This window comes from Pseudomonas sp. MM211, assembly GCF_020386635.1.
Classification (GTDB): Bacteria; Pseudomonadota; Gammaproteobacteria; order Pseudomonadales; family Pseudomonadaceae; genus Aquipseudomonas.
In genome coordinates this window covers 1,038,089-1,095,759 of sequence record NZ_CP081942.1, presented here as the reverse complement: position 1 = coordinate 1,095,759, position 57,671 = coordinate 1,038,089, and the positions used below count along the sequence as shown (strand labels likewise).

At 63.3% G+C, this 57,671-nt stretch carries 46 protein-coding genes, 1 pseudogene and 2 riboswitches (2 of these 49 running past the window's edge); of the genes and pseudogenes, 21 read left to right on the top strand and 26 right to left on the bottom strand.

The window, feature by feature from the left end; genetic code table 11:
- From dctP to K5Q02_RS04850, 5 genes are all read left to right on the top strand, one after another.
- Positions 1-141: the 3' portion of a TRAP transporter substrate-binding protein DctP gene (dctP, locus tag K5Q02_RS04870; protein ID WP_225836968.1), read on the top strand. It extends 912 nt beyond the left edge of the window; 141 of the gene's 1,053 nt are visible here — the last part of the coding sequence; its start codon lies beyond the left edge, outside the window; it ends in the stop codon at positions 139-141.
- Positions 142-333: 192 nt separating this feature from the next.
- The gene (locus tag K5Q02_RS04865; protein WP_225836966.1) at positions 334-840 is read left to right on the top strand and encodes a TRAP transporter small permease subunit; all 507 of its coding nucleotides are present in this window, start codon (positions 334-336) and stop codon (positions 838-840) included.
- Positions 841-843: 3 nt separating this feature from the next.
- Positions 844-2,154 carry a TRAP transporter large permease gene (locus K5Q02_RS04860; protein WP_225836964.1) on the top strand — a complete coding sequence of 437 codons (1,311 nt, stop codon included), beginning with the start codon at positions 844-846 and terminating at the stop codon, positions 2,152-2,154.
- Between the two features lie 116 nt (positions 2,155-2,270).
- Positions 2,271-3,851 (top strand): aldehyde dehydrogenase (NADP(+)), encoded by a 1,581-nt coding sequence (locus K5Q02_RS04855; protein ID WP_225836962.1) that lies wholly within the window; start codon positions 2,271-2,273, stop codon positions 3,849-3,851.
- 385 nt (positions 3,852-4,236) lie between these two features.
- Positions 4,237-5,550: an MFS transporter gene (locus K5Q02_RS04850; RefSeq protein ID WP_225836960.1), complete on the top strand. Its 1,314-nt coding sequence runs from the start codon at positions 4,237-4,239 to the stop codon at positions 5,548-5,550.
- 4 nt (positions 5,551-5,554) lie between these two features.
- Here the strand turns inward: K5Q02_RS04850 and K5Q02_RS04845 are convergent, their stop codons facing one another.
- From K5Q02_RS04845 to K5Q02_RS04835, 3 genes are read right to left on the bottom strand one after another with little or no spacing between them, the layout of a single operon-like run.
- A complete protein-coding gene (locus tag K5Q02_RS04845; RefSeq protein WP_225836959.1) occupies positions 5,555-7,825 on the bottom strand; it encodes a TonB-dependent receptor in 2,271 nt (756 codons plus the stop codon).
- Positions 7,826-7,845: 20 nt separating this feature from the next.
- Positions 7,846-9,066: an MFS transporter gene (locus tag K5Q02_RS04840; RefSeq protein WP_225836957.1), complete on the bottom strand. Its 1,221-nt coding sequence runs from the start codon at positions 9,064-9,066 to the stop codon at positions 7,846-7,848.
- Positions 9,050-9,439, bottom strand: a complete 390-nt coding sequence (locus K5Q02_RS04835) for a hypothetical protein (protein WP_225836956.1) — start codon at positions 9,437-9,439, stop codon at positions 9,050-9,052. Before K5Q02_RS04835 ends, K5Q02_RS04840 begins: the two co-directional genes overlap by 17 nt.
- A gap of 144 nt (positions 9,440-9,583) precedes the next feature.
- Here K5Q02_RS04835 and K5Q02_RS04830 point away from each other — a divergent pair, with 144 nt between their 5' ends.
- Both K5Q02_RS04830 and K5Q02_RS04825 read left to right on the top strand, forming a co-directional pair.
- Positions 9,584-10,567, top strand: a complete 984-nt coding sequence (locus K5Q02_RS04830; RefSeq protein ID WP_225836955.1) for a helix-turn-helix transcriptional regulator — start codon at positions 9,584-9,586, stop codon at positions 10,565-10,567.
- 32 nt (positions 10,568-10,599) lie between these two features.
- Positions 10,600-11,358, top strand: coding sequence for a hypothetical protein (locus tag K5Q02_RS04825; RefSeq protein WP_225836954.1), 759 nt, complete (start codon positions 10,600-10,602; stop codon positions 11,356-11,358).
- Between the two features lie 10 nt (positions 11,359-11,368).
- On the opposite strand, the gene K5Q02_RS04820 is transcribed toward K5Q02_RS04825, so the two are convergent.
- The 3 genes and pseudogenes from K5Q02_RS04820 to K5Q02_RS04810 form a co-directional block, all read right to left on the bottom strand.
- Positions 11,369-12,736, bottom strand: a complete 1,368-nt coding sequence (locus K5Q02_RS04820; RefSeq protein WP_225836953.1) for a leucine-rich repeat-containing protein kinase family protein — start codon at positions 12,734-12,736, stop codon at positions 11,369-11,371.
- Between the two features lie 148 nt (positions 12,737-12,884).
- Positions 12,885-13,532: a vWA domain-containing protein gene (locus K5Q02_RS04815; RefSeq protein ID WP_225836952.1), complete on the bottom strand. Its 648-nt coding sequence runs from the start codon at positions 13,530-13,532 to the stop codon at positions 12,885-12,887.
- A 26-nt stretch (positions 13,533-13,558) separates the two neighbouring features.
- Positions 13,559-14,567: pseudogene (locus K5Q02_RS04810) on the bottom strand (ATP-binding protein).
- Between the two features lie 122 nt (positions 14,568-14,689).
- Here K5Q02_RS04810 and K5Q02_RS04805 point away from each other — a divergent pair.
- The 4 genes from K5Q02_RS04805 (at position 14,690) to K5Q02_RS04795 (ending at position 17,224) form a co-directional block, all read left to right on the top strand.
- On the top strand, positions 14,690-15,268 hold the full coding sequence (locus K5Q02_RS04805) for a TIGR00730 family Rossman fold protein (RefSeq protein ID WP_225836938.1): 579 nt from the start codon (positions 14,690-14,692) through the stop codon (positions 15,266-15,268).
- Entirely contained in the window at positions 15,268-15,696 is a 429-nt protein-coding gene (locus K5Q02_RS04800) for an NUDIX hydrolase (RefSeq protein WP_225836936.1), read from the top strand. Before K5Q02_RS04805 ends, K5Q02_RS04800 begins: the two co-directional genes overlap by 1 nt.
- A 27-nt stretch (positions 15,697-15,723) precedes the next feature.
- Positions 15,724-15,855 (top strand): hypothetical protein, encoded by a 132-nt coding sequence (locus tag K5Q02_RS24330; RefSeq protein WP_268945248.1) that lies wholly within the window; start codon positions 15,724-15,726, stop codon positions 15,853-15,855.
- A 280-nt stretch (positions 15,856-16,135) separates the two neighbouring features.
- Positions 16,136-17,224 carry a 3-deoxy-7-phosphoheptulonate synthase gene (locus K5Q02_RS04795; protein ID WP_225836933.1) on the top strand — a complete coding sequence of 363 codons (1,089 nt, stop codon included), beginning with the start codon at positions 16,136-16,138 and terminating at the stop codon, positions 17,222-17,224.
- An 89-nt stretch (positions 17,225-17,313) separates the two neighbouring features.
- Here the strand turns inward: K5Q02_RS04795 and K5Q02_RS04790 are convergent, their stop codons facing one another.
- The 4 genes from K5Q02_RS04790 to cobW form a co-directional block, all read right to left on the bottom strand.
- On the bottom strand, positions 17,314-18,924 hold the full coding sequence (locus K5Q02_RS04790) for an ATP-binding cassette domain-containing protein (protein WP_225836931.1): 1,611 nt from the start codon (positions 18,922-18,924) through the stop codon (positions 17,314-17,316).
- Between the two features lie 180 nt (positions 18,925-19,104).
- Positions 19,105-19,368, bottom strand: coding sequence for a hypothetical protein (locus K5Q02_RS04785; protein ID WP_225836929.1), 264 nt, complete (start codon positions 19,366-19,368; stop codon positions 19,105-19,107).
- Between the two features lie 33 nt (positions 19,369-19,401).
- Positions 19,402-23,130 (bottom strand): cobaltochelatase subunit CobN, encoded by a 3,729-nt coding sequence (cobN, locus tag K5Q02_RS04780; protein WP_225836927.1) that lies wholly within the window; start codon positions 23,128-23,130, stop codon positions 19,402-19,404.
- Between the two features lie 73 nt (positions 23,131-23,203).
- A complete protein-coding gene (gene cobW, locus K5Q02_RS04775; protein WP_225836925.1) occupies positions 23,204-24,253 on the bottom strand; it encodes a cobalamin biosynthesis protein CobW in 1,050 nt (349 codons plus the stop codon).
- A 99-nt stretch (positions 24,254-24,352) separates the two neighbouring features.
- A riboswitch (cobalamin riboswitch) is annotated at positions 24,353-24,532 on the bottom strand.
- A gap of 71 nt (positions 24,533-24,603) precedes the next feature.
- A riboswitch (cobalamin riboswitch) is annotated at positions 24,604-24,805 on the top strand.
- A 100-nt stretch (positions 24,806-24,905) separates the two neighbouring features.
- Here cobW and K5Q02_RS04770 point away from each other — a divergent pair.
- The 4 genes from K5Q02_RS04770 to cobM all read left to right on the top strand — a co-directional run bounded on the left by K5Q02_RS04770 (position 24,906) and on the right by cobM (position 27,145).
- Positions 24,906-25,091, top strand: a complete 186-nt coding sequence (locus K5Q02_RS04770) for a CbtB domain-containing protein (protein ID WP_225836922.1) — start codon at positions 24,906-24,908, stop codon at positions 25,089-25,091.
- 10 nt (positions 25,092-25,101) lie between these two features.
- The gene (locus K5Q02_RS04765; protein ID WP_225836920.1) at positions 25,102-25,821 is read left to right on the top strand and encodes a CbtA family protein; all 720 of its coding nucleotides are present in this window, start codon (positions 25,102-25,104) and stop codon (positions 25,819-25,821) included.
- On the top strand, positions 25,818-26,225 hold the full coding sequence (locus K5Q02_RS04760) for a cobalamin biosynthesis protein (RefSeq protein ID WP_225836917.1): 408 nt from the start codon (positions 25,818-25,820) through the stop codon (positions 26,223-26,225). Before K5Q02_RS04765 ends, K5Q02_RS04760 begins: the two co-directional genes overlap by 4 nt.
- A gap of 146 nt (positions 26,226-26,371) precedes the next feature.
- Positions 26,372-27,145, top strand: coding sequence for a precorrin-4 C(11)-methyltransferase (cobM, locus tag K5Q02_RS04755; protein ID WP_225836914.1), 774 nt, complete (start codon positions 26,372-26,374; stop codon positions 27,143-27,145).
- Here the strand turns inward: cobM and K5Q02_RS04750 are convergent.
- A complete protein-coding gene (locus tag K5Q02_RS04750) occupies positions 27,108-27,422 on the bottom strand; it encodes a hypothetical protein (RefSeq protein ID WP_225836912.1) in 315 nt (104 codons plus the stop codon). The genes cobM and K5Q02_RS04750 overlap by 38 nt on opposite strands.
- Before the next feature lies 1 nt (position 27,423).
- Positions 27,424-30,147: a PAS domain-containing sensor histidine kinase gene (locus K5Q02_RS04745; RefSeq protein ID WP_225836908.1), complete on the bottom strand. Its 2,724-nt coding sequence runs from the start codon at positions 30,145-30,147 to the stop codon at positions 27,424-27,426.
- A gap of 103 nt (positions 30,148-30,250) precedes the next feature.
- Here K5Q02_RS04745 and K5Q02_RS04740 point away from each other — a divergent pair, with 103 nt between their 5' ends.
- Complete coding sequence (locus K5Q02_RS04740; RefSeq protein WP_225836906.1) at positions 30,251-30,715, top strand: A24 family peptidase; 465 nt, start codon at positions 30,251-30,253, stop codon at positions 30,713-30,715.
- Between the two features lie 192 nt (positions 30,716-30,907).
- Positions 30,908-31,627 carry a response regulator transcription factor gene (locus tag K5Q02_RS04735; RefSeq protein ID WP_225836904.1) on the top strand — a complete coding sequence of 240 codons (720 nt, stop codon included), beginning with the start codon at positions 30,908-30,910 and terminating at the stop codon, positions 31,625-31,627.
- A gap of 125 nt (positions 31,628-31,752) precedes the next feature.
- Here the strand turns inward: K5Q02_RS04735 and K5Q02_RS04730 are convergent, their stop codons facing one another.
- From K5Q02_RS04730 to cpaB, 8 genes are read right to left on the bottom strand one after another with little or no spacing between them, the layout of a single operon-like run.
- On the bottom strand, positions 31,753-32,031 hold the full coding sequence (locus K5Q02_RS04730) for a DUF3613 domain-containing protein (protein WP_225836902.1): 279 nt from the start codon (positions 32,029-32,031) through the stop codon (positions 31,753-31,755).
- 47 nt (positions 32,032-32,078) lie between these two features.
- Positions 32,079-33,581 carry a tetratricopeptide repeat protein gene (locus K5Q02_RS24325; protein ID WP_268945247.1) on the bottom strand — a complete coding sequence of 501 codons (1,503 nt, stop codon included), beginning with the start codon at positions 33,579-33,581 and terminating at the stop codon, positions 32,079-32,081.
- Positions 33,578-34,468 (bottom strand): type II secretion system F family protein, encoded by an 891-nt coding sequence (locus K5Q02_RS04715; RefSeq protein WP_225836900.1) that lies wholly within the window; start codon positions 34,466-34,468, stop codon positions 33,578-33,580. The genes K5Q02_RS24325 and K5Q02_RS04715 overlap by 4 nt, the downstream gene beginning before the upstream one ends.
- Positions 34,468-35,349 carry a type II secretion system F family protein gene (locus tag K5Q02_RS04710; protein ID WP_225836898.1) on the bottom strand — a complete coding sequence of 294 codons (882 nt, stop codon included), beginning with the start codon at positions 35,347-35,349 and terminating at the stop codon, positions 34,468-34,470. Before K5Q02_RS04710 ends, K5Q02_RS04715 begins: the two co-directional genes overlap by 1 nt.
- A gap of 33 nt (positions 35,350-35,382) precedes the next feature.
- Complete coding sequence (locus K5Q02_RS04705) at positions 35,383-36,624, bottom strand: CpaF family protein (protein ID WP_225836895.1); 1,242 nt, start codon at positions 36,622-36,624, stop codon at positions 35,383-35,385.
- A complete protein-coding gene (locus K5Q02_RS04700; RefSeq protein WP_225836893.1) occupies positions 36,621-37,790 on the bottom strand; it encodes a pilus assembly protein in 1,170 nt (389 codons plus the stop codon). Before K5Q02_RS04700 ends, K5Q02_RS04705 begins: the two co-directional genes overlap by 4 nt.
- Before the next feature lie 9 nt (positions 37,791-37,799).
- Complete coding sequence (locus tag K5Q02_RS04695) at positions 37,800-39,047, bottom strand: type II and III secretion system protein family protein (protein WP_225836891.1); 1,248 nt, start codon at positions 39,045-39,047, stop codon at positions 37,800-37,802.
- Positions 39,048-39,065: 18 nt separating this feature from the next.
- On the bottom strand, positions 39,066-40,016 hold the full coding sequence (gene cpaB / locus K5Q02_RS04690) for a Flp pilus assembly protein CpaB (RefSeq protein WP_225836889.1): 951 nt from the start codon (positions 40,014-40,016) through the stop codon (positions 39,066-39,068).
- Between the two features lie 394 nt (positions 40,017-40,410).
- On the opposite strand from cpaB, the gene K5Q02_RS04685 reads away from it, so the two are divergent.
- Both K5Q02_RS04685 and K5Q02_RS04680 read left to right on the top strand, forming a co-directional pair.
- A complete protein-coding gene (locus tag K5Q02_RS04685; protein ID WP_225836888.1) occupies positions 40,411-40,629 on the top strand; it encodes a Flp family type IVb pilin in 219 nt (72 codons plus the stop codon).
- Positions 40,630-40,684: 55 nt separating this feature from the next.
- Positions 40,685-41,074 (top strand): response regulator, encoded by a 390-nt coding sequence (locus tag K5Q02_RS04680; RefSeq protein WP_225836886.1) that lies wholly within the window; start codon positions 40,685-40,687, stop codon positions 41,072-41,074.
- An 84-nt stretch (positions 41,075-41,158) separates the two neighbouring features.
- Here K5Q02_RS04680 and K5Q02_RS04675 read toward each other — a convergent pair whose 3' ends face one another.
- From K5Q02_RS04675 to hexR, 6 genes are all read right to left on the bottom strand, one after another.
- Positions 41,159-42,523: a TolC family protein gene (locus K5Q02_RS04675; protein ID WP_225836884.1), complete on the bottom strand. Its 1,365-nt coding sequence runs from the start codon at positions 42,521-42,523 to the stop codon at positions 41,159-41,161.
- Entirely contained in the window at positions 42,520-45,603 is a 3,084-nt protein-coding gene (locus K5Q02_RS04670) for an efflux RND transporter permease subunit (RefSeq protein WP_225836882.1), read from the bottom strand. The genes K5Q02_RS04675 and K5Q02_RS04670 overlap by 4 nt, the downstream gene beginning before the upstream one ends.
- Complete coding sequence (locus K5Q02_RS04665) at positions 45,603-46,736, bottom strand: efflux RND transporter periplasmic adaptor subunit (protein WP_225836880.1); 1,134 nt, start codon at positions 46,734-46,736, stop codon at positions 45,603-45,605. The genes K5Q02_RS04670 and K5Q02_RS04665 overlap by 1 nt, the downstream gene beginning before the upstream one ends.
- A 192-nt stretch (positions 46,737-46,928) precedes the next feature.
- A complete protein-coding gene (locus tag K5Q02_RS04660; protein WP_225836879.1) occupies positions 46,929-49,115 on the bottom strand; it encodes a patatin-like phospholipase family protein in 2,187 nt (728 codons plus the stop codon).
- Between the two features lie 86 nt (positions 49,116-49,201).
- The gene (locus tag K5Q02_RS04655) at positions 49,202-49,390 is read right to left on the bottom strand and encodes a PA3496 family putative envelope integrity protein (protein WP_225836878.1); all 189 of its coding nucleotides are present in this window, start codon (positions 49,388-49,390) and stop codon (positions 49,202-49,204) included.
- A 436-nt stretch (positions 49,391-49,826) separates the two neighbouring features.
- Positions 49,827-50,693 carry a transcriptional regulator HexR gene (hexR, locus tag K5Q02_RS04645; RefSeq protein WP_225836877.1) on the bottom strand — a complete coding sequence of 289 codons (867 nt, stop codon included), beginning with the start codon at positions 50,691-50,693 and terminating at the stop codon, positions 49,827-49,829.
- A 152-nt stretch (positions 50,694-50,845) separates the two neighbouring features.
- Between hexR and zwf the strand changes: the two genes are divergently transcribed.
- Complete coding sequence (gene zwf, locus K5Q02_RS04640) at positions 50,846-52,291, top strand: glucose-6-phosphate dehydrogenase (protein WP_225836875.1); 1,446 nt, start codon at positions 50,846-50,848, stop codon at positions 52,289-52,291.
- 502 nt (positions 52,292-52,793) lie between these two features.
- Positions 52,794-57,671, top strand: the start of a protein-coding gene (locus tag K5Q02_RS04635; RefSeq protein ID WP_225836873.1) for an Ig-like domain-containing protein. It continues 5,454 nt past the right edge of the window; only the first 4,878 of its 10,332 coding nucleotides appear in the window; its start codon is at positions 52,794-52,796; the stop codon falls past the right edge of the window.

Below are 57,671 nucleotides of genomic sequence, written 5' to 3'. Positions count from 1 at the left end.
GCTCAGCGCGGTAACAAGCTGATCGCCGACAAGCTGGAAGCACGCAAGGCCGACGACATCGACGCCAAGGCCATCTTCAAGGACTACAGCGACTACCTGCAGCGCTGGTCGGAAAACTCCTCCTATCTCTACAGACACTAAGCCGCACGACTGGCACCTCTAAAAACCACCTGCTTGGGCATGACTGCGTTAACAGCACGCTGAAAATGCTGATTTACAGCCAGTAGATCTGCTTTTTCGCCTGTTTTCGCCGTGTTCTGCCTGCTCCAGGTTTTTAGACGCGCCCTGACGAGACAAGACCGGCCACCCAGGTGGCCGGTCACAGGAGGCGTTATGAACACCAAATGGTACAACTGGCCGGCGCAGATTCTGCTCGCCGTGGCCTCGAGCATGGCGTTGATCATGGTGCTGGTGATGATCTACGAGGTCTTCGCCCGCTATGCCCTCAATAGCCCGACGCTCTGGGCCTTCGATATTTCCTACATGCTCAATGGCTGCATCTTTCTGCTCGGCTGCGCCTACGCGCTGAAGGAAGAAACCCATGTCCGTGTCGACTTCCTTTCCTCGCGGCTCAAGCCCGCCGCCCAGCGCTGGCTCAATGCGGCCTTCTACCTGCTGGTGCTGGTACCCACCATCGGTGGCCTGACCTTCGTCGCCAGCCGGCGCGCCTGGCACGCCTTCGTCTCTGGCGAGGTCGAGCACGTCAGCCCCTGGGCGCCCGTCATGTGGCCGTTCTACCTGGCATTGGCGGTTGGCCTCGCCGGCCTGACCTATCAGCTCATCGTCGATGCCGTGCTGTTCATCGGCAATCGCAAGCAGCCCGGCACCAAGGAACACTGACCGATGATGGAATACATACCTGTACTGATGTTCGCCCTGCTGTTCCTGTTCATCTTCCTCGGCATTCCGGTGTCCTTCTCGCTGATCAGCGTGTCGTTCCTGTTCGGCATGTTCCTGTTCGGCGACAACATCCTTCAGCAAATGTACGGCTCGCTGCTGCAGGCATCGACCAACTTCGCCCTGTCGGCGATCCCACTGTTCGTGCTGATGGGCGCGATCCTCGAACGTACCGGCCTGGCACAGCGCCTGTTCAATGCGCTGCAGCTATGGCTCGGCGGCTTCTCCGGCGGCCTGGCGATTTCCTCGATGCTGATGTGCGGCATCTTCGCTGCCAGCTCCGGCGTGGTCGGCGCGGTGGAGATCGTGGTGGGCATGATGGCTATTCCGGCCATGTCCAAATACAAGTACGACCGCGCGCTGATCTCCGGCACCATCTGCGGCGGCGGCTCGCTGGGGGCGATCATCCCGCCGTCGGTGATCGTCGTCGTGTATGCCTCGATGGCGCAGCTATCGATCGGCCAATTGTTCGCCGCCACGCTGTTCCCAGGGCTGTTGATGCTGGGCCTGTTCCTGCTCTACATCATCATCGTCTGCTGGCTGAAGCCCTCACTGGCGCCGGCGGTGCCTGAGATGAAGGCCACGCCACTGGGCGAGAAGCTGAAGATCACCATCAGCGCGCTGATCCCGCCGCTGTTGCTGATCGCTGCCGTGCTCGGTTCGATGCTCGCCGGTATCGCCTCGCCCACCGAGTCGGCCGCCGTGGGTGCCTTTGGTGCTGCCATGCTGGCCATCTGGTTCCGCGAGCTGACCCTCTCGCGGCTGATCGAGGCGCTGATCAGTACCATCAAGATCACCTCAATGATCATGCTGATCGTCGCCGGCGGAATCATGTTCACCGCCATCTTCGCCGCCAGCGGCGGTGGCTGGTTGATCGGCGACTTCATGGAGGAGATGAATTTCAGTCCCTACGTCCTGATCCTCATCCTGATGCTGATGGTGTTCTTCGCCGGTATGGTGCTGGACTGGATTTCTCTGGTGCTGATCTTCGTGCCGATCTTTACACCGCTGGTGAAGGCCGCCGGTATCGACCCGGTGTGGTTCGCGGTGATGTTCATGGTGGTGGTGCAGACCTGCTACCTGACACCGCCTCTGGCGCCTTCGGTGTTCTACCTCAAGTCCATCGCCCCGCCGGGTTACGGTTATGGCGTTATGTACCGCGGCGTGCTGCCCTTCATCGCCATCCAGCTGCTGCTGTTTTTACTGATCCTGGCCATGCCCGGTATCGCCACCTGGCTGCCGAAGCAGCTGTTCTGAGGCTCTGGCCCGGCCCGCGACGCGGGCCGGGTCAACGCAGACTTGCGCAACTTATCAGACATCGTACAATCAAAGCCTTTCCGTACGTGTTCATACGTCACCAACAGGAGCTAACAATGCCCGCTACCATCGGCCACAACATCATCGGCGGCGCGTACAGCGCAGCCGGCTCCGTAGTTCACAAGAGTCACGACGCCACCACTGGCGAAGCCCTTTCCTACGACTTCATCCAGGCTACTCCTGAAGAAGTCGATGCTGCTGCCAAAGCCGCCGCTACCGCCTACCCCGCTTACCGCAGCCTGTCTGCCGCCAAGCGCGCCGACTTCCTCGACGCCATCGCTGACGAGCTGGACGCCCTGGGTGACGACTTCGTCGCCACCGTTACCCGTGAAACCGCACTGCCTACCGCCCGTATCCAGGGCGAGCGTGGCCGTACCAGCGGCCAGATGCGCCTGTTCGCCAAAGTGCTGCGTCGCGGCGACTTCTTTGGCGCGCGCATCGACCGTGCTCTGCCAGATCGCCAGCCGCTGCCACGCCCGGATCTGCGTCAGTACCGTATCGGCCTCGGCCCGGTTGCCGTGTTCGGCGCCAGCAACTTCCCGCTGGCCTTCTCCACCGCTGGCGGTGACACCGCTTCCGCGCTGGCCGCTGGTTGCCCTGTCGTGTTCAAGGCCCACAGCGGCCACATGGCGACTGCTGCATTCGTCGGCGAAGCCATCCTGCGCGCAGCCGAGAAAACCGGCGCGCCGAAGGGTGTGTTCAACATGATCTACGGCAGTGGCGTGGGCGAGACCCTGGTCAAGCACCCGGCCATCCTGGCTGTCGGCTTCACCGGTTCGCTGAAAGGCGGTCGCGCTCTGTGCGACATGGCTGCAGCACGCCCGCAACCAATCCCGGTGTTCGCCGAGATGAGCAGCATCAACCCGGTTATCCTGCTGCCGGAAGCCATCAAGGCCCGTGGCGAGAAGATCGCTGGCGAGCTGGCAGGTTCGGTGGTCATGGGCTGCGGTCAGTTCTGCACCAACCCAGGCCTGGTGATCGGTGTTCGTTCGCCTGAGTTCAGCGCCTTCCTGGAAAGCTTCACCGCCAAGATGGCCGAGCAGCAGCCGCAAACCATGCTCAACGCCGGCACCCTGAAGAGCTACGTGAAAGGCCTGGAAGCGCTCAACGCGCACTCCGGCATCACGCACCTGACCGGCGCCAAGCAGGAAGGTAACCAGGCTCGTCCGCAACTGTTCAAAGCCGACGTCAGCCTGCTGCTGAACGGCGACGAACTGCTGCAGGAAGAAGTCTTCGGCCCGACCACCATCGTCGTCGAAGTGGCTGACAAGACCGAGCTGCTGGCGGCCATCAATGGTCTGCACGGTCAGCTGACCGCTACCCTGCTCACCGAGCCAGGTGATCTGGCTGGTAGCGAAGAGCTGTTCGCGCTGCTCGAGCAGAAAGTCGGTCGCGTGCTGTTCAACGGTTACCCGACTGGCGTGGAAGTCTGTGATTCCATGGTTCACGGCGGCCCGTACCCGGCGACTTCCGACGCTCGCGGTACGTCGGTCGGCACCCTGGCCATCGATCGCTTCCTGCGCCCGGTCTGCTATCAGAACTGCCCGGACGCGCTGCTGCCCGACGCACTGAAGAACGCCAACCCGCTGGGCATAGCCCGTCTGGTGGATGGCGCCAGCAGCCGCGACGCGCTGTAAGAAACGGCTCGGCGCTACGGCGCCGGCCAGCTCTGCGCTGTAAAGAGAAAGCCGACCTCAGGGTCGGCTTTTTTGTATCCGGATCGGTAGCGTTGTAGAGCAGCGCCTCTCCCGGGTATCGCTTCGCTCAACCCAGGCTACGGTTTGCGCTTCGGATGCAACCCGTAGGGTGGATAACGCGAAGCTTATCCACCAGCGATCGCGCCGGGAGCGCAATGATTTGACCGCCTCAAGGCGCTTGCGCGAAAACCCTGTCGCTCACGACTACCCCCAGGTCGCACTCGAATCCCGCCATAGTCACCGAGCCACGTAAGTTATCCACAGATGGACGCAAAGGCCCGGGCCAGGCGCGTTCGCACGTTGGAGCAACTGCGCGGAGGCAGCCATGAGCGTGACCACTTATCCACAACCGGCGACGCACGTCGATCTTGGCGTTCTGCGCAAAGTGATCGCCGCCTCGGCCATCGGCAACTTCGTCGAGTGGTTCGACTTCGCGGTATACGGTTTCCTGGCCGTGACCATCGCCGCGCTGTTCTTTCCACAGGGCGACCCGGCCCTGGCGCTGCTACAGACCTTCGCGGTGTTCGCCGTGTCCTTCGCGCTGCGCCCGCTGGGCGGCATCGTGTTCGGCATTCTGGGTGACCGCATCGGCCGCAAGCGCGTGCTGTCGATCACCGTGCTGCTGATGGCCGGTGCCACCACCCTGATCGGCCTGCTGCCCACCTATGCCAGCATCGGCCTGGTCGCGCCGCTGCTGCTGGCCCTGGCGCGCTGCCTGCAGGGCTTCTCTGCGGGCGGCGAATACGCGGGCGCCTGTGCCTTCGTCATGGAGCACGCGCCGACCGAACAGAAGGCCCGTTATGGCAGCTTCGTACCCGTCTCCACCTTCGCGGCCTTCGCCTGTGCGGCGGGCCTGGTGTTCGGCCTGGGCCTGTGGCTGGACGAAACGCAGATGCAGGCCTGGGGCTGGCGTGTGCCCTTTCTGATCGCCGCACCACTGGGCCTGGTCGGTTTGTACATGCGCCTGCGTCTGGACGAATCGCCCGCCTTCCAGGCCCTCGCCGCGCAAGCGCACCCGGAGCACTCGCCACTGCGCGAAACCTTGCGTGAGCACGGCGCCACCGTGCTGTGCCTGTCGGCGTTCATCTCCGCCACGGCGCTGTCGTTCTACATGTTCACCACCTACCTGACCACTTACATGCAGGTGGTCGGCGGCGCAGCGCGGCCAACGGCTCTGCTCGCCAGCCTGATGGCGCTGCTATTCGCCGCGCTGCTGTGTCCCTTCGTGGGTCGCTATTCGGATCGCGTCGGCCGTCGCCGCACCATCCTCACCGCCGGGGTGGCGTTGATCGTCGCGGTCTATCCGGCCTTCACCCTGGCCGCATCCGGCACCCTGCTGGCTTCGGCCATCGGCGCCATGCTGCTGGCCGTCGGCGCGGTGATCTGCGGCGTGGTGACCGCCGTATTGCTCTCCGAGCAGTTCCCCACCCGCGTGCGCTACACCGCGTCGGCGTTCACCTACAACCTGGCCTACACGATATTCGGCGGTACGGCACCGTTGGTCGCTACCTGGCTGATCGAGGTGACCGGCAACCGCATGTCGCCGGCTTTCTACCTGATCGCCATCGCCCTGCTGGCTCTGGCAGGCGGCCTATCGCTACCGGAGTCGTCGAAGCGCTCGCTGGACTACCAGCCCTGAACGATCAGTACGCCACCGAGTAGCTGAGGCCGAAGGTACGGCCCTGCGCCGGCAGGCTGGAGATAGCGCCGTAAGTGGCTGCCGCCTGCTGGCCGTAGACGGTCTTGTAATCGCGATCGGCCAGGTTGTAGACGCCGAAGCCGACCTCGCCGCCAAGCCAGGGCGCGTGGGCGATCAGGTCGACCACGGTGTAGCCCTGGATCTTCGTCGCCGGCGTGGCGCGAATGGTCGGGCTGATCGCGGCGGCCTGGGCATCGTCGTAGGCGCGGTCGCTGCCCCCCACGGTAAGCGTCTGCAGACGTACGCCGTAGCCGTCGGCGAAGCGCCAGTCACTGTAGAGGGTGGCCTTGAGCGGCGAGACGCGGAAGGCGTTCAGTTCACGCCAGTCGCCGGCAGCGTCCTTGTACTGGCCACGGGTGTAGGCCAGGGTGCCGCCCAGGATCCAGCGCTCGGTGACGGGCACCTGCAGGTTGCCCTCGGCGCCCCACACGCGTTCGTCAGTGTCGGCTACCGATACGCTGAAATCGCGGTTGAACTGCACCACCTTGTCGGAGGTGTTGTAGAACGCGGTCACCCCGGCATTCACGCCGCCGGCTTCGCCGATGCGCCAGCCCAGCTCGTAGTTGTTCACCTTGATCGAGTCGATGCTGCTGCTATCGATCACGAAGTTGGCCGGCACGTCACGCAGCATGCGCTGGGTGTCGGGCAGGCTGAAGCCCTGGGAGAAGTTGGCGAACAACTGCTGGGCATCGGTCAGCGCATACACGGCGCCGAGGTTGAACAGGGTTTCGCTGTGGCGCACGTTGCCACCCTCGAGGGTACGAGCCTGGTAGCCAGCCACGCTGGCAGCGGTGACCGCCTCGCCGTAGGGTATGGAATCGTCCACCTCGTTGCGGATGGTTTCGCGGCGCACCCCGGCCTGCAGGCTCAGGCGCTCGGTCAGTTGGTAGTCGCCCTGCAGGAAAAGGCCGGTCTTGCTCACCTCGACATCTGGGCCCATGGACGAGCGATAGGTGTCCCGGTAATTCAGGCCATTGCTGGCGAAGAAGCGGTTGAAGTCGTAGAACTGACCGTCCTGACGGTCCTGCTCACGCTCGTGATCGAGGCCGTAGGTCAATTGCAGGTCGCGTCCGCCCAAGGTGAAGCCCTTCTGCAACGCGGTGCGCAGGCCCCACACGTCGATATCGGTGCTCGATTGCAGCACCACGTTGGCAACCCCACCGGGCAACGCGGCATTCGCTGCACGACTGGCAAAGGGGAACCAGCGCGACTTCTCCTTGCGGTAGTAGACCTCGGCCGTCAGTTGCTGGCCGCCAAACAGGTCGCGGTTGAGGTACTGCAGGTTGGCGCCGTAATGGCGGGTGCGTGGCTGGTCGTCGAGCTGCAGGCCGTCCACCGCTTCATGGCTGGGCTGATAGTTGGGCACCAGCAAGGCAGATAGATTGGGGCCGTAGTCCGGGCCGTAGTCGCTGTCCTGTTCATCGTCGTAATAGCGCACGCCGCCGCTCAGTTGCTGGTCGTCATCGAGGTGCCAGGTCAGGCGCCCGTTGAAGTCGAAGCTGGTGGTGTCCTGGCGGTCGGTCTGAGCGATTTCCGGGCCGACGCGCTCGCCATCGGCATCGCGGATCTCGCCCTGCTTGGTGTAGCTCAAGCCGGCGAAGCCGCTAACCGCGCCCTGGTGGAAGGCGGCGGTCTGCGAAGCCTCGTAGGCCATGGCGTCACGGGCGGCGCGACCCGGGGTGCGCAGGCCGATACGGCTGCTGAAGTCGCTGGTTTCGTCGTCGGCGTTGCGGGTGATGATGTTGATCAGGCCGCCAGTGGCGCCCGCGCCGTAGATGCTGGTGGCACCGGAGATCACTTCGATGCGCTCGATCATCGCCGGGCTGATGCTATTGAGCTGGCGCGAACCGTCACGGGAGCCGGTCAGCGGTACACCGTCGATCATCACCTGTACGGTACGCCCACGCATGGTCATGCCGTAGTTGCTGGTGGTGCCGCTGCTCGGTGCCAACGACGGCACCAACTGGCCGAGGATATCGGCAGTGGAACGGCCAGCCGACGCCTGCTCGGCGATTTGCTCACGCTCGATGCCATAAACCGTGCCGGCGATCTCGGCAATGCTCTTGGCCGAACGCGTGGCCGTCACCACCATTGGCCCCAGTTCCTGGATCTGACCGCCGCCGGCTCCCCTGCGCTCGCCACTCTGCGCGAACACCGGGGCACTGACCGCCAGACTCAAAAGCGTGACCTGCATGGATGCCGAAAGATGCCGCATGATGTTCCCCTGTGGATAAGTTACGAAGCGAAGCCGGAAGAGAGTTTTTTGATGAGCGGTTTGCAGACCAGCATGCTGAGCACCGACAGGCCCCCCAGCAGCAGGTAATAGGTTTCGTAACCCAGCCCCTTGGCCAGGAACCCGGACAGCGAGCCGCCGATGAAGAACACCAGCAACTCGAAGCACACCAGCACGGTGAAGTCGGTACCGGCCTGCTGGCGCGAACACAGGCGCATGAACAGTGCATAGAGGCTGGTCATCGCCATGTAGCGCAGTGCCAGAGTGGCCAGCACCACCAGGCCGAGCCAGGGCGTTGAGGTGGCAGCCAGGCCGCTGGCCAGCAACGCGGCGAGCAGCAGGTAGATGCCGCTGCGCCACCAGCCGGCGCGAATCAGCAACACCTCGGGCGCCTGGTTCTTCAGCGCCCTGGCGGTCAGCACCGCCGCCAACAGGCCGATGCTGGCACCGGCCACCGACATCAGCACACCGATCTGCGCCAGCGACCACTGCTGGTGCACCAGCAGCGGCGTGAGCATGGCCATGGCCGGCGCTTCGACCGCCCGGTAGAGCAGGATCAGCAACAGCGCCCAGCGCATTTCCGGGCGTCGGAACGTGTGGATGAAGCTGGGTCGCTCGGCGGCCGGCGAATGACGTTCTTCGACGCGTGCCACTGCCAGCATGGGCAGTGCGGCCATCGCTGCCAGTGTCAGCAGCGCGATCTGCCAGCCAGCGGCCTGATACAGCCAGAGCACGCCGGCACCGCCGAGCATGCTGCCCAGCGCCACGCCCATGCTCTGCGCCATGCTGCCCAGGCGGTGCTCCTCGGTTGCCAGCGACTCGACCGTATAGCCGTCGATGGCGATGTCCTGAGTCGCGGCGAAGGTAGATATCCACAGGCCGATCAGCACGAACAGCAGCAGGCCGTGTTCCAGCCCGGTCACCGCCAAAGCCAGCAGGCCGACCACCAGCGCCGCCTGGGTCAGCCACAGCCAGGTGCGGCGCCGGCCGAGTGCATGCAGGTAGTAGCGGTCGACCAGCGGCGCCCAAAGAAACTTGAAGGCCCAGGGGATGTACAGCAGGGCAAGCATGCCGATCCAGCGCAGATCGACGCCTTGGCTGCGCAGGATGGCAGGCAGCGCCACGTTGAAGAAATACAGCGGTAACGCGTGAGCCAGGTAGAGCACGACGATGACCGCCAGGCTCAGCCGCGTTACCGGCGTGAAGTCATTGGACTGTTGCATCGCTCACCATGCGCTCGGCGATCCATTGAAAACCCTGCTCACGTTGCAGGGTCACGAAATAAGGCACGCCCCAGGCGGCGTGGAGCGCCGGGGTATCTAGGCGCTGGCGCTCTTCGGCGTCAGCGGCGATACGCACCAGCCCACGGCAGCAGGTCTGGAAATTCGCCTTGTGGCGTTTGTACCAAGCGCCCTGCACGGCGCGATAACCCTCGGCCAGAATGGCACCGGCCTGGGTGCTGGAGATGAAGTAGAACGGCTGCCGGCGAGCGATCAGGCGCTCGATATGCACCAACCAATCGCGAATGTCGTCGAGGCTGACGTCGTCTGCGAAGACGGCCTCGACCACGGCCGTTTCCGTAATGAACAAACCCATTGCCGCAGTATTCCTCTGAGCGATCCTGATGCAGCCCGGGAGGCTGCAAATACATTGCACATGAGAATAATTCCGAACAAGCTTGCCCGCTTAGGTGAAAACAAGGAAAACTTAGCCACAAGCAAACTTCCATCGGAGCCCGCCATGACGGTCTTCACCTGCGGCCAGCTCAGCGACGTCGCCCATACTCTGGGCGGTAACCTGCATTTCCAGCGCGAGCTACCGGGCGAGCAGCCGGTGCTCGATGGCGAGCAACAGGTGCAGGTGCTGAGCGATGGCCTGGTGCTGTACTTCAGCCAGAGCCGCGACCTGGTCGACACCAGCAGCGACAACCGCCTGGCTCCGGGGATCACTGCAGCCTTCCTGCTCAGCGGCGAGGCCGAGGTCAGCCTGCCGCGCCAGCGCCTGCACTTCGACGCCCGCCCTGGCGGCCAGCGCGCCATGCTGGTCAACCTGACCGCTGCCGACCAGTTCCAGCGCCATTGGCAAAGCGAGCGTCAGGAAACCAAAGTGTGCCTGAGTATCAGCCCCGACTGGCTGCAGCACTTCGCCCTCGGCAGCCAGTTACGCAGTGACAACCTGCTGCGTTTCAGCCGCAGCCACTGGCAAAGCCTGCTCTGGCAACCGTCTGTGGATATCTTGCAGCGTGCCCACCAGTTGCTCGAACGTGACGCCGGCTTGCCGCCGCTGCTGCAGCGCCTGCAACGGGAAAGCTTCGCTCTCGACCTGGCCAGCGACATCCTGCGCGGCATCGATGCGCCGCCGGAGAAACGCCTCGGCAGCCACCTCGAGCGCTGCCTGCTGCGCCTCAGGGATTGGCTCGACAGTGGCGAAGCGAACGACCTCAGCATCGCCGACATGGCTCGCCAGCTCGGCACCAACCCGGTCGATCTACAGAACGCCTTCCGCAGCCGCAACGGCATCACCATCGCCGCTTATCTGCGCAGGCGCCGTCTGGAGCAGGCTTATCACGCCATCTGCCAGCAATCACTGTCGATCGAAGACGCTGCCAACCTGGCCGGCTACGAACACCTCAGCAGTTTCAGCGCCGCCTTCAAGCGCCAGTACGGGTTTCCCCCTCGCAAGCCAGGCACTGAGCGGGCGCCGGGCGGTAAGGGGACGCTATGATGGAGCACCTCCTCGTTCCAATGGGTGCCCCCATGCGACTCGATCCCGTACATGAACCCGACGGCCGCCTGCTCGGCCAATGCTTCCGGCTGCACCAGCCGGCCTCGCTGGAAGGGCTGCTGAGCGCCTATGACGATGTGCCCAACGGGCATCGCCATCTGTTCACCCTGGATGATCTGGGACAGGCGCTCTACACCGCGATGCATGCGAGCAACCGCCATGATCTCGACAGCGGCGACTGGCTGCAGGAGGCGGGGATCGCCGCAAGCTGGCTGGAAGATGGCTATCCACGGGACGACCTGTCGCTGCAACAACGCCTGCACATTCGTCGCCTGGGTGTCGAACGCAAACTGCAGGAAACCTCCTTCGACGACCTGTTCGCCAAGGACCTGCGTGTGGATGACGACAGCCTCGCCGACCTGGTGGCTGCCAATACCGACCTGCTCTCGGTGCTCGATGACGAATGCTATCTGCTGCGGATTCCCGTGCAGCGCGCCTGCGAGGCCATCTACGGTTTCGCCAATGGCTACTTTTCCAGCGACCTGTCGCCTCAGGAGAATTTTCGCCTGGCCGAGCATCTGGAAAACCACTACGGCTATGCCCTGTTCGGCATCGGCGCCAGCCTTATCGCCTTTCGTCGCTCACGGGCCCTGGATCAGGCGCAGACCGCCAGCCTGCTCGATCTGCTGAGCCGCCTGTATGCCCGCGAGGACAACGGGGCGCAGGTTCGGGCACTGTTCGCGGACAGTATCGAAAACCGCGAGCTGCTGGTGCTGCGCTACACCGAATGACAAGGTGAAATCAGATCGGCAGCAAATCCGTCTCGACGCCTGCGCTCGATTCATCATGGTTAGCCGACTGCATGGCAAGCAGGCGGGTCAGCGTCGTATCGATCTCGATGAAGTCCGGCCGAGCACTGACCTGCGCCTGCTGGCAGCGCATCACCAGCTCTTCCAGCAGCGCAGCGTAGAGCGCGGGCACCTCGCTGCGGATGAGCAACTCTTCGAGCAGAATGCCAAACGCGCGCACCTCGATGCGCTGCAGGTTCGCGTATTGCCAAGCAGCCGACTGGGGCTGGAACGAAGCCGCGCCGAAGTCGCCGAGCAACACCTCGCCGACCTCGTCGAGCAGGATATTGTGGCCGTAGAGGTCGCCGTGGGTGATGCCCTGTGCATGCAGGTGACGCAACGCCGAGGCGATGCCGCTGACGACCCGCAACGCCTGTGCGAAGGGCACCTGCCAACCCGACGGATAGATATCACGGCTGCAGCTTTCCAGGCTCGGCGGCCCGGCCAGGCTGCTGAATCGCGGGTCGACCAGGCTCATCAGTAGCCCTTGCTCGCCCTCTGGATGTTCACCCAGGCGCCCGAGCACGTCGATCAGGTTCGGATGACGCCCGGCGGCGAGGCAGGCGCGCATTTCGCTGTCCGGGGTACCGTCGCTGGTCATCTGGCCTTTGAACAGCTTGAGCGCCACGGCCTTTGACGAGCCATCAGGCTGCTGCCAGCTGGCATGGTGAATGACGCCGGAAGCGCCCTGACCCAGCACCCCACCCACCTGCAACTCATGCCACGATACCTCGGGCGCCAGGTATTCGAACGCGGCGCTGCTGTCGAAGGGATTACCGGCGTAGGCCAGCCAGGCCAGACGCGGCAACTCCAGCAACGCATCCGGCAAGACGGGCAATCGATTGGCGGCGATACGCAGCAGCTCCAGCTTATCCAGGCGCGCCAGGCTAACGGGCAATGCACTCAGGCGATTGCCGGCGAGCATCAGCTTCTGCAAGTCGACGCAGTCGCCGAGCGCTTCAGGCAGGCTCTCCAGACAATTGTCGGTGAGGATCAACCAGCGCAAGCGCGGTGGTAACGCCTTGGCGGACAGTTCACTGATGCGATTGGACTTGAAGCCGACCATGCGCAGCGACTGGCAGCGGCCGACAGACTCCGGCACGTGTGCGAAGTGATTGTTGGAGCAGAACAGCACCTGCAGACGATGCAGCCGGTGCAGGTCGTGGGGCAGATCGCTCAGCCGGTTGCCACTCAGATTGAGCACTTCGAGGCTGTCGGCCAGCGCGAAGATTTCCTCGGGAAACTGCTCCAGCGAGGCGCACAGGTCGAGGCGGGTAATGCCATGAAGCTGGCCGGCACGCAATTGATCGAGGGTGTGCATGCTGGCGCAGGCTCAGGCAGGAAGAAGCCTGCCATTCTACGCGAACATGGCCCTTGGCCATCCGATGCCGAACAGAAAAATCTCGAGTTTGCCGATCAGTTGTCGAAACGAAAGCGCAACCACTGAAGAGCCATGGCGCACCAGGCGATCAGCGCCGTGCCACAGGGCTCAGCGCGTCGATATGTCGGTACTCGGCGCCGAACTCATCTGCCAGTTGCACGGCACGGCCCAGACGGATCGGCGCGCATTCGATATCCACCAGTGTCGCCGGACAGGGGCTGGGCGGCAGCGCTGGCCATTCGCGCAAACGCCCGTCGGTGACCACCAGCAGGCGTTGCGCCTCGCCCGGCTTGAGGCGCTGACGCCGCTGCAGCCAACCATGGGCTTCCTGCAATGCCGGGATCAACGGGCTGCCGCCGCCAGCGCCGAGCTCCGCCAACCACTGCTGCAGGGCGCCGGACGCTTTCTGACCCTGCCAATGCCATTGAGGTCGCGCGCCCTGGGCGTCGACCACGGCGATCCGCGCTCGCTCGCGGTAGGCCCGTTCGAACAGCTCGGCAAGCAATCCCTTGGCCTTGCTCAGCGCACCGTGGCGACGGGTCGAGGCCGAGGCATCGACGACGATCAGCCACAGCTGCGCGGGTGCGCTACTTCGGGGCTGGCGCTGTAAATCCGCACGGCGCTTTGGCTTGCCTTGCAACAAGGTGGCGAGCCAGTCGATAGCGCCGCTCGCGCCGCGTTGCCTGGCGCCGCTGCGGCCATGTGCCTGTTTGCCGGGAGCCGGCTTCGCATCCATCCCCGCTCTGGCGCGCGGGGGGATGCTCAGGGCTTTTTTGCCCAGCGCGGCGGTTCACGGCGCTCGCCGGTAGTTTGCGCTTGCGGCGGCAGCTCGCCCCACTGGCCTTCGCCCGCTGTTGGCTGCTCGCTCGGCGCCTGGGCGGGAGGGGCTGGCCGGCGGCTGAGCCTGCTGCCGGGGCGGGGTGTGCCGACGGCGATGGCGCAGCACGAAGTCCTCAACCGCATCGATATCCACAGGCTCGATACCAGTCGCGCCACGCCAGGCCGCGTGGGCACGGGCCGCGCGCAGCCAGACCAGGTCGGCGCGCAAGCCATCGACACCTGCCTCGAAACAGCGTCCGGTGATCGCCTCCAGCGCCTGATCGTCGAGTGCAATGCGCGCTACCTGAGCACGCGCCTGCTCGCAACGCTCGGCCAGTGCCGCCTGCTGCTCGCCCCACTGGGCGATGAACGCCTGGGGATCGGCATCGAAGGCCAAGCGGCGGCGGACGATGTCGGCCCGCGCCCCCGGTTGCGGCTGGCCGTCTAGTGCAAGGTTGAGGCCGAAGCGGTCGAGCAGTTGCGGGCGCAGTTCGCCCTCTTCGGCGTTCATGGTGCCGATCAGGATGAAGCGCGCACTGTGGCGATGAGAGATACCGTCACGCTCGACATGATTGACGCCACTCGCCGCCGCATCGAGCAGCAGATCGACCAGATGATCGGGCAGCAGATTGACTTCATCGACATACAGCACCCCACCATCGGCCTTGCTCAGCAGGCCGGGCGAGAACTGCGCGCGGCTTTCGCCAAGGGCAGCGTCCAGATCGAGCGTACCGACGATGCGCTCCTCGCTGGCGCCCAGCGGCAGGGTAACGAACACGCCACTCTCCAGCAGCTCGGCCAGGCCGCGGGCCAGGGTCGATTTGGCCATGCCCCGCGGGCCTTCGATCAGCACCCCGCCGATTGCCGGATCGACCGCCACCAGGCACAGCGCCAACTTCAGCGAGTCGGCACCGACCACGGCGGCAAGAGGGAAGTGGGCGTTATCGGTCATGGCGCAATCCGGCTGAGCAAAGCCGCCATTGTAGCAGCGGGCGGTCGAATCCCACCCAGCTCATCTGCTATGGTCGGCGGTTTCGCGATGCTGTCGCGTGCGATTTATCCAGGGAGACTCAGATGCGCCTGTGCATTTTCTGCGGTTCCAATGCGGGCACCAATCCCGTCTATATCGAGGCGGCTACCCGCCTCGGCCAAACGCTCGCCAAAGCCGGCATCGGCCTGGTGTATGGCGGCGCGTCCGTCGGCCTGATGGGCGCCGTGGCCGACGCGGCGCTTGAGGCCGGTGGCGAGGTGATCGGCGTGATCCCGCGTTCGCTGTGGGAAAAGGAAGTGGCCCACACCGGCCTCGATGACCTGCGAATCGTCGACTCCATGCACCAGCGCAAGGCGCTGATGGCCGAATTGTCCGATGGTTTCATCGCCCTGCCGGGGGGCGTCGGCACCCTGGAAGAGCTGTTCGAGGTGTGGACCTGGGCACAACTGGGCCACCACCAGAAACCCTGTGCGCTGCTCAACATCAACGGCTACTACGACCGCCTCGCAGGGTTTCTCGATCACATGGTCGACGAAGCCTTCGTCAAGGCGCCGCACCGCGAGATGCTGATCGTCGAGCAGGATATCGACGCGTTGTTGAAGGCGATCAACGGCTATGAAGCGCCGCAGGTGGGCAAATGGATCGGCAGGCAGGAAACCTGATGAGCGAGCAACCACGCCTGGGTTGTGGGGCGGCCATCGTGCAGGACGGGCGCCTGCTGCTGGTGCGCCGCCTGCGTGAGCCGGAAGCCGGCTGCTGGGGGTTGCCCGGCGGCAAGGTGGACTGGCTGGAGCCGGTCGAGCAGGCGGTGCGCCGCGAGATCGAGGAAGAGCTCGCCATCCGCCTGACGTCACTGGAGTTGCTCTGCGTGGTCGACCAAATCGATGCGCAGCGCGGCGAACACTGGTTGGCGCCGGTCTATCTGGCCGATGCCTTCGAGGGTGAGGTACGCAACGTGGAGCCCGAAAAACACGGCGATATCGGCTGGTTCGCGATGGACAGTCTGCCCGAGCCGCTGACCGTGGCGACCCGCCGTGCACTGCCCGCGCTCAACCAACGGCGCTTGCAATCGACCACCGCGATGAATTAACGTCGAGCCCATTCAACGGAGCCCTTCATGTCCACATCCCCGATCCTGAACAGCACCCGCCTCGATGCAGCCTGCATCGTGATCGCGCGTGCCCAGGCATCCGTGGTCGCGGCGGCTGCGTATTTTTATGGGTATTGGTTTAGCCACAGGCGCGCCTGATACCCCACAGGCGCCCTAGCAACTCAGGGTCGCCACCAGACAGTTTCTCGAAACCCCCGGTCGGCCTCCCGACCGGGGGTTTTGTTTTTTCCGGTACATCGATTTTTCACAGAGGATTTCACCATGACCGCCTATATCAACTGCAGCACCTACCAAACCTATTACCGCTACAGCTGGCGATTTACCGGCAGCCGCGCTGCTCATCCACTCAATCGAACATCCCATCGAGCCAGATAGTGCGCCGCGCGCGGTAACGTCCGCGCCGGCCGAGGAAACCACCATGTCCGTAGCCGTCAATTCCCGCTCCACCGCCAAATCCGCCGATCTGCACCTAGTCGAAACCAAGACCCGCCGCCAGACCTCGCCCTTGCCCAGCGCCACCCAGTTGCGCGAAGAGCTGCCACTCTCCGCCGCGCTCGCGCGCCAGGTGCAGCAACAGCGCCACTCGATCCGCGCCATTCTCGATGGTCACGACCCGCGTCTGCTGGTGGTGGTCGGCCCCTGCTCCCTGCACGACGACGACGCCGTACTCGAATACGCCGAGCGCTTGGCCGCCCTCAGCCAGCGAGTGGGTGATCGCTTGCTGCTGGTGATGCGCGCCTACGTAGAAAAGCCGCGTACCACGGTGGGCTGGAAGGGCCTGGTCTACGATCCGGCGCTGGATGGCAGCGGCGACATGGCCGAAGGCCTGCGCCGCTCGCGACAACTGATGCTGCGCATGCTCGAGCTTGGCCTGCCACTGGCCAGCGAAATCCTGCAGCCGCTGGTGGCCGGCTACTTCGACGACCTGCTCGGCTGGGCGGCAATTGGCGCACGCACCAGTGAATCCCAGGTGCATCGTGAACTGGTAAGCGGTCTGGAAATGCCGGTGGGCTTCAAGAACGGCACCGATGGCAGCCTCGGCATCGCCTGCGACGCCATGCGCTCGGCGGCCCATGCTCACCAGCACTTCGGCGTCGATGGCCACGGCCGGCCAGCGCTGGTGCAGACCCACGGCAACCCGGACACCCACCTGGTGCTGCGCGGCGGCCACGGCGCGCCAAACTACGACGCTGCCAGCGTCGCCACCGCTCGCGCCGAGCTGGAGCGCCAGGGCATAGCCCCGCGGATCATGGTCGACTGCAGCCACGCGAACAGCGGCAAGAACCCGCTGCGCCAGCCCGACGTGCTGCGCAGCGTGCTCGACCAGCGCCTGGCCGGCGACGGCGCCCTGCGTGCGGTGATGATCGAAAGCCACCTGCACGACGGCGCCCAGAGCCTCGGCGGCGAGCTGCGCTACGGCGTATCGATCACCGACGGCTGCCTCGGCTGGACGGGTACCGAACGCATGCTGATCGACGCCGCCGTGCGCATGCGCCATCTGGTCTGACCCTGTAGCCTGGCGTTGAGCGCAGCGATACCCAGGGCATGCTTCCCGGGTGCCGCTGCGCTCGACCCGAGCGAATGACGGCTCATCGATCAGACTCTCTGATACTTCCAGCCCTGCGTCGTCCACTGCAGGCGGTCGGTGATCGCCAAGGCTTCGATGAACGCGACGTCGTGAGACACCACGATCAGCGCCCCGCGGTATTCGCGCAGCATGGCTTCGACGGCCAGCAGCGAGTCGAGATCGATATGGTTATCGGGCTCGTCGAGCAGCAGCAGGGGCGCTGCCGGTTGACCATCGATCACCCCGGCAAGCGCCAGTTTGAGGCGTTCACCACCGCTCAGCCGTACGCTGGGGAGCAGCACCCGATGGGCATCGAGCCCCAGGTGCATCAGACGGGTGCGGGCAACGGCTTCGGGCAGTTCGGGGTTGCAGCGACGCAGGTGATCGAGCGCGCTCTGCACCGCCTGCAGGCAGGACAGCTGTTGATCCAGATAGGCCAGAGGCACCTCGACCCGACACTCGCCGACGCAGCTCGCAAGCCGCCCCGCGAACATCGCCAGCAAGCTCGACTTGCCACAACCGTTGGGCCCGGTGATCGCCAGCCGGCGCGGGCCGAACAGTTCGATATCCGGCAGGGTGGCGCCAGAGAACGGCGCCTGCACGCCACGCAGACTCAACACCCGCTTGCCCTCGGGCAGGGTTTCAGCACTGCCATGCAGCTGGATTTTCAGGTTCTCGTCGACCCGCGTCGCGGCATCGCGCACCGCTCCCTCGAGTCCGCTACGGGCCTCCTGCAGGCGCTGCTGCAGCCGCCCTGCGCTGGCCTCGCTGCGGCTTTTCTGCTGCCCCAGGAGGATCTGCGCCTGGTTGCTGTCCCGCGCCTCACGCGCCCCGCTGGCGGTACGCCGCTGTTGCCGTTGCTGCTGCGCCTGCAAGGCCCGCTCACCCCGTTTGCGCTCGGTACGGGCGTGCTCCAACGTATGTTGGGCGGCCTGCCGCTCGCGCAATAAACAGTCTCGATAAACGCTGTAATTGCCCCCGTAGGCGCGCAATCCGCCTGGCGATAGCTCGACGATGCGCTGCATGCCTTCGAGCAGTTCGCGATCATGACTGATCACCAGCAAGCCACCCGGCCACTGCTGCAAGTGTCGATAGAGGTGCTGGCGGCTGAGGCGGTCGAGATGATTGCTCGGCTCATCGAGGATCAGCAGATCGGCGCCACCGAGAAACACGCCGAGCAGCGCCACCCGCGTGCGCTCACCGCCACTGAGTATCGCAGCCGGGGTTTGCAGCGAGAGATGACCAAGGCCCTGCTCACGCAATGCGATTTGAAGGCGCTCGGCGATATCCCAGCGGCCTTCGAGCGACTCGATATCGTCTTCGCCCATACGCCCTTCACTCACCCGGTGCAGCGCGTCATAAGGCCCAGCGAAGCCCGTCAGGTCGACCACCCGAGCACCTTCGGGCACTTCGATTTCCTGGGGCAGATAGGCGATCTGCGCCTGCCCCGTGATCCGCCCTGCGGTCGGCTGCAAACACCCAGCGAGCAGGCGACCGAGCACGCTCTTGCCGGCGCCGTTGCGCCCCACCAAGCCTGTATGACGGGCATCGAAGGTTTCGCTCAGCTCATCGAACAGCGGCTGACCGTTGGAAAAATGAAAGGACACGCGCTCGAGCGCGATAACAGACGAGTTCGTCATGGATGACTCCAGGCAATGCCGTGAAAACGCGAGGCACGGGGCCGCGGCGGGAAATCACAGGTCGTGCGGACACGACGGCATTACTGGCGCATTGGACGAAGCTCCTAGAGGGGAATGAGTGGCCAGGGTAAACCCGGGGTCAGGCTGAGGCAACTGATGGGAGTTAGACTTCGCTCAGCGTCAGCCAATACCCAGCAATGTGAGCGGAAATATAAGGACGCTGACAACACGAGGGAACAACGCACCCAGCAATGCGCAGGTGATTGCCCCTGACAACGCCCAAACGCCCCAAACCACCAGGCTCATCGGCCCTGCTGCAAGCACCATGCAAATGAGCAACCCGATCCAGACTCCGCCCATTGCACCGACCAACGCTGCAAACCACCGATCCTTGCGGGTGATTGGTTGACGCCACCAGGTCACGATCTTTCGTACAACGTCCATGATTGATTCCTTTGGCTGACGAACGATCTTACGTCAGCTCTCTTCGCTATCGAGCAGCAAGTTCTCCAGGGCTTCGCGATAATCGCCTGGCTCCTGCCACATGCCGCGCTGCTGGGCTTCGAGCAGGCGCTCGATGATGTCCTGCAGGGCACCGGGGTTGTGCTGCTGGATGAAGTCGCGGGTGTCTCTATCCATCAGGTAGGCGTCGGTGAGCAGGGCGTACTGATGGTCATCGACCAGCTCGCTGGTGGCGTCGAAGGCGAACAGGTAGTCGATGGTTGCGGCCAGCTCGAAGGCACCTTTGTAGCCGTGGCGCTTCATGCCCTCGATCCACTTCGGGTTGGCCGCACGGGCACGCACCACGCGGGCCAGCTCCTGCTTGAGGGTACGGATGCGCGGCGTATCGGGCTGGCTGTTGTCGCCGTGGTAGCTGGCCACCTTGGCGCCACGCAGGGTTTCCACCGCCGCCAGCATGCCGCCCTGAAACTGGTAATAGTCGTTGGAGTCGAGGATGTCGTGTTCGCGGTTGTCCTGGTTGTGCAGCACCGCCTGCAGATGCTCCAGGCGCTCGGCGAACTGGCCCCGTGCCGGCGTACCCTCGCTGCCTTTACCGTAGGCGTAGCCGCCCCAGTTCAGGTACACCTCGGCGAGATCCGCGCGGCTTTCCCAGAGGCGTTCCTCGATGGCGTTCTGCACGCCAGCACCATAGGCGCCGGGCTTGGAGCCGAAGATCCGCCAGCCGGCCTGGCGCCGCGCTTCGAGTTCGTCCAGCCCACCGTCCTGCAGCGCCAGGGCTTCCTGCCAGACGCGCGCGGACAGCGGGTTCATGTCCGGCGACTCGTCCAGATCGGCGACCGCCTGCACGGCATCATCGAACAGGCGGATCAGGTTGGCGAAGGCATCACGGAAGAAGCCGGAGACCCTCAGGGTCACGTCGACACGCGGGCGACCGAGCTGCTCGAGAGGGAGCACTTCAAAGCGCTCGACCCGCCCGCTGCCGGCCTGCCATACCGGCCGCACGCCCATCAGGGCCATGGCCTGGGCGATATCGTCGCCGCCGGTGCGCATGGTCGCGGTGCCCCACACCGAAAGGCCGAGCTGGCGCAGATGGTCGCCTTCATCCTGCAGGTGACGCTCGAGCAGGCGGTCGGCAGCCTGCACGCCCAGGCGCCAGGCCGTGGGCGTGGGCAAATTGCGCACGTCCACCGAATAAAAATTGCGCCCGGTGGGCAGCACATCGAGCCGCCCACGACTCGGCGCGCCGCTGGGGCCGGAGGGCACGAAGCGGCCCTCCAGCGCATCGAGCAGGCCATGCATCTCGGCGTCACCACAGGCGTCCAGCAGCGGCGCGATATGGCTGCGCAGGCTGTGCAACACTGCGTCACAGCTCGGGCCAGCGGACCGCTCACCCTCGATCAGCCGTAACCCCAGCAGCTCCAGGCGCTCACGGGTATCGCCGAAACTGCGCCAGGGCTCATCGCTCAGATCAGCCAAAATCTCCGGGCGCGGCCCCATCCAAGGCGCGGCCATATCGCAATCGAGCGGATCGAAACCCAGCGCCAGATCCTGGGCCAGCGCTCGCAGCAGACTGGCGTTGCCGCCTTGGCCATCGCCGCGAGGAATGCGCAGCAGAGCCAACAGCGTGTCGCGGCGCAACGTGCCGCTCGGCGATTCGCCGAACACGTGCAGGCCATCGCGAATCTGCGATTCCTTGAGGTCGCACAGGTAGGCGTCGAGTTGCGGCAACCAGCTGGCCGGGTCGTCATTGAGCTTCAGGCCCAGTTCACGATCCAGACTGGCCTCGCGCACCTTCTGCAGAATCTCACCACGCAGCTCACTGGCACGGCGCAGGTCGAGCTGGCTGGCGTCGTAATACTCGTCAGCCAGCCGCTCCAGATCACGCAGCGGGCCGTAGCTCTCGGCGCGGGTCAGCGGCGGCATCAGGTGGTCGATGATCACAGCCTGGGTGCGGCGCTTGGCCTGGGCGCCTTCACCGGGATCATTGACGATGAAGGGGTAAATGTTCGGCAGGGCACCGAGGATTGCCGTCGGCCAGCAGCTTTCGGACAGGCCGACGCTCTTGCCGGGTAGCCATTCCAGATTGCCGTGCTTACCGACATGGATCACCGCCTGGGCAGCGAAGACTTGGCGCATCCAGAAATAGAAGGCCAGGTAACCATGGGGTGGCACCAGATCCGGGTCGTGGTAGACCGCCGCCGCATCCACCTGATAACCCCGTGCAGGCTGGATGCCGACGAAGGTCAGGCCGAAACGCAGGCCAGCGATCATCAGCCGACCCTCGCGGAACATCGGGTCGTTCTCCGGTACGCCCCAACGCTCCAGTACCGCCTGACGATTGGCCTCGGGCAAGGCTGCGAAGAACCGCTGGTAGTCGTCCAGGGCCAGGCTTTGCGCACAGGGCCGCAGGTCGAGGTTGTCGAGGTCGTTGGTCACGCCACCGAGCAACTGATGGATCAGCGCGGTGCCGCTGTCCGGCAAGGCCTCTACCGGGTACCCCCGCTGCTGCAAGGCCTGGAGAATATTCAGCGCCGCCGCCGGGGTGTCCAGGCCGACACCGTTGCCGATGCGGCCGTCGCGGGTCGGGTAGTTGGCCAGCACCAGGGCGACGCGCTTGTGCCCAGCAGGCGTGCGCTGCAGTTCGCACCAACGCCGCGCCAGTTCGGCGACGAAATCCATGCCCGGCAAGTGCGCGCGGTAGCAGACCACATCGCTCTGGCTGCGCTCGCTGCGCCAGGCAAGGCCCTTGAAGCTGATCGGCCGGGTGATCAGCCGGCCGTCCAGCTCCGGCAGCGCGATATGCATGGCCAGGTCGCGGGGGCCGAGGCCCTGGGCGTTGCCTTGCCACTGTTCTTCGCTGTCCAGCGCACAAAGCGCCTGCAGCACCGGCACGTCGCGACGGAACGGCCTTGCCTGGGGAGACTCCGGGTTGGATTGGGCAAAACCGGTGGTGTTGAGGATCACGCTCACGCCGGCTTCGTCCAGCCAATCCTCGACCTGCGCCAGGCAGGCCGCCTCCTTGAGGCTGGCCACGGCGATGGGCAACGGATTGAGGCCTTGAGCCTGTAGTCGCTGGCAGAAGGTATCGACGAAGGCGGTGTTGGCTGCCTGCACATGGGTACGATAGAACAACAGCGCGGCGACGGGCGCGCCTGTTTGCCACTCGGCACGCCAATCGTGCAGCGATGCATTGCCTACCTGCGGATGATAGAAGCCGACTCGCGGCAGGGCTTTCGGAGGCTGCCAGTCATAATCCCGGCCGAGATAGCGGCCAGCGATGCAGTGGAAAAACTGCCGCGCATTGTCCACACCGCCCTGTCGCAGGTACTGCCAGAGCCGCTCGGCGTCCTCGGCGGCGACGTTTCCCAGGCCGGTCAACTCGGGATCGGGACTGTCATCGCCAGGCACCAGAATCAGCGTCTTGCCCTGCCCCGCCAGCTCCACCAGCCGCTGGATGCCGTAGCGCCAGTAGCTGACGCCGCCATGCACGGAAATCAGGATGACCTTGGCGTGTTGCAGCACCTTTTCGACGTAGAAATCCACCGAGGCGTTATTGCCCAACTGCGCCGGGCTGGCCAGCCGCAGGCTGGGATAATCCTCGGGCAGATGGCGAGCGACCTCGGCCAGCAGCGACAGGTGCGAATCACCGGTGCACAGCACCACCAGCTCGGCGGGGGTCTGGCCAAGGTCGGCGATGCTGTCGGCCGGCAGCGACTGGCCGGGCTGGGTGCGCAGGAGGTGCATATTCTCGCCTAAGGCATCGCCCGCAAGCGGGCTCCTACGGTTCGTGCAGGAGCCCGCTTGCGGGCGATCATGGTTATACCAGAGCCGCTTTCAGCTCAGCCGCGATGGCCGTGTGGTCGAGCTCCTGGCCGATTACGATCAGGCGGGTAACCCGCGCTTCATCGGTCTTCCAGGCACGATCGAAATGCTTGTCGAAGCGCAGGCCGACACCTTGCAGAAGCAGACGCATGGGTTTGTTCGGCACGGCGACGAAGCCCTTGATGCGCAGGATGCCGTGTTTACCCACGACGTCCTTCAGCGCGGCCAGCAGGCGGGCTTCATCGGCTTCCGGTAGTTCCACGTGGAACGAGTCGAACTCGTCGTGATCGTGGTCTTCGTCTTCATTGTCGTGGTGAGTCTTGCGACCCTCGATGTGCAGCTCTGTCTCGCTGTTCAGGCCCAGCAGCACATTGAGCGGCAGCGAACCGCCACGGGCTTCGACCACCTTGACCGCTGGCGGCAGCTCTTCGCCGACTTCGGCGCGCACCGCAGCCAGGGTCTCGGCATCGAGCAGATCGGCCTTGTTGAGGATCACCAGATCGGCGCTCGCCAGTTGGTCGGCGAACAGCTCGTGCAGGGGCGACTCGTGATCGAGGTTGGGATCGAGCTTGCGCTGGGCGTCGACCTGATCGGGGAAGGCTGCGAAGGTGCCGGCAGCCACTGCCGGGCTGTCGACCACGGTAATCACCGCATCGACGGTGCAGGCGTTGCGGATTTCCGGCCAGTTGAATGCCTGGACCAGAGGCTTGGGCAGGGCCAGGCCGCTGGTTTCGATCAGAATGTGGTCGAGGTCGCCGCGACGCTCCACCAACTCACGCATCACTGGGAAGAACTCTTCCTGCACGGTGCAGCACAGGCAACCGTTGGCCAGTTCGAAGACGCGGCCGTTGGCTTCTTCCTCGGTGCAGCCGATGGAGCATTGCTTGAGGATCTCACCGTCGATACCCAGCTCGCCGAACTCGTTGACGATCACCGCAATACGGCGGCCTTCGGCGTTTTCCAGCATGTGCCGCAGCAAGGTGGTCTTACCGGCACCGAGAAAGCCAGTGACGATGGTGACGGGAAGTTTGGCGAGCGTTTTCATGGAGGCCCCTGGCGTCTGGAGAAACGGCGAGCGGGCAATGAGATGGCAGGCGCCAGCCGGGGCTGTCGCACAAACACCACCGGATCACCCCGCCCGGTTGTCGAAAGCATTATCGAGGCAGGTCTCCTGGCTCACAGGTCATGGCGCGTAGCCGGCCTTCCCGGTTTCCCAGTGGCGGTTGGCGATGCGCTCGCTGCTTACAGTTGCGGGGGCAGCCACGGCTTGCCGTGTTCCCTCTTAGCTCCACACGAGTGGAGAACCTCGAAAGACGCAAGGCTACGCAGAGCCTGCGACACGGTCAATCACGGGGTGACCTGTAACATGTTGACGCACTTGGCGCTTCGTGGTGTTCTTGCGCGGTTGTTTCAGGTGTCTCACGCCGCCGTGCGTGAGGTGAAACGGGAAGCCGGTTCGAGTCCGGCGCTGCCCCCGCAACGGTAAGCGAATGTCAGGATCGTTTTGGCCACTGTGCGAAAGCATGGGAAGGCCGATCCTTATCACTGCCCAGTGATCGTCGTGAGCCCGGAGACCGGCCTGAATCCTTTGTTTGGCAACCCGCGGTGGGCGGGCACGCGCCGATAGCTGCCCGCTCTGCGGGCAGGCTCGCTGCGTCCCTGCTGTGCCGTTCACCTCATAGTGAAGGTTCACGACCATGTCCAGCAGCGTCATTTCGCACTCCAGCGCACCCGCACTTACCCTGTCACAGCGCATTCTGCTCGCCGTCGGCAGCTGCGTTCTTGGCGCCGTGCTGATCTTCTTCGCCGGCTTCTCCCACGTCGAAGCCTTGCATAACGCCGCCCACGATACACGGCATAGCGCCGCGTTTCCGTGCCACTGAGGACGCCACGATGATCAAGCGCATCGCCCAGACTGCCGGCTTCGCCGGCCTGCTCGCCGCCATCGTGCTGACCTTGTTGCAGAGCCTGTGGGTAACCCCGCTTATCCTGCATGCCGAGACGTTCGAAGTCGCCGAACCCGCGGCCACTCTCGAACACAGTCATGACACCTCCAGCGCCGCTCACGATCATGACGCCGCTGGCGGTCACAGCCATGACGGTGAAGCATGGGCACCGGAAGATGGCTGGCAACGGCTGTTATCCACAGGCTTGAGCAATCTGGTGGTGGGCGTGGGCTTCGCACTGATGCTCGCTGGCCTGTTCACCCTGCGCGCGCCCGAGAAAACCTGGCAGGGCCTGCTCTGGGGGCTGGCCGGTTTCGCCACCTTCGTGCTCGCGCCCTCGAGCGGCTTGCCGCCGGAGCTGCCGGGTACCGCCGCGGCCGAGCTGCTACTGCGCCAGTACTGGTGGATCGGCACCGCTGCTTCGACCGCTGCAGGCCTGGCGCTGCTGGCATTTGGCGGCAACTGGATGCTGCGCATACTGGGCCTGGTGATTCTGGCGCTGCCCCATGTGATTGGCGCACCGCAGCCTGAGGTGCATGAAAGCCTGGCACCCGAAGCGCTGGAGCACGAATTCATCCTTGCCTCGCTGCTCACCAACGCTGCGTTCTGGGCTGCCCTGGGGCTGGCTGCCGCCTGGTTCCATGGCCGCACTCGACACGCAGAATGAACGAGCGCCCTACCCTCGTCGCCGGCCTGGGTTGCCGGCGCGGGTGTTCGCTTAGCGAGCTGCTGGCCTTGCTCGACGATACGCTGGCCGAGCATGGCTCGAGCACTGCCGAGCTGACAGCCCTGGCCAGCAGCGACCACAAGGCTGACGAGCCCGGTTTGCTGCAGTTGGCCGAGCATCTGGGCCTGCCCATCAGCTTCCTGCCCGCCGATGCGCTGGCGAGTTACCATGAGCGCCTGAGCCAGACCTCGGCTATCGCCCTGCACGTTACCGGCAGCCCGAGCGTTGCAGAAGCCAGCGCGTTGGCCCTGGCCGAACGCCTCGGTGGTCGAACCGCACGCCTGTGGATAACCAAGCGCAAGAGCGCCAACGCCACACTGGCTGTCGCAGACATCGAACCTTAGAAACGCCGCTACTGTAGGTGCGTCGACCTCGGCGCGAAAAATTGCAGCCGCGCCGCAAACCGGCGTCGTTCAAGCCATTCGCCGCGGGGTCGCGGCTCCTACAGCAGCAGGCCTCCACCATTTACCGCTTGCAGCCCAGGAATCCCATGACCGTCTATTTCATCGGCGCCGGCCCCGGCGACCCCGAGCTGATCACCGTGAAGGGCCAACGTCTGATTCGTTCCTGTCCGGTAATTCTCTACGCCGGTTCCCTGGTGCCCGAAGCGCTGCTCGAAGGCCATCAGGCCAGCCTGGTGGTGAACACCGCCGAACTGCATCTCGATGAAATCATCGCCCTGCTGCACGCCGCCCACGGGCGCGGCGAGGATGTGGCACGGGTGCATTCGGGTGATCCATCGCTGTACGGCGCCATTGGTGAGCAGATTCGTCATCTGCGCGCCCTGGGCATCCCTTTTGAGATCATCCCGGGGGTCACCGCGACGGCAGCCTGCGCCGCCCTGCTGGAAAGCGAACTGACGCTGCCGGATATTTCGCAAACACTGATCCTCACCCGCTACGCCAGCAAATCACCGATGCCCGAGGGCGAGCAGTTGCATGATCTGGCTCGGCACGGCGCGACCATGGCCATCCACCTGGGCGTGCAACACCTGGCGAAGATCGTCGGCGAGCTGCTGCCGCACTATGGCGCCAGTTGCCCGATCGCGGTGGTGCATCGCGCCAGCTGGCCGGATCAGGGCTGGGTGCTCGGCACCCTCGCCGATATCGAAGAGAAGGTCAGCGCCAAGGGCTTTCGTCGCACCGCGCTGATTCTGGTCGGCAGGGTGCTGGGCGCCGAGGACTTCGCCGATTCGGCGCTGTACCACGAGAGCCATCGCCACCTGTTCAGGGCAGGCGTTGCAGACGATACAGACTCTCGCTGACCTTGCCGTGATTGTCGGCAATGACGATCTGCGCGCCCCGCTGGGCGAGGAGCCCGTTGAGATCGCTGGCGTACAGGCGCTGCAGAAAGATCGGATAATCGAGCGCGCTTTGGATGACCATTTGTTCGCCCAACCAGGCATGCAGCGCCGGCAGATGGAAACTCCAGCAGCCCTCACGGCAGTCGAAGCCCGCGTCGCGCAGTTGCTCGATCAGCGTCTGATCGCCACCCAGCACGCCTTCGCAATAGCGGTACAACGTATCTACCCAGTCGCTCATGTCAGGGGGCGACCACCGGCAGCTCGATACGGAAGCAGGCACCACCCTCCTGGTTGCTCACGCTGAGCTTGCCACCCATCTGGTTGACCAGTCCGTAGCTGACCGACAGCCCCAGCCCGGTGCCCTTGCCCACCGGTTTGGTGGTGAAGAAAGGATCGAACACGCGATCCAGCAGCAGCGGGTCGATACCGCCCGCATTGTCCTGAACCTGCACCACCACCTTATCCTCGCTGAGCTCGCTGCGCAGATGGATATGTGGCTCCAGTTCGGGCTGTTTTTCCCGCGCGCTGAGCAGTGCATCCTTGGCATTGACCAGCAGGTTGATGATGACCTGCTCGAGCTGGTCGGCATGCCCACGCACCTGTGGAGAACCGCAGAGGTCGAGGGTCAAGTCGATATCGCGGGCGAGCTCGCCTTCGCGGATCAGCGTCAAGGCGCCCTCGATGGCCTCGTCAGGGCTGAACAGATCGTCCTCGACCTCGGAGCGCCGCCCGAAGATGCGCATGTGGTTGACGATCTTCGCCGCCCGGGTGATCTGCTGCTCGATACGCCCCAGTTTGTTCTTCAGGTAATCGGGGTTGGCCGAACCGTTTTCCACACCCTTCAAGGTATTGGTCAGGGCGATGCGCATGACGTTCAGCGGCTGGTTGATCTCGTGGGCCAGCCCGGTGGCCATCTCGCCTAGCACCGCCATCTTGGCGCTCTGGTTGAGCATTTGTCGGGCCTTCTGCAATTCCGTGTCGTCGCGCCCGACGGCCTGCACCTCGAGCAGCTTGCCGTGCTCGTCGAACACCGCACGCTCGGCCAGTACCCACCAGATATGTTCGCGCCCCGGCAGGTCCATGCGCACCAGTGCGGTGGAGACCGGCTCGGCGGGCGTCAGTTGGCGATGGCGCTCGCGAAACTGGGTCAGCTCCTGGGCCGACAGATAGGTCGCCAGGCTGGTACCCGGCAGGTTTTCCTGACGGATGCCCAGATACTGCGCCAACGGTCGGTTGGCGTAGACCAGCGTGAGATCAGGCCGATAGCGGCAGATGATCGCCGGCGAGTCTTCCACCAGGATGCGATAGCGTTCCTCGCTCTCGCGAATTCGCTCGGCGGCCTGGGCGGCTTCGGTCACGTCCAGGCAGAGGCCGACCGCCTCCACGGGAATACCGCGCTCATCACGCAGCAGCTTGGCTTCGTCCTGCAGCCAGTGGTAGCGACCCTCGCGGTCGATCAACCGATAGCGACAGCTGGCAGCGCCCTGGCTGAGCAGCGTGCGGGTGTGAGCAAAATAGATGTCCCGATCATCGGGGTGGATGAAGTCGGCCATGCTGCGCTGCACGAAGTCCTCCAGCGTCCAGCCCAGCAGCGCGCTGCTGCTGTCGCTGCAGAACACCGGCACGAAGGCGCCCTCTTCGTAGCGATTCACGTAGATCAGCGCCGGGGCGCTGGCGACCAGGCTCTTCAGGCGCGTGGTCGCCGCATCGGCTTCGACCTCCTTGAGCTTCATGTCGTTGATGTCCAGCACCGCGCCGACGATGCGCCGCTGGCCGTTGGCATTGAGGATGCGCGTGTGGATGCGGAACCAGCACAGCTCCTCGGCGGCATCACGTAGACGCACCACCTGTTCGAAGGCACGCCCGCTCAGTTCGGCATCGCCCAGGCGGATACGGAATTCGTCACGGTCGATCGGGCTGAGCAGCTCCAGCCAGTCAGCCAGGGTCACCGCCTGGCGCGGATCGAAGCCGAAGCGCTGCATCAGGCTGGGGGCCAGCAGAAACGCCCCACTGCGTGGCATGTATTCCCACCAGCCGGTGCCGAGCAGATTCTGCAGGATATCTACACGCTCGACGTGCACCCGCCGGCTCTGCTCATCGAGGCGTTGCAACAGGGGCGCGGCGACATTGGAAAACAGATCCAGCCAATCACGGGTATTGAGCTCGGGCATGCTCTGGTGGGCGATGTACGGCGAGCACAGCAGCCATGCACGGATACCCTGATGATCAGCGTAGGGCACCAGCCAGACAGAATCAGCGGCGTGCCATTCGGTGACATCCACTCCACCTCGCAACCACTGTACGGGCTGGTCGCCAGTGTACTGCTGCAACTCGCGGGGCAGGTGCTGACCGTCTTCCCAGAACACCGGCGTCAGCGCGTCGCGGTAATGCCCGACGATCTGCCAGCCGCCCCGCTGCGCGTCCGGCAGGGCCAGCGCCGTGCAGGCCAGCCGCAAGGCCTGAGCCATCGCGCCCAGCCACTCGTGGGCATGGCGGGGAAATTCGACCCGGTCGGCACCCCGTATGCTCTGCGCCACAGCGCTGATTTGCGAGAACACCTGCAGACGCTGTTCGCAGGCTTGCAAGCGGGCCAGAAAGTCGCCGATCTCGAAGGCCTGCAGCGACCAGCCCTGCACTTCAGCCTTGAGCCAGCCGCGGGTATGCAGAATGCTGCCGTCACGGGTGACGAAGGAAAGATCGAGCATCTGTTGCACGAAAGCCGCCAGATCCGTCACCAGATAGCGACTCTGACCGTGTAGCAACTGCTCCAGCGGCAGCACTTGGGAAACCGCGATTGGCAGGCGGTACGAGAGACTGCCGGAGACCTCGAATACGCGCCCGAGGGCATCGATGGAAAGATTCAGACACGGACTGTTGGCGGAAACCGCTGCGGGTGCAACAGTCGCCTCCGGCGCCGCCTGCGCTTCGGGGTCACGCTTGAACCAATCCTTGAATACTTGCATTGTCCGGCCCACCTACCATGATTAGCGCCGCAGACGGATCGAAATATCCGTCGATGTGATCGGGCTGCCTCGCCCTTCCTGAACCCGGACACCCAGCGCATCCATGGCCTATATCGTATTGTTCTGCTGGCTTGGCGCCTGCGCGTTTCAGGACGCTCAGCACCGCAAGATCGCCAACCTCCTGACCCTGGGCGGCCTCTGCGTCGCCCTGGCCTACCTGCTGTGGTCAGGCAGCAGCTTGACCGGTGCCAGCCCGCCAGCGGTAGTGCTGGCTATCGGTATCGCGTGCCTGCTGTCGCTGCCCGGCTACCTGAGTCGGCAAATGGGTGCTGCAGACGTGAAAATGCTCGTGGCTCTGGGTGCCGCCAGCGATGCCGCACATGTACTGTTCAGCGTGATCGGTGCCGCCCTCGTGCTGATCATCTGGGTCACGCTGGTGCGCATCTGGCCTGATATCCGCCTGGCACTTCCAAAACGCCTGGCCGCGCTAAGAACAACCAACGCCAAAGCCCCCCCTATGCACCCTTTCTGTTCTTGGGATTTGCACTTACAGCATTGTGGTTTATAGCCAAATAAACGGTGTCATAAACCCGGCAACTTGCAGCGGAGCATAACGAAAAATATCGACCTGCCCCATAGCAAAAAACTGATAACCGCTGTTAATCACAACACCCTCGACTGCATAGCTTTGACTATAACTTAGGGCATAGCTATCCTGATTTTCTAATATCAATCATCCGTCTCCCTATAGAGTCTTCGCATGGAAAGCTCCTATCCCTTACGGATAATGATAGTCGACGACGAACCGGCCATTGTCGAGGAGCTCGCGGAGTTTCTCGAGCAACTCGGTTATGGTGTTACGGCGTGCCATTGTGCAGAGGATGCATTACAGGCGTTCCAGCAGGATGAACATATCGGTATCGTGCTCAGCGATATGCACATGCCCGGACTGACCGGGGTTCAACTGGTGGGTGAGCTGGCCCGTATTGCACGCACTGGGCGGCTCTACGAAACGGCTATCTTTACCGGCAGTACCGACAAGCAGGACGTCATCCTGGCCTTGCGCGCCGGGGTTTCCGACTACTACCAGAAGCCGGTTGATCTGGAAGAATTGCATGCCAGTGTGAAACGTCTGCATGAGCGCGTCGAACAACGAACCAAGGAACAGCAGATTCGTCAGCGCATTCAGGATCTGGCTGCATCGCTACACGAGATGCACAGTGACCTATTGCCAACGCCAATAAAGAACGTCGCGCAAATGACCGTGGCGGTGGATGTTATTCCCGAGCCTTTCGACAAACTATCGAGAAGGCAGTTGGCGGTCGCGCAATTGATCGCCAAAGGGATGACTAATTACCAGATATCCTGCGAATTGGGCATTACCGAAAACACCGTAAAACTTTATGTCTCCCAGATATTGAGACTGACGCGCGTGCACAACCGTACACAATTGGCGCTGTCCTATCCTTCCCATGGGTAAACTTTGTAAGCGTTTTGTATAGAGTTTCTCTTGAAACTTATACAGACGCCGCAATTGTGACGAGTCTTTTACACCGACAATAAGTCCGTAAAACGACATCGACACACTATTCGGCCAATGTTTTATTACTCACCAAATTTCCCCCCTACATCCTGCTCGAAGAACTCTGGGATAGGGTGCTTGTGGCTCTCCAGCCAGCGCTGCAACGCCAACTCTCGCTCGGCGGGTGTCGATGTCTGGGGATGGGAAGACGCCAGGCGCCCTTCTCGCTGCAGCCGCAGCCAGTGGGCTGTCTGCGTCTCTACCTCACTGCCAACCAAGCCACCCGCTCCTCCCTCGCCAGCAGCTTGGCTAACCAGCGGTAGGCATGCCAGCAGCGCAACGCCAATGATCATCCCCTTCATGGTGCTCTCCCTCTAGCGCAGTTGCGCCGTGGCTGGTGGGTGTCCGATCAGCGCTGATTGGCCACTGTGTCGCCCTGTAGCTCGCTAACAGGCTCGACGCGGATGAAGCCCCCGTCGTCAGGCACGATCAGACGGCCTGGACGCATCTCGATCTTTGCCCGCACCTGATTGGCAGGTGTGGAAGTCGGCGCGGAAGCGACGGCCTCCACCGGCGCGGCAGCCACTGCAGGCGCAGCCGGTGGAGCAGCGACAACCTGTGGCGTCGCAGCTGGGGTCGGTGCTGCGCTAGCCACGGCTGCACGCGTAGCGACAGGTGTCGGCGCGACGGCAGGCGCCTGGGCCACGATCACAGGAGCAGCGACCGGCGCAGGGGCGGCGGCGACCGCAGGCGCCGTCGGCTGGCTGACCACCACCGGAGCAGCGGCCACCTGGCGCGGCGGCGCCGGAATCGGCGCTGCGCTAGCCAAGACGGTACGCGTAACGGCAGGTGCCGGCTCTGCGGCTGGCGCTCTGGCCACGACCACGGGAGCAACGGCTGGCGCTGGAGCTGCTGGCGACCTCACGGCGCTGGCAACGGAAAGCGGTACCACCGGAGCCGGACGGAAATTGGATAGCTGCGGCGCCGGAACGGCTGGCGGGCGTGGCGCAGCGGCCGGTGCCGGGCTCGCGACCGCCGGCTGAGCAACTGGCTGCGGCACTATCGGCTTCTCGGCTGGCTTCGCAACAGGTGCGGCAACGACAGGGGCAACCGGCTGCGCCGCCGGAGCTGGCCGCGTATCGGCTGGCTTCGGCGCCGGAGTCGCAGCAGCAGGCGAACTCTGCTGAGCACGCGGGGCTGGTGTCGGGGCGCCGGGTTGCGGCGCAGCGGCACCCGCTACACCGATCTGGCTGCGCAATGTCTGGGCACGCTGTTCGGCTGTGCGGAACTCGCTGGCGGAAAAGCCCATGCGTTCGGCCAGTGCGCTGGCCTGCGGCAGGTTGCCCTGGAAGATCAGCAGGGTCAGCAAGTTCAATGCCGGCTGCTTCTCCGTTTCGTTCAGTTCCAGTGCGGTCAGCAGTTCGAAGCGCGCTTCATCCATACGACCGAGGTTCATGTACACCACGCCCAGGTCGTTGCGGATGGTATCGCTGGTCGGATCGAGATTGGCCGCCAGGCGCAGATGAGTCAGTGCTTCCTCGTAACGGCCCTGGGCGCTGGCGAGCTGGCCCAGGCCGTGTTCACCCTGAGCCTTGAGGCAGGTACCGAGCAGGCTGGTGTAAAGCTCCTGAGCTTCCGGGCGGTTCAGCGAACGCAGAATGCGCGCCTTGTACAAGTTCGCCTGGGGCAGACCGCTGGGCAGGCGCTCCAGATTGGCTAATGCCGCGTGTAGACGCCCTTCATCGGCGGTTTTCTGCGCCAGATTGAGGGCCAGCTCCTGATCCTGGGACAGCGGTGCACAGCTCATCGGGGTCGCTGTGCCCCTGCTCATCAACCAGGGGGACTGGGCCGGGCTGCTCGCGCAACCAGCCAACAGTCCCACCACCCCTACCACGCTCACTACACGCTTCATCTCAACTCCCCTAGAGCCCCGACGATCGCGATAAATCCGGGCCCCGCCAATACGATCAACAATGCCGGGAACAGGAAGATCATCATGACCACGGACATCTTCCCGGACAATTTGGAAACTCTTTCTTCGAGAGCCGTATGATGCCGATCATCGATCAGATCCTTGAGCCGCAGCAACGAGGCCATGGCTCCGCCGCCCTGGACGATAAGCTGTTCGAGGATCACTACGCAATCGGTGACCTCGTAGACTTCCAGCAGGGCCGCCATGTCACGTAATTCACGGCCCAATTCGAGCCCCGCATCGACCCGCGCCAGCACCTGCCGCAGCTCTGCACTGAGGTTCGGCAGGATGCCCTCGGACTCCTTGGCGAGCACCCGCAACCCCTGCTCCACGGTCATGCCGACATCGAACAGGATGCGCAGCAAGGGAATGAACGTCGTCACCTCTTCAGCCAACTGCTCCTGTCGACGCCTGGCCGCCATGGCCAGCCAGCGCTTGGGGATCAGGTAACCGATACCGAGCGCGAACACCGGCGCCAGCCAGATCGGTTGCGGCGCCTTGTTCAAGAGTAGCTGGACGATCACTACCAACATCAGCAATACGATCGGCGTGCCCAACTGGATGGCCGAGAACATCGATTGCTGACTGCGTTTGCGCCAGCCCAGGCGATTGAGCAACTGCACCGTTTCGCTATCCATGCTCAGGGTACGCCGGCCCAGGGAGCTACCGCCGATACCGCGCATCATGCCGCCACCGGAAACCCGCGATACGCTGCCCATGCGCTGGCTGAATTGCCGCCGGGCACGCAGATCGCCATAGGCCAGGTAGATGAACAGCAATGCGAGCAGCAACTGCAGCAACGCACTGAGCAGGAGAAGACCACCCATCACAAACTCCTCAGCATGCGCCACAGCGAGAAGCTGCCAAGGGCCTGCAGCACGAATGCCAACAGCAGCACCATGCGCCCCGTGGACTCCTGCCACATGCCCAGCATGAATTGCGGGTTGGTGACGAAGATGTAGCAGGCCAGCGCCAGCGGCAGGCCGCCCATCACATAGGCGCTGATGCGAGTTTCGCCGGTCAGCGCGCGCAGTTTGCGAGCGCTCTGCTCGCGCTCGCGGATCAGCCGGATCAGGTTGTTCAGCAGCTCGGTGCTGTTACCGCCATAACGTTGATTGACCCTGACCCCAAGTGCCAGTACCTGGAATTCATCACGCTCGTAGAGATCGGCGAAATCCTGCAGGGCATCGCCCAGGCCCATGCCGCGCTGCACGTTACGGCGGGTACGGGCCATCGCCTCGCGCAGGGGTTCGGGCGCGGTCTCCATGGCCAGCATCAGCGCGTCGCCAAGCGCGCGCCCGGACTTAAGGCTGCGAATCACGTGGTCAAGAAAGATCGGCAGTTGCTCGATCATGCGCTGTACTCGGCGGCGATAACGCAATGCAATGAACAGGTGCCCGAGCACCAGTGGTAGCAACAACATGACCAGCAGGCCCAGCCAATGGCCGACAATCAACCCCATCAAGGCGCCAAGCAACCAGATGAACAGCCACAGGCCGAGGCCCTTGCGTGGCTTGCTGAAACCGGCCCGCAGAAACAACTTATCCACATGCCCGATGGACACCACCCCCAGAGGCTCCGGCTGATCCATCAGCAAGCGCTGGATCACCTGCTCGGAAGCGGCCTGCTCACGGCTTCTGCGCAGCATCAGCAGGCCCGCCCCGAGCAAGATCAGGCAGATCACCCCCAGCAGCATTGATGCGTTCATTCAAGGTCTCCTTGGCGCCTGGGACGCCCCCGCTCAGTCGCGGCGCATCTTGTGGCCAGCCGGGTTCGGCGCATCGCGGCAGAAGGTACCGGCGCCACTGCGATCGAGTCGGAACAGGGTGTTAGTGACGTACTGATCCTCGCGCAGGCCCAGCACCTCGACCACCTCACTGACGCAGCGACGACCATCCGGTAGACGGGTCAGCTGAATCACCACATCCAGCGCTGCGCAGATCATCTGCCGCAGAGTACGCTCGGCCATCGTGGCGCCGGAGAAACCCACCAGGGTCTCCAGACGCAGCAAGGCATCCTGTGCGTTGTTGGCGTGCACGGTACTCATGGAGCCGTCGTGGCCGGTGTTCATCGCGGTCAGCACGTCGAGTACCTCGACGCCGCGAACCTCGCCGAGCACGATGCGATCCGGGCGCATACGCAGGGCGTTGCGCACCAACTCACGGGCACCCACCTCGCCATAACCTTCGGCATTCGGCGGTCGGGTTTCCAGGCGCACCACGTGATTGTGATTGAGCCCCAGCTCGGCGGTATCTTCGATGGTGACGATACGTTCGCGGGGGTCGATCATCTGGCTCAGCATGTTCAGCAGGGTGGTCTTACCGGTACCGGTACCGCCACTGACCATAATGTTGCAGCGGCGCCTGACCATCAGTTCCAGGCAGCTAAGCATGGCCTGATCCAGCGAGTTGCTGGCCAGCAGGTCGGCGCTGCGCAGCATGTCCTTGCGAAACTTGCGCACCGAGATGCAGGGGCCGTCAAGGGCCACCGGCGGAATGATCGCGTTGATGCGGCTGCCATCTGGCATGCGCGCATCGACCATCGGCGAGGATTCGTCGAGCCGCCGCCCCACCGGGGCCAGAATGCGCTGGATGACCCGCAGCACGTGCTGATCGTCGATGAAACGCAGGTCACTGAGCTGCAGCACACCGCCGCGCTCGATGAATACCCGGTGCGGCCCGTTGACCAGAATCTCGGTCACACCTTCGTCCTTGAGAAGAATCTCCAGTGGGCCGAAGCCGGTCAATTCGTCCACCAGCTCTTCGGCGAGACGATCCACCTCATAGCGGGAGATGGCGATCTGCCGACGGCTGACATAGTCACTAACCTGCTCGCTGACGAAGCTCGCCAGCGAGGTGCGAGTCCCTTCGAGCAGATTTTCGCCCTTCTCCTCCAGAGCATCGATCAGGTAACGGTGCAACACCGGCTTGAGATCCTGCACACCGACGCGCGCACCATCGCCACCGAACGGACCAATCGTCATGAGCCGACCCTCAACAAGCGTTGCCACCAGCGACCGGAGCCACCCTGCTTGCGCTCGACCACGCCGTTAGCGAGCGCCAGCAGCCCCTGCGTGAGGCCATCACGCGGGGCGAACTCGTACAGTGGCACGCCCTGATTCTTGGCCTTGAGGCGAGTGACCGGGCTCAGCGGCAGGCCAGCCTCGAGGGGCAACGCAAAGGTTCTGCTCAACTCCTGCAGGCCAGGTGCCACGCTCGGTTGGTAGCGGTCGACCAGCAGCCGTGCATGGTCGAGCTTGATGCCCTTGCCACGCCAGAGCGCTAACAGCGCCAGGTTACGGCGGCAGTTGGGCACGCTCTGATCGACGCACCAGAACAGTCGCTGAGCGTGGGTGGCGAAGGAGCGCAGACCATCACAGTCAGGCTGACCGCAGAGATTCACCACCACATGCTGGAAATGCTGACGCAAACTGCCCAGCAGCAGAAACAGCTCGCCAAGACTGAAGCGTTCGAGGGCATCGTCATCTGGCCCGTGGGGCAACACGCGCAGGCCATCGGGGTGCCGGGCGAAGGCGCTTTCGATGAGGTTCGAATCGAGACGGCGGATATTGCGCAACGCATCGCCAAAGCAGAACGAGGACTCCAGCCCAAACAGCTCCAGGCTCTCTCCTCTCGGCACTCCAAGATCGACGAACAGCGTGCGCTGACCGCGGGCCTGAACCTGCAGCGCCAGGTGCACGGCCAGCAGTGCGGCATCGGCATCCGGTTGCAGGCCACACAACAACGTCAGTTCGCCCTGGTCACGGGACGGCGGCAATTGCGGCAGGCGCTGCGTCAGACGGCGAACCAGCCCCAGCACCTCACTGCTGCGTGAACCATAGGCGATGAAATCACGGGCACCGGCGCGCATGGCGTTGAGCACCAGTTGGTTATCCAGGCCATCGCCCAGGGCCACCACCACGACCATCGGCCGTACGTCGAGCAGCGACTCGATCAACGCGCTTTGGGCCGTCTGCCCTTCGCGACTGAGGCCAACGAACACCAGGCAGCTGCCGGTCATGTCCATCAGCCCGAGCACCTCATCGAGCGTCTCGCCGACGTTGAGTACCTGCCCCTGGCCAGCCAATGCGGCCTGCAACCATTCGAGATCCTGTTTGCGGCGGGTTTGTGCGAGAAAAATCTGCTCCATGCTCACTCCCTAACGCGACAGGCCGTCAGCCCGGTGAAAGTCGCCGTTCTCGAGGAATAGTTGCCGGAACACACCCGGGTCGTAGTTACGAAATTGCTCGCCGGGCAATTCCGGTAGCTGGGCATTGGCCGCCATCGGTTGCACCAGCCGCGGCGTGACCACCATCAGCAATTCACGCTCCTCGCGTTCGATTCGCGAGGAACGAAAGAACGCGCCGAGCACGGGCACGTCGCCGAGAAAAGGCAACTTATCCACAGTCGAGGAGCTGTTGGTCGAGATCAGACCGCTGATGATGAAGCTCTCGCCATCGGCCAGGGAAACGCTGGTATCGGTGCGCCGCACGTTCAGCGCAGGCACCTGCGTACCGGCGATGGTGATGCCGGCGGTGAAGTCTAATTCGCTGACCTCGGGGGCGACCTTGAGGCTGATACGGTTGCGCCCGACCACGGTTGGCGTGAGCGTCAGACGCACGCCGAACTCCTTGTACTCAATGGATAGCGCATCGCTGCCGCTGCTGGGGACGGGTATGGGAAATTCGCCACCGGCGAGAAAGCTCGCGCTCTGACCACTGAGAGAAACCAGGCTGGGACGAGCAAGGGTGTAGGCGAAGCCACTGTTCTCCAGCGCATCCAGCCCCAGCAGAAACTTGCTGCTGCCACCGCCCCAGACAATATTGAAACCGTCGCGCGACAGCGGGAAAGCAGCGCCAGGCCCCACACCACCGACACCGCCTACGGGCACCGTCGCCGGCCCGGTACCAGGAGCGCCAATCAGGAAGTTGTTCGAGGCCGTACCGAAGATGCGCAGCCCTACTTCACGCAGCTTACTGCGCCTGACCTCGACAAAGCGGATATCGGTCTGCACCTGGCTCGGCACGATGTCCTCACCGTAAAGCACCGCCGGCTCGGCGAGCGCAGCGGTAGCGGCGCCCTGCACCACGACCATGCTCTGCCTGGGCTCGAGATCGCAACGCGTCCATACCATCAGGCTGGTGGTGCCGCCACGCTTGCCCAGCAACAGAAAGCTCTCCTTGGTATTGAGGCTCACATCGGCGACCTCTGGATCGGCAATAGCCAGGCGCGTGATGGGTACCGGAAAGCGCAGCTCGCGCTGCATGCCCTGTGTCACTTCCATTACCGCCGGCACCGGCTCGAGGCCTGCGCAGGAAGCGAACACCCCGGATGGCAGGCCCAGCAGCGCCACGACCAGGCATAACGCCTGGCGTGAGCAGCGCGGACTACGGTTGGCATCGTTCATGGGTCGAGTCCTTACCGGTCAGGGAGTTTGCCGAGTGGCATCATTGCCGCGATACACCGGAATGCTGGCAGGCGTGGACACCTGCTGTACCACCACGCCTGGCTGCGGTTGAGGCGCAGCGCCACGTAACGCCAGCTTCTCGAACTGGAACAGTTGCCGTTGCGCCTCGGCGATAGCGGCCTTCGGCTCATCGCCCGCGTAGTAGCCCGCGAGCAGTTTTTCATCCGCGCTACGCACGGCCAGACGCAGGCTGCCGACCTGAGTGGCCAGCATGAAGCGCGTCAGCAGAACGTCGGGAACGGCCAGAACGGCGGTGGTAGGTGAACGACGACGACGTCGCTCTTCCTCCGCGTCCACGGGCAATTGCGCCGCCTCTCCCTGATTGGTAGCCCCCAGGGCGCTACCTACGCTCAGCAGCCGCAGTGCCGGGATCAGCACCTGGGCGGTCTGATCACGATTGTTTTCGTCCTGGGGCAGATACAGCAGCACGTCCACATAATCACCTGGGCTCAGGTGCCCGCCGCCGCCAATGACTTCATCCACTGCGACGGCAATGGCCCGCTCTTCCGGGCGAATCATCCGTGCCAGCGGGCCGCCCATCTCGAACGTCGCCTGATTCACCACCGTACCGGCCGTGGTGTGTCGCCACAGCGTACGACCCAGCAACTCCTCAGGCTTGGCGAAACTTCCCGGCGGGGCGATGCGCAGGCGCTCCACGGCGAGATCATCGCGGGTAATCGGAGTCAGCGGCTGTACATCACGAGCGAGCACCACCACGCTGGTGCGCTGCTGCTCGTCTACCTGAGCCTGCAGTTCGCTGCTCACCTGCCCTGCCGGGGTAGCAGCAGGCGCCACGGGTGCCGATGCCGGTTGCACGGGCTCGCGGCTCAGGCTCAACCCCCAATACCCCGTGACCACAGCACCGACCAGCAGCACGCCGGCCAGCACCAGCGTCAATCGGCTATTCATGACAGCACACTCCTTGTAGCCATAGAACTGCAAGACCTCGGCACAACGCAATGTTCATGCTGAATAACGATAGGCGGGGAAATCGAACCGTGTTGGATATCGGCAACTCGAATTTTAACTTTAATAATATTTTCCGGAAACTTATAGCCACCCCAAACATCAATAGACCATGCCGTTCGTCGCCACATAGTAGTCAGAGCACTGGCGCTTATACAATAGCGCTTCATGACTAGTGCCTTAAGCCTTGAATTCATTAGTGCTTATAGTTGTGATTAATACTTTCTATATAATACCAAGGTGAGTTTGCGAACTGCCGCGCACCATTTCTACACTTCCCCTTGCAAGCCCCATGTACAGGCGTCCCTGCCTGCATGGCTACAGAGGAAGTACGAACATGTCCACACTCATTATCCTTCGCGAAAAAGTTCGCAAGTTCTTCTCTAGAGAAGACGGTGCATCGGCTATTGAATATTCGATCATTGCCGGCTTAATCGCAGTAGTTATCATTGCCTCCGTCGGAACTCTTGGCAAAGATATAAACGGTGTCTTCACGGGAATCTCTACCGAGTTGACTAAAGCGAAAACTACTACTACCACCACTACTACCCAATAATCCTTATGCAATAGATAAAGAAGCGGGTATTAATATCACGCTTAGCAGGCCTACTATGCGCCAACATATCTTGCTGGTGGATGATGAAACCGAAGCCCTCGAAGAACTTGGCGAGTTGCTCGAGGGTGAAGGTTTTCATTGCCACTGCGCCAATAGCGTCAGTGGCGCGATGTTATGCCTGGATACCTGGCCTGCCATCGCACTGGTGATCACCGATCTGCGTATGCCCGACGAAAGTGGGCTGCGCCTTATCCAGAATCTGCGCGCCAACCCCAAGCATGAGACCTTGCCGATTATCGTGATGTCCGGTCATGCGGATATGAACGATGTTATTGGTCTGCTGCCCCTGCAGGTGGTCGACTTCCTGCCCAAACCCATCTACCAGGAACGCCTGATCGAGGTACTTAATCAGCGCTTTCCGATCGCCCAGGCGGTCAACTCTTGAGTCGGCACTGAAAGGTTTTCAGCTTTCAACCAGTGGCCGCAGCACACCAAAATCGATCCCCGCATTCGGTGAACGCACCGCTGATCAATCGGGTACCTGAGCAGAGGTATTCCGCGAACCTGCGGACTCCGCAGGTGCCAGCCCTAGCGTGCGGTAGATCTCCACCCATCGCAGCGCTACATCTGTGAAGGCGCGCTGCTGTTCGAGTTCGGTGTCGAACTGGGTACGTTCGGCGTCCAGCACCTCGATCAACGACACAGTGCCGGCGTCGTACTGCCGTTGCGCCAGAGCCGTAGCGTTACCGGCGGAGCGGCTGGCAGTATCCAGTAAGCGTTGACGGTCGAGCCCCTGGACATAGGCGCTGATCGCACTGCGGGTTTCTCGCAGCGCCTGGATAAGACTCGTCTGATAGCCGAGCCAGGCCTGCTCACGCTGCGCGTCACCGGCTTCGATGCCGGCACGAATGCGACCGAAATCGAACAGCGGTTGCAGGGCCTGCCCGCTGAGGGCCCAAGCAGGCACGCCGATTCCCTGCTCGAAACCCACCAGCGCGCCTAGGGTCAGCTGTGGATAACGCAGTGCCTTGGCGGCATCCAGGCTGCTATCGGCAGCCAGCAGGCGCAGTTCGGCGGCGCGCACGTCAGCGCGGGCACGCAGGCTGCTGGCTGGCAGCTCCAGCAATGGCAGCAGGCGCTCGTCACGGGGCGCCCGCGCGGTCGCCCGTTCGGCCAGCAGGGCGTCAATGCGCGGTTGTTCGGCGTTGAGCAGATAAGCCAGCGAGTAACGCGCCGCTTCCGCGCGCTGCCGCGCTTCAGGAATTGCGGCCCGCGTGACGGCAAGCTGGGTATCGAGCCGCTCGACATCGAAGCCACTGGCGGTGCCCTGATCGAAGCGTATGCGGGTGATCCGGGCGATCTGCGCCTGGCTGTCGGCGGCACGCCCAGCGATCTCTACCTCACGCTCGGCCAGGCGATAGCTCAGATACGTACCTGCCACCTCGGCGATCAGGCTGACGCGCAGCGCCTGATAGTCGGCGTCCGCCGCTTGCAGATTGGCATCGGCAGCTCGCTCCAGAGCGCCCAGGCGACCAAACAGATCGGCCTCCCAGCTCAGGTCGAGACCATAAAAATAATCTTCGTCGTGGCCGTCGCTGGCGCTACGACCCTTCTCGTGGCTGCCGGTAATGCTGAGGTTCGGATAACGGTTGCCGGTAGCCTGGCGACGTAGCGCACGCTGCTCGCGGATACGCTGGGTAGCGATGGCCAGATCGAGGTTGTCGCGCAGCGCCAGCTCCACGAGTTGATCGAGGGCAGGATCCTGCAGGCTCTGCCACCAGGCTTGCGGCAGAGCTGCCACTGCCTCTGCCGGCAAGGGCGCAGGCGGCAACGGCTCACGGCTGCTGCAAGCCACGAGTGACAGACAGACGAAGACCAGCAGCAGCGGCCTCATGGCGCGATCTCCTGATGCTGGGCAATCGGCTCACGTCGCCTGGCCAGGTGGCGATCCATCATCAGGTAGACCACGGGCGTGGTCAGCAGCGTCAGCACCTGGCTGAACAGCAGGCCACCGACTACGGCAACGCCCAGCGGTTCACGCAGCTCGGCGCCGGTGCCGAATGCCAGCATCAGCGGCACCGCCCCGAACATCGCAGCCAGGGTGGTCATCAGGATGGGCCGGAAGCGCGTCATGCAGGCCTGGTGAATCGCCTCTCGCGGCGCCATGCCCTGGCGCTGGGCCTGAAGAGCAAAATCGACCAGCAGGATGCCGTTCTTCTTGACGATACCGATCAGCAGAATCAGGCCGATCAGCGCCATGATGGAAAAATCCAGGCCCCACAACCAGAGCAGCAACAAGGCGCCGATGCCCGCTGAAGGAATGGTCGACAGGATGGTCAAGGGGTGCACCAGGCTTTCATAGAGCACCCCGAGGATGATGTACACCGCGACCAGCGCGGCGAGGATCAGCCAGGGCTGCGAGGCCAGGGTCTGCTGGAACGCCTGGGCGGCACCGCTGAAGCGCCCGCCGATGCTGGCCGGCATGCCGATGTCCTGCTCGATCTGACGCAACACCGCCACCGCGTCGCCCAAGGCGACGCCGGGCGCCAGGTTGAACGACAGGTTGGCCGACGGCAGCATGCCGCTGTGGTTGATGCTCACCGGCGCCGGCTTGGCCGGCAATACCCGCACGAAGGTGCTCAGCGGCACCAGTTGCCCGTTTGCCGGCGAACGCAGCTGGAACAGCTCCAGGCTCTGCACCCGCTGGCGCTGGCTGCTGCTCAGTTCCAGCACCACCTGGTACTGGTTGGAAGCGGTCTGAATCTCGTTGATTCGGCGCTGGCCGAAGGCGTCATACAGCGCTTCATCGACATCGGCGGCCGAGAAGCCGTAGCGCGAGGCTGCTTCACGGTCGATCTGCACGGGGGTTACCGAGGCGTCGAACTGCAGGTCGTTGTTGACGTCGCGAAACAGCGCATGATCCTGCAGCCTTTCGGTGAGGCGTGGCGTCCAGGTGGCCAGCTCTTCCAGCGAGCGGCTGCGCAACACGTACTGATACTGAGCCCGCGATGCGCGCGAGCCGAGGTTGATGTCCTGGGCTGCGCGCAAGGTCACGCGCAGATCGGGGATGGCGGCGAACTGCGGACGCAGCCGATCAATGATCTGCTCGACACTGACGTCGCGATCATCCGGGTCGCTGAGCACCACGGCTAGGCCGCCGACGCTGTAGCTGCCGTCGTTACCGATATCGGTGTTGAAGGCAACGATATCGGGGTCGTTGCGCAAGATCTCCACCAGTTGCCGGTTCTTGGTGCGCATCGCCTCATAGGAAATGTCCGCCGAGGCCTGCACGGTGCCATTCATGAAGCCGGTGTCCTGCAGCGGAAAGAAGCCTTTGGGCATCAGCGCGAAGCCACCCACGCTGATGGCAATGCAGGCGAAGAACACCGCCAGAATGCTGCGTGGATGATCCAGCGCCCAGACCAGTACGCGCTCGTAACCGCCGAGCACGCGGCGCATGGTCGGCCCCGGGCCGCCATGGTTGGCCAGCGGGCGCATGCACAGTGCGGCCAGGGCGGGCGCCAGGGTCAGGCAGATGACCACGGAAATCATGATCGCCGAGGTAGCCGCCAGGGCGAACTCGCGAAACAGCCGACCCACGTAGCCACTCATGAAGAACAGCGGAATGAACACCGCCACCAGTGACAGGCTGATGGAAATCACCGTGAAGCCGATCTCGCGCACGCCGTCCAGGGCCGCCTGAACCCGGCCGACGCCGCGCTCCAGATGCCTGTGGATATTCTCCACGACGACGATGGCGTCATCGACGATGAAGCCTACTGCGACGATGATCGCCACCAGCGTCAGGTTGTTGAGTGACAGCCCGAACGCCAGCATGGCCGCGCAGGAGCCGATCACCGAGGTGGCCAGCACGGCGAACACCACTAGGGTCGCCGACCACTGCCGCAGGAACAGCGCCATGATGCCGATCACCAGCGCCACGGCGATCAGCAGGGTCAGCTCGGCCTCGTGCAGCGAGGCCCGGATGGTGCGGGTGCGATCGTTGAGCACCTTGACCTCGAGATCGGCCGGCAGGCCGGCAGTCAGCTCCGGCAGTGCAGCCGTCACCGCATCGGCGGTGGCGACGATATTGGCCCCCGGCTGACGGCGAATGACCACCGCGACTCCCGGCTTGCCGTCCGGCGAGGCCTGGGTATAGGCGTTTTCCGCGCCGGCTACCACGCTCGCTACATCACCCAGGCGCACCGCAGCGCCATTGCTGTAGGCGACGATCAGCTCGGCGTAATCATTGGCTTCGAACAGTTGGCCATTGCTGTCCAGCGTCGACAGCCGATGCTCGCCGACCAGCGCCCCTGTGGGCCGATTACCGCTGGCACGCTGCACCGCAGCACGTATGTCGGCCAGGGTGACGCCGGCCGCCACCAGTCGCTCGGGCCGCGCCTGGATGCGGATCGCCGGGCGCTGCAGGCCGTTGAGGCGGATCATCCCGACGCCTTCGATCTGGCTCAGTTGGCGGGCGATGGACGACTCGGCCAGATCACTGACTTCGTAGGGCGAGAGCGTATCGGAGCTGACCGAAAGGATCAGGATCGGCGTATCCGCCGGGTTGATCTTGCGCCACACCGGCAACTCCGGCAGCTGGCTGGGCAGGCGTGACGAAGCGGCGTTGATCGCGGCCTGGACTTCCTGGGCAGCGGCGTCGATGTCTTTGTCAAGATTGAACTGCAGGATCAGCTCGACACGGCCCAGGGAGCTGGTCGAGGTCATGTCGTCGACGCCAGGGATGGCGCTGAGCTGCACTTCCAGCGGCGTGGCCACCGAGGAAGCCATGGTTTCGGCGCTGGCGCCGGGCATCTGCGCGGAGATCTCGATGGTCGGCGCATCCACCTCCGGCAGCGGCGCCAGAGGCAGGCGCACGAAGGCGATGATGCCGCCGAGAATCAGCGCCAGGGACAGCAGAATCATGCCGATCGGGTGAGCGATGCACAGCGCGTAGAATCCGCGCGGCTGCATCAAGGTACCTCTCCAACCGCGACAGACACCGGCTCGATACTCCTGACGGTGACGCCCGGGCGCAGCCGCGACTGGCCATCGGTGACGATCCGATCACCGGCGGCCAGCCCTTCGACCACCGCGCGCTGCTCGTCTTCGTGCAGCACCTTCACCGCTGCCGGCTGCACCGTGTCGCCCTCCAAACGCCACACGAACGTGCCCTCGGTGCGCTGGCGAATCGCTTCCAGCGGTACCGACAGGGCCTGGGCAAGCAGATCGGTCTGCAGGGTGACCACCACCGACTGATCCGGCCACAGCTGCTCACTGGCGTTATCGAAGCGTGCCTTGAAGCGCAGAGTGCCGGTATCCAGCGCAACGCGGTTGTCGATCAGCGCCAGTTGCCCGGTGCCGAGCAGCGTGCCGCCATCCTCACGGAACGCCTGCACCGGGGTTTTCTCGGCGGCGGCGAGCAAGCGCTGCAGCTCGGGCAGGCGCCGCTGGGGCAGGGTCGCCTCGATATCGATGGGGTTGGTCTGCACCACCGAGAACAGGCTGGCGGTGTCATTGGCCCTGAGCAGGCTGCCGACATCCACATTGCGGATACCCAGGCGGCCATCGATGGGCGACTCGATGCGCGTATAGGAGAGCTGCACCTGAGCGGCAGTCACCGCCGCTTCGCGGGTCGCCAGGGTGGCCTGCAGGCGTGCTACCAGGGCTTTCTGTTGATCCAGGGTCTGGGCGGGCGATGCACGCTCGCGAACCAGATTCTGGTAGCGCTGCAGATCGAGCCGGGCAATATCCAGCTCCGCACGAGTCACGCCACGCTCGGCTTCCGCTTGTTGCAAGGCTGCACGCAAGCTGCGGTCATCGAGACGCGCCAGCAGCTCGCCCTTGCGTACCTGCTGCCCTTCGACAACGGGCAGTTCGACCAGGGTGGCATCGATCTGCGCGCGAATTTCCACGCTGTTCAGCGCCCGCACACGCCCCAGCGTTCGCAGCAGCACCGGGATATCGCCAGGCACCACTTCATGGAGCACCACCGGTACGGCAGTGGGCGCGTTGTCGACGGCAGGTTGCGGCGCACGCAGCCAGTACAGCAATGCGCCGAGCAACACCAAGGAGATGACCACCAGCAAGGGACGAGAGAGGGGCATGCCGTTTCTTCAGCGGGAAAGTTGGAGCGGCAGCGGAAATGGCGATCTACTTCGATCGTCTGCCGGCACGCTAGGGCTCAGGCTGTTTTAACGGATTTCCTTGATGAATTCGCCTCTCATTTGCCGAATTTACATAACCATGCGTTACAAAACCGCATGAGGCGGGAGCCGATCCCTATCCGGCTTTCCCATTTAGAAGCTGCTTCCCAGATTCAGGTACAACGCCTTTTCGTTTTCGTCGTTGAGGCCGTAACTGAAGTTCAGCGGCCCCAACGGCGTTTCGTAGCCGAGGAAAACGCTGGCCGCGTTGATGTAGCCGCTGTCGAAGGCGTTGTCGTTGTTCCACACCCGGCCGCGCTCCAGGGAGGCGCCGAGGTAGATGGGGAAATCCAGCGGCAAGAATGAGCGCGGCGTCATGCGCCGGTAGTACACCGCCCGTGCGAGGCTGATGTTCTGCCCCGCCAGGGCGTCCTGACGAAACCCGGACAACTGCTGGGCACCGCCCAGCTGGAAGCTCGACGTGACCACCTCGGCATCGTCGAGCGTGCGTCCATAGCGACCGCCGAGCAACAGGCTGTGGGGCCCGTGACTGAAGGCCTTGTCGAGCTTCAGTTCCCATTGCCGGTAGCGGTCATCGGCACCGAGGCTGGCATCGTACTGGCGCAGCTGCAGGCCGATCTCCTCGCCCTCGTGGGGAAAGTCGACGTTATCGAGGGTGTCGAAGGAATACTGCATTTCGTAGTAACCCTCGGTGAAGCTGAACTCCGGCTGGTCGCGCTCGCCGATGCGTACCTCCGCCTCGCCCCAGGCCTGGCCAATACCGAAACGGATCTCGCCGTTGTTGGCGATCTGCCGGCCGACATTGAGCCCGTAGCCATAGCGCTGCACCCGGTATTCGGCGATCGGGTCGTTGTCGAGCACGGCATCGACGTTCCACGCTTCGGCATACAGGTTGGGTGCCACGAACCAGCGCGAGCCCACATCCAGCGGTTGGTAGAACTCGCTGTAGAGCTCCTGTCGATCGCCCAGTTGCACACGCGTCAGCCACTCGGCACCCAGCCGATTTATGCCGTTCTTGCGGAAGCTGGCGCCGAGATTGAAGACGCTGTCGCCATTGAAGTCGTCGGACAGATTCAGGCCCAGACGCAGGTAATCGGTGCCGGTGCGTTTCTCCCGCGCATCGATCACCAGGGTGTTTTCTCCCTCGTGGCTGACCACTCGGTACTGCACCCGCTCGAAGTAATCGAGACCGTACAACGTGCCCATGTCACGCTGCAGCCCGGCCATGTCCAAAGGCTCGCCGAGGGGCTGGCGGATGTAGTTGCGGATCACCTCGTCGCCGACCTTGGAATCGTTATCCACCTGGATCGCGTTGATCACCGGGGTGCGCCGCTCGGCACTGCGCGCCAGCGTGAGGGCCGGGTTGCCGCCACTGCGTCGCACCAGCGGTGTCAGGCGCGGCTGCAACGCCTTTGCAGCCTGGTAGCCGGCTTCGATCATCTCCTCGCCGCGGCCAAAATCGGTCACGCCAAAGGGTGACATGTTCGGCTGCACCAAAACGTCGGTGGCCTGCAGCGTCGCCAGCTGCTCTTCGGAATTGCGCCGCGTCATCATGGTGATCGACTGGTTGAGCACGTCGACCACGGTGAGCAGCTCCTTGCGCGGTTTCAGCGGGGTGCCGATATCGACGACGATGACCCGATCCACGCCCATGTCGCGGGCCACGTCGACCGGAATGTTATCGACCATGCCGCCATCGACCAGCAAGCGGCCGTCCAGCTCGACCGGCGCGAAAACCGCCGGGATCGACATACTGGCGCGGATGACCTGAGGCAGATGGCCGCTGCGAAACACCACTTTCTGGTCATTGGCGATGTCGGTGGCTACGGCGCGAAAGGGAATGGGCAGGCGGTCGAAGTCGCGCACATCGCTGCTGCGCACCAGCAGCCGCTCGAGCAGCAACGCCAGATTCTGGCCCTGGATGACGCCGAGCGGCAGGCCGAGGCTGCCGTCGTCACGGAAGCTCAAACGTTGTTTGATAAGGAAGTCGCGGTCGTCCTGCTTGCGGCGGAACGGCATATCGGTGCGCGGCGGATCGTCGGATAGCACCTGCCGCCAGTCCATGTTCAGTGCCACGTCTTCCAGCTCGGCGATGCTGTAGCCCGATGCGTACAACCCACCGATCACCGCGCCCATGCTGGTGCCAGCGATGGCATCGATCTGCACGCCCTGCTCTTCCAGCGCCTTGAGCACACCGATGTGGGCGAGCCCGCGCGCGGCGCCACCGGATAGCACCAGGCCGACCTTCGGCTGCGCGCTTTGCGCGACGGCGAACAGCGGAAAGAGCAGGATCAGCAGAACGAGCAGACGACGACGCATGGCACATCCCTGGCGGTGGGCAAAAGCGCCATTATAGGAGCCTCGTCGCCTGGGATGCGCGTGCACCGGTGTTCCGTTCAGATTACTCAGTGCAGACGATAGGATTCACCGGAGAACGGGTCGTGGAAACTGGCGATCTCGGACTGCAGCCGACGGTTCTCGCCATACGCCTCGATAGCGCGGCGGTAGCGCATGCGCTGCTCATCGAGCAGTTTGCGCCGGGCTTTCACCACACTCTGTTCATGCTGTTGCGCTTCATCCACATGGCGAGCCATGGCAGGTCTCCAGGTTGAATAACGGGAAACCAGCTTCAGCGAAGGCCATGACGTTTTGACGGCACAGAGATGAAAACCCGGTGACAGCGGGTGTGGCAGAAGATGAGAAAGCTAGCTGCTAGCCGTCTCGGTCTCCGTCTGCGCGGTGCCTTTTTTCGGCTTGTTCCGGTTGAGCACGCGTATGCCGTCTATGGGCAACAGCACGGTATCCAGAGCGATATCCACCGGAAGTGATACCAGGAGAATCGGGCATGCAAAAAACATCCAGCAATAGGCATCGCCTGTCGCGTCCATGGTCAGTCTGGTCGCCGGGTATAGCTCGGCTCTTCCATCCGGCCCGAGGCGAGTCACTACGCTGCTGCAACCCACCAGCATGCTGATCAGGCCAACGCTTACTCCCTGCTTTACTACCGACTTCATCCTTGAAATTAAAACCCTACTCTTCCGTATTACGTACCGACTTCGCCGATAGCCGCAGACTGCGCAGGCTGCGCTTGACGCTCTTGAGGTGGTTGACCAGGCTCGGGCCACGGGCCATGGCCACGCCCATGGCGAGCACGTCGATCACCACCAGGTGGGCGATGCGCGAGGCCAGCGGCGTATAGATCTCGGTGTCTTCCTGCACGTCGATAGCCAGGTTGACCGTGGCCAGATCCGCCAGCGGCGTCTGCCCTGGGCACAGGGCGATCAGCGAAGCACCGGCCTCACGTACCACGTTGGCAGTGGTCAGCAGATCCTTGGAGCGCCCGGACTGGGAGATGCATACCGCAACGTCCGACGGTTTGAGGGTAATCGCCGACATCGCCTGCATGTGTGGGTCGGAGTACGCCGCCGCATTGAGCAGCAGGCGGAAGAACTTGTGCTGGGCATCGGCAGCCACGGCACCGGACGCGCCAAAACCGTAGAACTCGATGCGCTGCGCCTGGGAGCACAGGCCGATGGCCTTCTCCAGTGCCACCGCATCGAGATTCTCGCGCACCTCGATCAGGGTGTGCAGCGTGGTATCGAAGATCTTCATGCTGAAGTCGGCGACCGAATCGTCTTCATGAATGGCGAACTGACCAAAGCTTGCGCCAGCGGCCAGGCTCTGTGCCAACTTGAGTTTGAGATCCTGAAAACCGCTGCAACCGATGGCACGACAGAAACGCACGATGGTCGGTTCGCTGATACCCACCGAATGCGCCAACTCGGCCATGGAACTGTGCATTACCGCCGTAGGATCGAGTAGTACATGATCGGCTACCTTCAGTTCCGACTTACGCAGAAGGTGGCGTGACTGGGCGATGTGCTGCAACAAATTCACTGGCAGGGACTCGATGATTAGTGGTGGATACGCCGGCTGGGCTTTGGAGCTACCGCGACTCGGTTATGATCCAAGTGCGCCGGGCTGTAGTGTTCTTGTAGTTATACTACAAGCCTCACGCCCTCGCACGGACAAACCGAACCGGAGTTCCCATGCTGAGCAATTCCTGTGACATGCTGGTGTTTGGCGGCACGGGCGATCTGGCCCTGCACAAGCTGCTGCCTGCACTTTATTACCTGCATCGCGACGGTCGCCTGAACCGCGATACTCGCATCCTCGCCCTGGCCCGTAGCAACCACAGCCGTGCGGCCTATCAGGCCCTCGCCGAGCGCCACTGCCGCGTGCAGGTGGCACGCGCCGACTTCGATGATGAAACCTGGCGCGGCTTTGCCGAACGCCTCGACTACTTCACCATGGACGCCTCGCAGAGCGCCGACTTCGGCCGCCTGGCCAAGTATCTGGGCAGTGACCGGGAACGAGTGAGGGTCTACTACCTGGCCACCGCACCCAATCTGTTCGAAGACATCGCCTCGCACCTCAAGGTTGCCGGTCTGGCAGGCTCCCGCGCGCGCATCGTGTTGGAAAAGCCCATCGGCCATTCACTGCAATCGGCTCTGGAGATCAATATCGGGATCGGTGCGGTTTTTGATGAATCCCAGGTGTTCCGTATCGACCACTACCTGGGCAAGGAAACCGTACAGAACCTGATGGCGCTGCGTTTCGCCAACGCCCTGTTCGAGCCGGTGTGGCGTGCTGGGCACATCGACCACGTGCAGATCAGCGTCTGCGAGACCCTGGGTGTGGAAAACCGCGGCGCCTATTACGACCAGGCCGGCGCCATGCGCGACATGGTTCAGAACCATCTGCTGCAGTTGCTTTGCCTGGTGGCCATGGAAGCGCCGGTGCGCTTCGATGCCGAGTCGGTGCGCAACGAGAAGGTGAAGATTCTCGAAGCGCTGAAGCCCATCACTGGCCTCGACGTGCGTGACAAGACCGTGCGCGGTCAGTACGCCGCCGGCAGGATAGGCGGGCAGGAAGTGCCCGCCTATTACTTCGAGAAGAACGTCGACAACGACAGCGATACCGAAACCTTCGTTGCCGTGCAGGCCGAGATCAACAACTGGCGCTGGGCCGGCGTGCCTTTCTATCTGCGCACCGGCAAGCGGCTGGCGCGCAAGACCTCGGAAATCCTTATCCAGTTCAAGCCGGTGCCCCACCAGTTGTTTGGCAATGGTGAAGCCAATCAGCTGCTGATCCGTCTGCAACCCGAGGAGCGCATCAGCCTGCAGCTGATGGCCAAGGAGCCAGGCAAGGGGATGCGTCTGAAACCGGTTGAGCTCGACCTGAACCTGGCCGATGCCTTCAACAAGCAGCGCCGCTGGGATGCTTACGAACGCCTATTGCTGGATGTCATCGAAGGCGACTCGACGCTGTTCATGCGCCGCGACGAGGTTGAAGCTGCATGGCAGTGGATCGATCCGATCATCAAGGGCTGGGATCAGCATTATCAGCGCCCACGTCCTTATGCTGCCGGGAGTAATGGCCCAGAACAACTGCAGCACTTATTGGAGCGTCATGGCCGAGAGTGGATCGAATAATCCGGGTCAGCCAGTTATCGGCAATGCAACTACAACTGATATAGGTAGTTGCAATGCCGAATGACGATTTATCGTGTAAGCCTTTGACCATAATACTGCGCTGTTCAAGTGAACAGCTGACCAGAAGAATTGAACCTTATATAAGCGCTGCGGTTTCAGCGGCATAGCTGAGGAATAATTTTTATTCAAAATAAATCTGCATATTCGCTTATCAACTAAAAAATAAAAAAATAAATGATTTAAAAATAAACAATAAAAACAATGGCTTATAAATTTCTTTATGAAAAACCGGCATTAATTCCTTCGTATTAAATAGCTCAGAGTTCTGAAAAGACTAGAGCGCTATTCCAAAAAAGTATCATCTCCCCTTACACGCTTACGATTCGGACGCTAGGTTTACATGGCGGTCGTGTTCATCTGGTGCAGCTGAAGTACGGGTACTCCCGTAGTGAAATCAGGAATTCGATGGAAGTCGAAAGTTAAGGATTGGGAGAAAACCATCATGGCAGTGCAGGCTAAGGTCGCCCCTATTGACCAACAAGTCGCTCAAGCAACCGAGCGTACTGTCAGCAATACGCTACCGCTAAGTCAGAGCAGCAACGTCGCATTGAATATCCCCCCAGAATCAGTCGCCAGTTACAACCGTGAAGGTATGGATCTGGTCGTACAGATGCAGGATGGGGAAGTACTGCGGATCACTAATTTCTATTCACCAGTCGAACAGCCAAGCCAGTTGTTCCTGGTGGGTGAAGAAGAACAACTGATCGCGGTAGACCTCTCGCAAGCCGCCTCCGACGGAATTCTCGCAGCATCCTATGCATCGGAAACCACCCTATCGGGATTCACCTCGCTGACCTCCGCTGCCGCCACCACTGGGGGCACCCTGGGCCTGGGTACAGCTGCGATCATTGGCGGCGTGGCGATTGCTGGTGGCGTGGTCGTTGCCGATGAAATCAGTAGCCGCAATGACGACAGTAACGATAGTGGCGGCGGTGGTAGTGGCGGTGGAGAGAACCCTGTCGATATCACCCCCCCAGCAGCAGCGACCAATCTGCTGCTCAGCCAGGACAGCCGCTTTCTGACCGGTAGCGCAGAGCCCGGCGCGACAGTCCGGGTCGATGTGAATGGCACCCTCTACTCCGTCACGGTGGATCCCGCCGGAAATTTCATCGTGCCGTTCCCATCAGCGCTCACCAACGGCGAGAACATCCGCGTGGAAGTGGTGGATGCGGCAGGAAACGTCAGCCCGCCGGCAGACATTACCGCACCGGCTGTGATGCCTTCGTCAGTGGAGCAGGTCAACGGCGATGACTTGACCGGCGTATCAGCGCCCTATGCAACCATTATCATGATGCGCCCGAACGGAGAGGAGCTGGGCCGAACCACCGCCGATGTCAACGGTAACTGGTCATACGGCCCCATTCCGTGGGCCGATGGCAGTGTGATTGATGTTCAGGCTGTCCTTGCAAATGGCTTTCGCCCGCCGGTAATCCGTATCGTCATCGACCGTACACCGCCAGATGCTCCCACGGTGGAGGCCAGCAATGGCACCTTGCTCAGCGGAATGGCAGAACCCAACAGCACACTCACGCTGACCTTCGATAACGGCACCTCAGTTAACGTCAACACCAACGCCAATGGGATGTGGAACTACAGCCCCACGCCAGCATTGGCCGATGGCGCCCAGGTAGAAATCGTCGCCACCGATCGGGCCGGCAACGTCAGCGATGCAACCACCCTGACAGTCGACGCACAAGCGCCGGGCGCGCCGACTATCGATAACAGCAACGGTATCGTTTTCAGTGGCACTGCCGAGATCGGTAGTACCGTGATACTGAGCGGAACCAACGGCCCCATCGGGCAGGCCTTGGTCGACGCCAATGGTAACTGGCATTTCACCGCCAGCCCGGCCGTCGCCAACGGCAGTCAAGTCAGCGTGGTAGCCCGGGATGCCGCGGGCAATACCGGGCTGCCAGACAGCGTCGTGGTGAATAATGCGCTGCCCAACGCGCCAACCATCGCGGCAAGTAACGGGACGGTCATTTCCGGAACGGCAACCCCGGGCAGCACGGTGGTCGTTACCAACTCGAATGGCATCGAAATTGGCCGAGACACCGCGGACGGCAACGGTGCCTGGTCGATAACACCAACGGCACCACTACGACCGGGCGACGGCGATGTCATCAAGGCCGTCGTAGAAACACCTCAGGGCACCAGCGCCAGCGCCACCCTCACCATCGACGCCGCCCCTCCTCAGCAGCCCGTTGTGCAACCCAGCAACGGCAGCGAACTGGCCGGTACCGCCGAAGCGGGTGGCAAGATCATTCTGATCTACAGCAACGGTCAACTGATCGGGCAGACCACCGCGGACGCAGATGGAAATTGGAGTTTCATACCCACCACACCACTGGATCATCTCGACAGTATCGATATCAGCGTGCGCGATGCCGTGGGCAATACCAGCCCGCCCGTCACCGTGGTCATCGATCGAGATCCGCCGCCCGCACCAGTGATAAGCCCCAGCAACGGTGTAACGATCAGCGGTACAGCTGAACCTGGTAGCACCGTGGTAATTACTGGCCCAGGCGGGGTCATCATCGGCGAGGTGATTGCCACCAACGGTACTTGGAGCTTCACACCAACCCTGCCGATCAGCCATGACACACCGCTGAGTGTCACTGCCCGCGATGCTGCTGGAAACCTTAGTGCACCGGGCACCATCACTGTCGATGCCGAACCACCTGCAGCACCCACCCTGGATCCGACTCGCGGTACGCTGCTGAGCGGGACTGCAGAACCCGGCAGCACGGTACTCATCAGCCTGGATGGCGCGGTAGCCGTACCAGTACCCGTCGACGGAGATGGCAATTGGAGCTACAGCCCCGCAACGCAACTGGCCAACGGTACCGTCATCAGGGTGATAGCCGAGGATCCCAGCGGTAACGCCAGCACGCCGGTAACCGGTGCCGTCGACCGCGTGGCACCGGGCACGCCGACCGTAGCGCCCAGCAACGGCAGCTTGTTGAGCGGTACCGCAGAGCCCGGCAGCACTATCACCGTCAGCCTTCCCGATGGTTCGCAACAAACCACCACGACCGCAACAGACGGCACCTGGGCTCTCAGCCCCGCCACACCTCTGAGCAATGGCAGCACGGTTTCGGTCATCGCCACCGACGCGGCGGGCAACCCAAGCCCAGCGGCCAGCCAAACGATCGATACCACGCTGCCGCCAAGGCCGACCATTGACCCAAGCAATGGCAGCCAGTTCAGCGGCACAGCCACCGCCGGCGCGAGCGTCGTACTCACCGGCCCTGGTGGATCGATTGGCCAAACCACCGCCGACAGCAATGGCAACTGGACGATCAGCGTATCGCCACAGCTGGCCAACAACACCAGCGTCAGCGCCACTGTCGTCGCCAATGGTCTGAGCAGCGCCCCCGCCATCACCGTAACCGACAGCGTTGCGCCACTCGCACCGACCCTGCTGCCCAGCAATGGCAGCCTACTGAGCGGTAGCGCCGAAGCCGGCAGCACGGTGACTTTGACCGGCCCAGGAGGCGTGAGCATCGGCCAGGCCACCGCCAATGCCCAAGGCGTGTGGACGTTCCAACCGGCCCCACCCGTAGCGAATGGCACGCTGGTCAGCGCAACCGCCCGAGATGCCGCGGGCAACCAGAGCCCAGCCGTCAGCACCACCATCGACAACACCGCTCCACAAATACCCACGGTTCAGCCCAGCAATGGCACCCTGCTGACTGGTACCGCCGAAGCGGGTAGCACGGTGATCATCAGCGATGCCAGTGGCCGCGTCATCGGTCAGGTAATGGCAGATAGCGGCGGCAACTGGACGCTGGCGCCCTCCCCGGCATTGGCCGACAACGCCACCATTAACGTGGTGGCTCGCGATGCTGCGGGTAATAGCAGTGCCCCTGCCGGCATTGTCATAGACGCCGCTCCTCCCTCGGCACCGATCATCGAGCCGAGCAACGGCATCGTCTTGCGTGGCTCCGCAGAGCCCGGCAGCAAGATCATCCTGCGCGACGCCGACGGCAATGTGATTGCTGAAACCACAGCGGCAGCAAATGGCGCCTGGAGCACCACGCTTACTGCGCAACTTCCCAATGGCACTCAAGTGATCGCGGTGGCGACGGATGTGACAGGCAATGCCAGCCCGCCTGCAAGCATTACCGTGGATGGCCTGGCACCTGCTGCGCCTACCATCACGCCCAGCAACGGCAGTCAGCTCAGCGGCAGCGCAGAGGCAGGCAGTACGGTAATTCTGACCGGCCCCGGCGGGGTCATCATCGGCCAGGTAACTGCCGGAGCAAGCGGTATCTGGACGTTCACCCCCACCAACGCACTGGCCAACGGCACCCAGGTCAGCGTGGTGGCACGCGATGCGGCGGGCAACACCAGCCCAACCAGTAGCGTCACCATCGATAATCTGCCGCCAAGTTCACCGACCATCGTGCCCAGCAATGGCACACAACTCAGCGGCGTCGGTGAGGTCGGCAGCACTCTGATCATTAGCGCCGGCGGCACCGTCATCGGTCAGGCCGTAGTCGCCGCAGACGGCACCTGGAGTTTCACCCCACCGAATGCACTCACCCACGGCACCCCTGTCAGCATCACCGCACGGGATGCTACCGGCAACCAGAGCACGCCAGTCAGCATCACCATTGATGCCCAGGCGCCCAACCCCCCGGTCATTCAACCCAGCAACGGCAGCCTCCTGAACGGTACTGCCGAGGCCGGCAGCACAGTCATTCTCACCGGCCCTGGCGGCGTTGCGATCGGCCAGACCACGGCAGACGCCAACGGCAACTGGACATTCACAGCGCAAAATCCGCTGCTCGATGGCACGCAGGTCACCGTGGTCGCGCGCGATAACGCCGGTAACACCAGTCAGCCCGCAACGACGATCATTGACGCCACGGCACCTGCCGTACCCACCATCACTGCCAGCAGTGGCTCAGGCTTTCTGACCGGCACAGCGGATCCAGGCAGCACAGTGCTGCTGAGCATCGGCAATGCCGCCCCAGTGACCGTGCAGGTCGATAACAGCGGCACCTGGAGTTACCCCATCAACGGGCAGTTGGCCCATCAAACCCAGGTTTCAGTGGTGGCGCGCGATAGCGTCGGCAATACCAGCCCGGGGGCCAGCATCACCATCGACGCCCAGGCACCCAATGCGCCTGTGGTGAACCCCAGTAATGGGGTACAGATCAACGGTACGGCGGAGGCCAATAGTTTCGTCACCGTCTCCGGGCCCAATGGGTTCAGCCAAACCCTTCAGGCTGACGCTAACGGAAACTGGTCGATCACGCCCGCTAGCGCATTGCCCAATGGGGCGCTGCTGACGGTTACCGCCACCGATGCC

Bases quoted from the DNA above. Each gene is read 5' to 3' on its own strand.
- K5Q02_RS04865 (WP_225836966.1), top strand. From the start codon at position 334: ATGAACACCAAATGGTACAACTGGCCGGCGCAGATTCTGCTCGCCGTG.
- K5Q02_RS04860 (WP_225836964.1), top strand. From the start codon at position 844: ATGATGGAATACATACCTGTACTGATGTTCGCCCTGCTGTTCCTGTTC.
- K5Q02_RS04855 (WP_225836962.1), top strand. From the start codon at position 2,271: ATGCCCGCTACCATCGGCCACAACATCATCGGCGGCGCGTACAGCGCA.
- K5Q02_RS04850 (WP_225836960.1), top strand. From the start codon at position 4,237: ATGAGCGTGACCACTTATCCACAACCGGCGACGCACGTCGATCTTGGC.
- K5Q02_RS04845 (WP_225836959.1), bottom strand. From the start codon at position 7,825: ATGCGGCATCTTTCGGCATCCATGCAGGTCACGCTTTTGAGTCTGGCG.
- K5Q02_RS04840 (WP_225836957.1), bottom strand. From the start codon at position 9,066: ATGCAACAGTCCAATGACTTCACGCCGGTAACGCGGCTGAGCCTGGCG.
- K5Q02_RS04835 (WP_225836956.1), bottom strand. From the start codon at position 9,439: ATGGGTTTGTTCATTACGGAAACGGCCGTGGTCGAGGCCGTCTTCGCA.
- K5Q02_RS04830 (WP_225836955.1), top strand. From the start codon at position 9,584: ATGACGGTCTTCACCTGCGGCCAGCTCAGCGACGTCGCCCATACTCTG.
- K5Q02_RS04825 (WP_225836954.1), top strand. From the start codon at position 10,600: ATGCGACTCGATCCCGTACATGAACCCGACGGCCGCCTGCTCGGCCAA.
- K5Q02_RS04820 (WP_225836953.1), bottom strand. From the start codon at position 12,736: ATGCACACCCTCGATCAATTGCGTGCCGGCCAGCTTCATGGCATTACC.
- K5Q02_RS04815 (WP_225836952.1), bottom strand. From the start codon at position 13,532: ATGGATGCGAAGCCGGCTCCCGGCAAACAGGCACATGGCCGCAGCGGC.
- K5Q02_RS04805 (WP_225836938.1), top strand. From the start codon at position 14,690: ATGCGCCTGTGCATTTTCTGCGGTTCCAATGCGGGCACCAATCCCGTC.
- K5Q02_RS04800 (WP_225836936.1), top strand. From the start codon at position 15,268: ATGAGCGAGCAACCACGCCTGGGTTGTGGGGCGGCCATCGTGCAGGAC.
- K5Q02_RS24330 (WP_268945248.1), top strand. From the start codon at position 15,724: ATGTCCACATCCCCGATCCTGAACAGCACCCGCCTCGATGCAGCCTGC.
- K5Q02_RS04795 (WP_225836933.1), top strand. From the start codon at position 16,136: ATGTCCGTAGCCGTCAATTCCCGCTCCACCGCCAAATCCGCCGATCTG.
- K5Q02_RS04790 (WP_225836931.1), bottom strand. From the start codon at position 18,924: ATGACGAACTCGTCTGTTATCGCGCTCGAGCGCGTGTCCTTTCATTTT.
- K5Q02_RS04785 (WP_225836929.1), bottom strand. From the start codon at position 19,368: ATGGACGTTGTACGAAAGATCGTGACCTGGTGGCGTCAACCAATCACC.
- cobN (WP_225836927.1), bottom strand. From the start codon at position 23,130: ATGCACCTCCTGCGCACCCAGCCCGGCCAGTCGCTGCCGGCCGACAGC.
- cobW (WP_225836925.1), bottom strand. From the start codon at position 24,253: ATGAAAACGCTCGCCAAACTTCCCGTCACCATCGTCACTGGCTTTCTC.
- K5Q02_RS04770 (WP_225836922.1), top strand. From the start codon at position 24,906: ATGTCCAGCAGCGTCATTTCGCACTCCAGCGCACCCGCACTTACCCTG.
- K5Q02_RS04765 (WP_225836920.1), top strand. From the start codon at position 25,102: ATGATCAAGCGCATCGCCCAGACTGCCGGCTTCGCCGGCCTGCTCGCC.
- K5Q02_RS04760 (WP_225836917.1), top strand. From the start codon at position 25,818: ATGAACGAGCGCCCTACCCTCGTCGCCGGCCTGGGTTGCCGGCGCGGG.
- cobM (WP_225836914.1), top strand. From the start codon at position 26,372: ATGACCGTCTATTTCATCGGCGCCGGCCCCGGCGACCCCGAGCTGATC.
- K5Q02_RS04750 (WP_225836912.1), bottom strand. From the start codon at position 27,422: ATGAGCGACTGGGTAGATACGTTGTACCGCTATTGCGAAGGCGTGCTG.
- K5Q02_RS04745 (WP_225836908.1), bottom strand. From the start codon at position 30,147: ATGCAAGTATTCAAGGATTGGTTCAAGCGTGACCCCGAAGCGCAGGCG.
- K5Q02_RS04740 (WP_225836906.1), top strand. From the start codon at position 30,251: ATGGCCTATATCGTATTGTTCTGCTGGCTTGGCGCCTGCGCGTTTCAG.
- K5Q02_RS04735 (WP_225836904.1), top strand. From the start codon at position 30,908: ATGGAAAGCTCCTATCCCTTACGGATAATGATAGTCGACGACGAACCG.
- K5Q02_RS04730 (WP_225836902.1), bottom strand. From the start codon at position 32,031: ATGAAGGGGATGATCATTGGCGTTGCGCTGCTGGCATGCCTACCGCTG.
- K5Q02_RS24325 (WP_268945247.1), bottom strand. From the start codon at position 33,581: ATGAAGCGTGTAGTGAGCGTGGTAGGGGTGGTGGGACTGTTGGCTGGT.
- K5Q02_RS04715 (WP_225836900.1), bottom strand. From the start codon at position 34,468: ATGGGTGGTCTTCTCCTGCTCAGTGCGTTGCTGCAGTTGCTGCTCGCA.
- K5Q02_RS04710 (WP_225836898.1), bottom strand. From the start codon at position 35,349: ATGAACGCATCAATGCTGCTGGGGGTGATCTGCCTGATCTTGCTCGGG.
- K5Q02_RS04705 (WP_225836895.1), bottom strand. From the start codon at position 36,624: ATGACGATTGGTCCGTTCGGTGGCGATGGTGCGCGCGTCGGTGTGCAG.
- K5Q02_RS04700 (WP_225836893.1), bottom strand. From the start codon at position 37,790: ATGGAGCAGATTTTTCTCGCACAAACCCGCCGCAAACAGGATCTCGAA.
- K5Q02_RS04695 (WP_225836891.1), bottom strand. From the start codon at position 39,047: ATGAACGATGCCAACCGTAGTCCGCGCTGCTCACGCCAGGCGTTATGC.
- cpaB (WP_225836889.1), bottom strand. From the start codon at position 40,016: ATGAATAGCCGATTGACGCTGGTGCTGGCCGGCGTGCTGCTGGTCGGT.
- K5Q02_RS04685 (WP_225836888.1), top strand. From the start codon at position 40,411: ATGTCCACACTCATTATCCTTCGCGAAAAAGTTCGCAAGTTCTTCTCT.
- K5Q02_RS04680 (WP_225836886.1), top strand. From the start codon at position 40,685: ATGCGCCAACATATCTTGCTGGTGGATGATGAAACCGAAGCCCTCGAA.
- K5Q02_RS04675 (WP_225836884.1), bottom strand. From the start codon at position 42,523: ATGAGGCCGCTGCTGCTGGTCTTCGTCTGTCTGTCACTCGTGGCTTGC.
- K5Q02_RS04670 (WP_225836882.1), bottom strand. From the start codon at position 45,603: ATGCAGCCGCGCGGATTCTACGCGCTGTGCATCGCTCACCCGATCGGC.
- K5Q02_RS04665 (WP_225836880.1), bottom strand. From the start codon at position 46,736: ATGCCCCTCTCTCGTCCCTTGCTGGTGGTCATCTCCTTGGTGTTGCTC.
- K5Q02_RS04660 (WP_225836879.1), bottom strand. From the start codon at position 49,115: ATGCGTCGTCGTCTGCTCGTTCTGCTGATCCTGCTCTTTCCGCTGTTC.
- K5Q02_RS04655 (WP_225836878.1), bottom strand. From the start codon at position 49,390: ATGGCTCGCCATGTGGATGAAGCGCAACAGCATGAACAGAGTGTGGTG.
- zwf (WP_225836875.1), top strand. From the start codon at position 50,846: ATGCTGAGCAATTCCTGTGACATGCTGGTGTTTGGCGGCACGGGCGAT.